Here is a 55,698-nt window from a genome sequence, read left to right as displayed (position 1 = left end):
TGACGCCGCGGCGAACTTCAGGCCGCCGCCGCGGCCGAGGGGCTCCGGCTCGACCACCGTGGTGACCCGCAGCGGCAGCTCGGCCGACGCGAGCCAGTCCTGGAGGACGCCGGCCAGGTGGCCGCAGGAGACGACGGCGTCGGTGACGCCCTCGGCGGCGAGCCAGGACAGCTGATGGCCGATGATCGGGGTCCCGGTGCCGGGGATCTCGACCATCGGCTTGGGACGGTCGTCGGTGTACGGGCGCAGCCGTGAACCCTGGCCTCCGGCCAGGACGACGGCTTGGGTGGGTCGGGGGTACGCGTGCGTGCCGGTCATCCTCCGCACGATAGGCCGTCGTCCCGGCGGGGGTGCGGGCGGCGGCGCGGGGCGGACGGTGAACGGAACGCGGAGCGTGGGTGACGCGGTGACCGGGCCCGTGGGCGGCGGTCAGCGGCCCTGGGCGACGCCGGAGGCGAACGAGGTGTCGCAGACCGGCCTGGAGTAGTTCTGAGCCTGCTTGGGGCCGTACTTGGCGACCGCGGCCCGCCCGAGCGCCCGGGCCAGGTCGGCGCAGTGCCGGGCCAGCGAGGGACGGCCGTTCACCGCGGTCTGGAGGTCCGTGAGCGCGACGGAGGGGTTCTTCTCCTGCAGCTGGGTCAACAGCCGGTCGCGCAGCACCTCGTGCGGGGCGCGGGCGGCCTTGGCCTGGGTGGACGCGGTGTCGGAGGAGGCGGTGAGCACCTGCGACTCGGCGTTCGGCGCCGCCCACGGGACGCGGGTGACCGCGAGAGTCCCGGAGAGGACGAGAACGACGGGAAGGACGAGGGCGAGAGTTCTGCCGATGCGGCGGGCGGCCTGGTTCATGTCGCAGATGGTAGCGAGGGGTAATGATATGGCGACATTTAGTCACCCGGTTGAGCTAAGGAATGGGGCGATGACGCAGGCGCGAAGTTGACGCACAGCACTCGAAATGGGGGTAACTGCCGGGGTATTTATGGACAGAAGCGGACATGAGATCCGGTGCGAGGTTTAACGCACGCTGCGTGACGAACGCCGCCCCGCGCCGGCGAACGGGCGCGGGGCGGCGGGCATTTCCCCGGCAGCGTCCGGCGGGGCCGTGGAAGGGCCGCGCCGGAGCCGGGGAGCGGAAGATCCGCGAGGTCAGTCGCTCAGCCGCTCGCCCGAGGACGTCGAGAAGACGTGCAGTTCACCCGGGCGCGGGACCACGTGGAGGATCGATCCCTTGTCCGGCACGCGGCGCCCGTTGACGCGGACGACGAGGTCCTTGCGCTCGTCGCCGACCTCGGCCGTCCCGTACACGTATCCGTCGGCGCCGAGTTCCTCCACGACGTTGACCGTGACGGCCAGACCGGCCGGCGCGCCCGCGGTGTCCTTGGTGAGGGCCGGCGCGCCGCCCTGCTCGACCACGTCGAAGTGCTCCGGGCGCACGCCCACCGTGACGGTGGAGTCGCCCTTGTCGGCGGCCGCGCTCAGGGCCTCCCGGGAGACGGGGACCACGCTGTTGCCGAACCGCACGCCGCCGTCGGTGATCGGCACCTCGACCAGGTTCATCGCGGGGGAGCCGATGAAGCCCGCGACGAAGAGGTTGGCCGGGCGGTCGTACATGTTGCGCGGCGAGTCGATCTGCTGGAGCAGCCCGTCCTTGAGGACCGCGACGCGGTCGCCCATCGTCATGGCCTCGACCTGGTCGTGGGTGACGTAGACCGTGGTGATGCCGAGGCGGCGCTGCAGCCCGGCGATCTGGGTGCGGGTCTGGACGCGCAGCTTGGCGTCGAGGTTCGACAGGGGCTCGTCCATGAGGAACACCTGCGGCTCGCGGACGATCGCCCGCCCCATGGCCACGCGCTGGCGCTGGCCGCCGGAGAGCGCCTTGGGCTTGCGGCCCAGGTACTCCGTGAGGTCGAGGATCTTCGCGGCGTCTTCGACCTTCTGCCGGATCTCCGACTTGTTGACACCGGCGATTTTCAGGGCGAAGCCCATGTTGTCGGCGACGGTCATGTGGGGGTAGAGCGCGTAGTTCTGGAACACCATCGCGATGTCCCGGTCCTTCGGCGGCAGGTGGGTGACGTCGCGGTCGCCGATGCGGATCGCTCCGCCGTTGACGTCCTCCAGCCCCGCGAGCATCCGCAGCGAGGTGGACTTCCCGCAGCCGGAGGGGCCGACGAGGACGAGGAACTCGCCGTCCTCGATGGCGATGTCGAGCTGATCGACAGCCGGTTTGTCGGACCCGGGGTAGATGCGGGTCGCCTTGTCGTACGTGACCGTGGCCATGGTGATGCGGTCCCTTCACCGGCAGGAACGTGCCGGACGATCCGAGTAAAGGAGTGGTCCAGTCCAATCGGACCGGGTTGCCGGTGACGGTACCCGGGCGCAGGGCGCTTGTCAGCCCCCTGACGTTGTGGCTGGCGGATCCGGCCGCTGTGTAGAGTGGAACAGCGTTCGCGGGCGGTGCCCGCTGATGCCCAGCCGCCTTAGCTCAGTTGGCCAGAGCGTCGCTCTTGTAAAGCGAGGGTCGTCGGTTCGAATCCGACAGGCGGCTCGCAGAACGCGCGGTCCAGCGCAGCCGAACGGCCCTCCGTGATCACTCACGGAGGGCCGTTCGCGTGCTCGGGGTGGCGTCAGCGGCGGATTTCCTCGCCCTTCGTCCACTGCGGGGCGGTGCCCGCGGCGGTGGCGTGCGGGTCGGGGCGCGGGGCGTCCTGGTGGCCCGGCCACCACGCCTTGTGGCCCAGGAGCGAGGTGACCGTCGGGACCAGCAGCGTGGCCATGACGAAGGCCGTGAGCAGGATGCCGAAGGCGACCGCGAAGCCCATCTGCTGGAGCATGGAGTTGTCGGCGAGCATCAGGACGCCGAAGGTGCCGGCGAGGATGACCGCCGCCGAGGCGATCGTGGGGGCCGACTGGGCGACCGCCGTGCGGATCGCCTCCCGGGCCGGGACCCCGCGGCGGACCTCTTCGCGCAATCGGGCGACCATGAGGATGTTGTAGTCGGTGCCGATGGCGACGACGAAGAGATAGACGATCACCGGCAGCATGAACAGCAGGCCGTTCTTGTGCTGGATGTCCTGGAAGAGCCAGACCGTCGCGCCGAGCGTCGCGCTGAAGCCCAGGGCGACGGAGATCATCAGGTAGACCGGGGCGACGAGGCTGCGGAGCAGCAGCCCCAGGATGATCATGATGGCGAGGCCGGCGACCGGGAAGACGACCTTGTAGTCGTGGGTGACGGCCTTCTCCACGTCGGCCAGGACGGCCGAGGTGCCGCCGACGAGGGCCCGGCTGCCCTGGGGGGCGGCGGCGTGGGCGCTGTCGCGGAGGGTGCCGCCGGCCAGGTCGATGGCCTTGTCCTCGGTGGGGCGGTACTTCAGGGCGACGCTGTACTGGGCGACCGAGCCGTCGGGGTTGATGACGGGCGGAGAGACCGTGCCGACGCCGTCGATGCCCTCCAGCTTCGTCTTGTAGGTGTTCAGGGCGCCCTTGTCGAGGGCGGTGCCGTTCTTGGACTGGACGTAGACCATGGCCGGGTCGGACTGGCCGGCGGAGAAGCCCCGCTGGAGGTCCTTCATCGCCTGGACGGATTCGAGCTTCTGCGGCAGCTGGCTGTCGGTGTCGAACTCGGCCTTGAAGCTGAAGGTGCCGACCGCCAGGACGGCGAGGACGGCCGTGGAGAGGGTCGCGATCAGGGCCGGGCGGCGGGCGACGGCGGAGCCGAGGCCGTTCGCGAGCCGGTTGCGGGGCAGCTTCTTCCACGCCTTGGAGGGCCAGAACGCCTTGGTGCCCAGGAGCGAGAAGACGGCCGGGACGAGCGTGAGCGCGGCCACCAGGGTGACGGCGACGGAGATGGCGAGCGAGGGGCCCATCGCCCGCATCATGCCCATGGTGGACAGCAGCAGGGCGAGGAAGGCGACGATGACGGCGCCGGCGGCGGAGGCGATCGTCTCGCCGACGCGGGCGACGGAGTTGACGAGCGCTTCCTTGGGCTGGACCCCGGCCCGCAGCTCCTCGCGGTAGCGGAAGAGGAGGAAGAGGATGTAGTCGGTGCCGACGCCGAAGAGGACGACGATGAGGATCGCGGAGATGGAGCTGTCGGCCTTGAGCCCGCCGAGCTCGGCCGCGGTGCCGATGAGGCCGAGGGCGACCATGAAGACGACGCCGATGATGAGCACCGGCAGCAGGGCTATGAGCGGGCTGCGGAAGATGACGAGCAGCAGCACCACGATGAGGACGAGCGTCGCCATCATGATCATGGCGTCGGTGTCGCCGGAGGACTCCTGAGCGTCCAGGTTGGTGGCCGCCTGACCGCCGATGCCCATCTTCAACTGGGTGCCGCCGAGCAGGGGCTTGGCGTCCTCGCGGAGGTCCTTGACGGCGTCCGGGAGCGTGCTGTCCTGGGCATTGGGGTCGACCGCGACGATATTGGCGAGGGCGATCTCACCATTGGGGGAGACGGACTGCGGGTTCGTCACCACCTTGGCTATGCCCTTGCGGTGCTTGTCGTGCAGGCCGGTGGTGACCTTGACGACGTCCTGCCGGTCGGCCGGAGTGAGCTTGCCGCCGTCCTTGCGCTGGAAGACCGCGATGGCGGAGGGCGTGTCGGACTGCGGAAATGCCTTTTCCTGGACCTTTCCTGCCTGTACGGACTCGTAATGCGAAGGGAGGAATTCCGTTTCGTCGGTGGTGGACTTCAGGCCGGGGGCGAGTATGGCGAGGGCCACGGCGGCGATGATCCAGCCCCCGATGGTCAGCCATGGGCGGTGGACGGCGAACCGCCCGATCCGTCGGAACATGATGCTCCTTCTCTGTGTGATTTGCGCTGCCCGGCGGAAGAACGACAACAGAACGAGTTCAGTACGGGCGTGAACACGCTAGGCGGGAAAGTTCCCCGATCACAATGGAATCCGGGGGAAATCGGTCCTGGGTCGGGGTCGCTCTCATCCGGTCGGAGGAGAGCCCCTCACCCGTGAGGTCGAGAAACGCGTCGCCGAGCGCCTCCGTGCGGATTACTCTGCCCTCATGAGCGCAGATGCCGCCGCCGTGGAGCAGTCCGGCCAACCCGAGGGTCCCGCGGCCTATGCCGCCCGTATGGAGCGCGCCGCCGTGGCCGCCGTCGACGCCGGGCTGGCCGGGCTGCTCGTCACGCCGGGCCCCGACCTGGGCTGGCTGACGGGCTACCGCCCGCACACCTCGGAGCGGCTGACCGCCCTGCTGATCACGCCGGGCCGCAAGCCGCAGCTGCTGGTGCCCGCGCTGGAGCGGCCGGACGCCGAACAGGCGCCGGGCGCCCGGGCGTTGGCGATCACCGGCTGGACGGACGGGCAGGACCCGTACGCGGCCCTGGCCCCGCTCCTGGCCGAATCGGGGCGGTACGGCGTCTCCGACAACGCCTGGGCGCTGCACCTGTTGGCGCTCCAGCGGGCCCGGCCCCGCCTGGCTTTCGGCGCGTTCACCGAAGTGATGCCGATGCTGCGGGCGGTGAAGGACGCGTACGAGGTGGAGCGGCTCGCGGCGGCGGGCGCGGCGGCGGACTCCGTGTACGAGGACATCGTGCAACTGCGGTTCTCGGGGCGGCGGGAGAGCGAGGTCGCCGCGGATCTGGCGCGGCTGCTGCGCGAGTACGGGCATTCCCAGGTGGATTTCACCATCGTCGGCTCCGGGCCGAACGGCGCCAATCCCCACCATTCCTCGGGCGAGCGCGTCATCGAGGACGGCGACATGGTCGTCATGGATTTCGGCGGCCTCCTGGACGGCTACGGCTCGGACACCACGCGCACCGTCCATGTGGGTGAGCCCTCGGCCGAAGAGCGCAAGGTGCACGATTTGGTGCGGGAGGCGCAGCAGGCGGCATTCGAGGCGGTGCGGCCGGGCGTGGCGTGCCAGGAGATCGACCGGGTGGCGCGGCAGGTCATCCGGCGCGCCGGATACGGCGAGTACTTCATCCACCGCACCGGCCACGGCATCGGCGTGACGACGCACGAACCGCCCTATCTGGTGGAGGGCGAGCACCTGCCGCTGGTGCCGGGGATGTGTTTCTCGATCGAGCCGGGAATTTATCTCCCGGGCCGGTTCGGGGTCCGCATCGAGGACATTGTGACGTGTACGGAATCGGCGGGCCGGCGGCTGAACAATACGGCGCGGGAACTGCGCGTCGTCGCCTGAGCGCTCCGCCGGAAGCCGGGCGCCACGGGACTTCGCCGAGCCCGCTCGGGCGGCACAGGGGCTTTACAGGGCCAAATGCATGATGTGCAGCCCGGTGTAGCTGCCGTCGGGGAGCCGGTATCCCTCGGGAAGGGTGCCGATAATGGTGAAGCCCAGGGATTTCCAGAGGGCGACGGCCCGGGTGTTGCTCTCCACGACGGCGTTGAACTGCATGGCCCGGTAACCCTGCTCGCGGGCCCACCGGACGGCGTACTCCGCGAGGGCCCGGCCGACACCGCGGCCGGAGTGCTCGGGCGCCACCATGAAGCTGGCACTGGCGATGTGGGACGCGGGCCCCATGTGGTTGGGGTTCATCTTGGCGGTGCCGAGGAGGGCCCCCGAGCCGTCGACGGCCACGACCGTGCGCGCGGGCGCGGGGAGCAGCCACAGGCCCCGGGCGAAGTCCTCGCCGATGTCGCGCGGGAAGGTGTAGGTCTCACCGGCGGCGGCGACATCCCGGACGAGCGGCCAGATGGCGGGCCAGTCGTCGGCGCGGGCTTCTCTGATCAGCATGGGGCCCAGGATGCGGGCCGGTGCCGGGGCGGCGCGACTGATTTTCGTCACCGGGCCCCGTGGAGCGCTCCCGGGCGGGGGCGCAGGCCCCCGCCCGGACGGCGTTTTCTTACGGGATGAGGACGACCTTGCCCACCGTGCCGCGGGTCTCCAGCGCCCGGTGGGCGGCGGCGGTCTCGGCGAGGGCGAAGCGGGTGACGAGGGGGGTGACGTGGCCGGCGGCGGCGTCGGCGAGGGCCTCCTCCTGCAGCCGGTACATGCCCTGCGGGCCGCCGACGCGCTCCAGCATGGGCGGGCCGAGGACGCTGCGGGAGGTGATGGACCGGGCGGCCAGCTCCTCGGGGTCCGGGGTGAGCGGGCGCTCCTCGTGCCCGGCCGAGGACCAGCCGAAGACGAGGTGGCTGCCGCCGGGGCCGAGCAGGCCGACGGCGGCGTGCGCGGCCTCGCCGCCGACGCCGTCGAAGACGACGGTGGCCGCGGCGCCGCCGAGGGCGCCGCGGGCCGCTTCCGGCCAGGACGGGTCGGTGTAGTCGAGGGCGATGTCGGCGCCCAGGGCGCGGACCCGCTCGACCTTGGCGGGGCCGCCGGCGAGGCCGACGACGGTGGCGCCCGCGTTCTTCGCGTACTGCACGAGCAGGGCGCCGATGCCTCCGGCGGCGGCCGTCACCACGACGACGTCGGCATCGGACAGCTCGGTGAAGGCGAGGATGCCGAGGGCGGTGCGGCCGGTGCCGACCATGGCGATGGCGTGGTCCTCGCGCATGCCGTCGGGGATCTTGTGGATCTTGTCGGCGTCGGCGACGGCCAGCTCCGCGTAGCCGCCCGGGGCCGCGCCCAGGTGGGCCACGACCCGGCGGCCCAGCCACGCGGGGTCGGTGCCCTCGCCGAGGGCGTCGACGGTGCCCGCCACCTCACGGCCGGGCACGGTGGGCAGGGTGGGAGGCGCGTAGGGGCCCTTGCGGTCACCGTTGCGCAAAGTGGTGTCGACCAGGTGCACCCCCGCCGCGGCGACCGCGATGCGGACCTGGCCGGGCCCCGGCACCGGGTCGTCGGTCTGCTCGTAGGTGAGGTTCTCGGCGGGGCCGAAGGCGTGCAGTCGAACGGCGTGCATGGTGAACTCCTCCGAGCGGGGGGCGGCCGGTGTCTCTGATCCTTGAGTTTTCAACCTCAAGAACGGTTGAGGTCAAGGGCATTGTCAGTGCCCCGTGTCACGGTGGAGGCATGACCACGCAGGACGGGACCCGGAAGAGTCGGAAGATCCGCAGGACGAGTGGCGCGCGCCCGGTGGCCGCGCTCCCGGAGGTGCGGCTGCCCCCGCTGCGGCCGCACGACGGGGCCGGGCTGGAGCCGGAGGGCGATTACGACGGCCTGGAGTTCACCGACGCCGACTTCGTGGGGCAGGACGCCCGGGGCGCCCGCTTCCTGGACTGCGCGCTGCGCCGCTGTGCGCTGGACGAGACCCGCCTCGGCCGGGCCCGGATCAGCGACAGCGTCCTCGACGGAGTCCGTGGGGTGGGCACGGATCTGGCGGAGGCGAGCCTGCGCGACGTCGAGGTGCGGGACGCCCGGCTCGGCGGGACGCAGCTGCACGGGGCGGTCCTGGAGCGCGTCCTGATCCGCGGCGGCAAGATCGATTACCTGAACCTGCGCAACGCGAAGCTCAAGGACGTCACCTTCGAGGACTGTGTCCTCTCCGAGGCCGACTTCGGCGGGGCGGTCCTGGAGCGGGTCGACTTCCGGGGCTGCGCGCTGCGCCGCGCCGACTTCACGGGGGCGCGCATGGCGGACGTGGACCTGCGGGCGGTCACGGAGCTGGACATCGCGCGGGGCCTGGAGCGGCTGTCGGGGGCGGTCATCAGCCCCTCGCAACTGCTCGACCTTGCACCCGCGTTCGCCGCGCAGATCGGCGTGCGGGTGGAGGCGCCGCCGGAGTGAGGGCGGGGCCCGGCCGGCGCCGGGTCAGACGCGCGGGAAGCGACTCTGCAGGTCCCAGACGACGGGGTTGTCGGCGAGGCCCTCGTGCATGTCGGAGAGGTCCGCGATCAGGTCGTGCAGGAAGTCCCGGGCCTCGCGCCGCAGTGCCCGGTGGTTGAAGGTGAGCGGGGCCTCGTCGGCCGGCATCCAGTCGGCGGCCACCTCCACCCACCCGAAGCGCCGCTCGAAGAGCATCCGGTCGCTCGACTCGGTGAAGTCCAGCTCGGCGAACTGGGGGACCGCGGCGCGGTTGCCCCGGGGGTCCCGGTCGATCTGCTCCAGGATGTCGCACAGCGCCCAGGCGAAGTCCAGCACCGGCACCCATCCCCAGGCTGTGGACAGCTCGCGGTCCGACTTCACGTCGGCGAGGTAGACGTCCCCGCAGAAGAGGTCGTGCCGCAGGGTCCGCACGTCGGCGGTGCGGTAGTCCGTCTGCGGGGGGTCGGGGAAGCGGCGCGAAAGGGAGTAGCCGAGGTCGATCACGCCTCGATGGTGTCACGGCCGCGGGATGCGCGCGTAAACGTGTGCGAGCCCGTGTCCCCCACCGCGGCGGCGGTGGGGGACACGGGCCCGTGGGGCCGGGGCGCGGCCTCGGGAGCAAGGATCCGCGAGGCGCCGCCCGGCTCCGGGAGAAGCGTTACTTCACGTTGATCGCGGTCCAGGCGGCGGCGACCGTCTTGTACTCCGTGCTGGTGGAGCCGTAGAGGTCGGCGGTGGCCTTCAGGGTGCCCGCGCGAGCCGCCTTGTAGTTGGTGGTGGAGGTGAAGTACGTGGTCAGGGCCTTGTACCAGATCTTGGTGGCCTTGTCCCGGCCGATGCCGGTGACCTTGGAGTTGTTGTACGTGGGGCTGTCGTAGGTCACGCCGTCGATCGTCTTCTTGCCGCTGCCCTCGGACAGCAGGTAGTAGAAGTGGTTGGCCGGGCCCGACGAGAAGTGGACGTCGGTGTTGCCCAGGCTCGAGGACCAGTAGTCCTTCGAGGCGCCGTCCTTGCTCGGCTTGTCCATGTAGCGCAGCGGGGTGCCGTCACCGTTGATGTTGATCTTCTCGCCGATGAGGTAGTCGCCGGCGTCGGTGGCGTTCTTGGCGTAGAACTCGGCCGCGGTGCCGAAGATGTCGGACGTCGCCTCGTTGAGGCCGCCGGACTCGCCGCTGTAGTTCAGGCCGGCGGTCGCGGAGGTGACGCCGTGGGTCATCTCGTGGGCGGCCACGTCGAGCGCGGTCAGCGGGTTCTTGTTGCCCTCGCCGTCGCCGTACGTCATGCAGAAGCAGTCGTCGTCCCAGAAGGCGTTGACGTAGCTGTCGCCGTAGTGGACGCGGGAGTAGGCACCCTTGCCGTCGTTCTTGATGCCGCTGCGGCCCAGGACGTTCTTGTAGAAGTCCCAGGTGACCGCCGCGCCGTAGTGGGCGTCGACGGCCGCGGTCTGCCGGCCGCCGCCCCAGACGTCGTCGGCGTCGGTGTAGAGCGAGCCGGTGCCGGAGCTGCCCTGGTTGAGGTCGTACGTCTTGTGGCCGCCGCGCGCGCTGTCGGTCAGCTGGAAGGACGTGCCGCTCTTCGTCGTGGTCAGCGGGACCTTGCCGCTGTAGGTGCTGGTGCCCGAGCCGGTCTCGATGGCCTCGCGCTGGAAGAGCTTCTTCCCGGTGGCCGCGTCGGTGATGACGTGCAGCTTGCTCGGGGTGCCGTCCTTCTGGACGCCGGTGACGACCGTTTCGTACGCCAGGACCGGCTTGCCGGACGCGGCCCAGACGACCTTGCGCGGCGCCTGGCCCTCGGCCTTGGCGGTCTTCTCCTGGGCGGCGACGCCGAGCGCGCTCTTCTTCGCGGCGGAGGGCGCCACGGACGGAGTCGTGGTGGGCACGGCTATGTCCGCGTCGGTCGCCTTGTCGACGCTGCGCGAGCCGCTCTTCGCCTCGTGGACGACCAGGTCGCCGCCGAGGACGGGCAGCCCGTCGAACGTGCGCTCGTACCGGGTGTGCACCGTGCCGTTCGCGTCCTTGATGACATCGCGGACGACCAGCTTCTCCTTCCCGCCCAGACCGATCTTGGCGGCGGTGGCCGCGGCCTCGGTCTGCGCACCCTTGATCGCGGAAACCCGCTGGTCCGCGGAGAGGTTCAGCGCCAGGGCGCCGTTCTCGCGGTCGGCGGAGGCGCTCGCGCTGCCGGTCTGCACGCCGACGGCGACCATGGCGGCGGAGGCGACCAGGGCGGCGGCGCGGAGGGTGTTCTTACGGGAGGTGGAGGTGATGCTTCTCAACTCTGACTCCTAATGCCGGCCGCGAACTCGCGGCCTTGTATGGGGGGTTCGGGCAGCCTGGAGTACGGCCACCCGTTGAAGCAGGGGTGAAGCTGAGGTGTTGCCGATGTGGTGCAGGAGCGAATTGAGGAGAGAGTGCCACCGATCCGACGACATTGACAGGGGCGCAACAAGGATTTGACCTGTCGTTCTCCGATGAGCGGTTGATTGATTCCGCTATGCGGTGAACTGCTCCCCGTTGGTCCGGACTTGGATTGTGTCGGATGTGCGTTCGGGGGTAGCCAATCTCTGCGATTGCATGCAATCTCAAGAATGGTCATGCAGTCGTCCGGGCTTGGCCAGGGCCGGAGTTGAGGATTCCGTTTAGCGGAGCAGCCGCTGTTCCTTCGCGACGGCCACCGCGCCCGCGCGGGTGTCGACCCCCAACTTGTCGTAGATCCGGCCAAGGTGGGTCTTCACGGTCGCCTCACTGATGAACAACGCGCGGGCGATCTCCCGGTTCCCGAGCCCCCGGGCGAGCTGCCCGAGGATGTCGCGCTCGCGGTCGGTGAGGGCGGGGCGGCCCCCGCCGCGCATCCGCGCCATCACCCGGCCCGCGACCGGCGGGGACAGCGCCGTCCGCCCCTCCGCCGCCGCCCGGATGGCCGAGAACAGCTCCTCCGGCCGCTCCGCCTTCAGCAGGTACCCCGTCGCCCCCGCCTCGATGGCCCGGGTGATGTCAGCGTCCGTGTCGTAGGTGGTGAGCACCAGGACGTAGGGGCCGCCGGATTCCCCGTCGGCGCCCGGCGCCCGCGCCCCGGCCCGGGCGGCGGCGTCCGCGACGATGCGGCGCGTCGCCTCGATGCCGTCCGTGCCGGGACCGAGCTGCAAGTCCATCAGCACCACGTCGGGCCGCAGCCGTGCCGCCAGGGCCACCGCCTCCTCGCCGTCGCCCGCCTCCCCGACGACCTCGATGCCCGGCGCGCTGCCGAGCAGGGCGCGCAGCCCGGCGCGGACGACGGCGTGGTCGTCGCACAGCAGGATCCGCACGGGCGGAGGCGGCCGGTCCATGAGCCGGTTCACGGGGTCTCCAGGGGGACGGAGGCGGAGAGCACGGTGCCCTCGCCGGGCGCCGATTCGATGGTCAGGGTGCCACCGAGCTGACGGACGCGGGCGCGGATCGCGGGCAGCCCGTGGCCGCGGTCCGCGGTGGTGTCACCGGTGCCGCCGGGGTCCCCGGGGTCCGCCGGGTCGAAACCGCGCCCGTCGTCGGCGATGTCCAGGACCACCTGGTCGCCGAGGTAGCTCAGCGTGAGCGCCGCCGTGGTGGCCCCCGCGTGCTCGCGGACGTTCGCCAGGGCGCCCTGGGCGATCCGCAGCAGCGCCGACTCGACCCGGCCGGGCAGCGGCACCGCCGCGCCCTCCACGTGGAACCGCACGGCCGGCGCGCCTGCGGACTCCTGCCCGGCGAGCGTGCGCAGCGCGTCCTCCAGCCGCACCCCGCCGTCGAACTGCGGCGGCGCCAGGTCGTGGACGAACCGCCGGGTCTCGGCCAGCCCCCGGGCCGCGATGTCCGCCGCCGTACGGACGTGCCGGCGCGCCGCCCCGGGGTCGGCGTCCCAGGTGCGGTCCGCGGCCTGGAGCAGCATCCGCTGGCTCGACAGCCCCTGGGCGAGGGTGTCGTGGATCTCCATCGACAGGCGCTGCCGCTCGGCCAGGGTGCCCTCGCGCCGCTCGGTGGCGGCCAGTTCGCGCCGGGTGCGGAGCAGATCGTCGATCAGGGCCCGCTGCCGGGCCGTCTGCCGCTGGGTGTGGACGAAGACGGCCGTGGCGATCGCGGCGACCGCCGGCGGGGCGAGCACCAGATTCGGGTCGAAGCCCTCCGCGAGCCGGAGCTGCGCCACGACGACGAGGGTGGTGAGCAGGACGACCAGCACGAGGGCCGCGCGCGTGCCCAGGGTGCGCAGCCCCGTGTAGAACAGCGGCACCGCGCACCACGCGAAGCTCGGCGCGAGCACGACCAGCACCACCCACGTCGCCACCACCGCTCCCAGCCAGGGCAGCGGCCGGGCCGCTGCCCTGGGCCACAGCCCGCCGAGCGCGGGGGCGAGGACGTACAGCAGGGCCAGCGCCGCGCTGAGGGCGATGATCCACGGGGTGCGGGGCTCGCCGGGGTGGCGGATGAGGAAGCGGGCGAGCGACGCGCCGAGCAGCAGGAAGAACGCGGTGTGCATGACGGCTTCCAGCCAGGGGGCGTCCGGGTCGGGCGTCTTGGGCCGGGGGTTCTGCACGGGGCTCCGTCCGGAGGGGTGGCTGTGTCTCGCCGGGCGCGGCGCCGTTTCCGCCTTCGGCGGGGGCGGAGTGCGAGCCTCCGCCCCTGAGAGGGGGTGATCAAGACCGTTCTAACCCGCGCGGAGCGCCCCCGCATCAGCCGATCGGTTGACCCCCTGGTCGGGCGGGTGGCTTGCGGATCGGGGCCGGGACGGCGATGGCCGGGGGCGGTGGGGTGCCGAGGATGGGGCGAGCCAGGAAATCCCCCGAAGGAGACCGTCATGAAGAAGTTTTCGTCCCGTGCCCGTCTGATCACCGCCGCCGTGGCCGTCGCCGCGGTCGGCGGCGGCACCTTCGGGGCGGTGTCCGCCACGGCGTCCCCCTCCGCCGAGCGGCAGGCTCCGGTGCGCGCCGTCGCCGGCAAGGACCTGACGCAGTCGTCCCACCTCGCGCTCGCCGCCGCGACCAAGGCCGCCCAGGGCGCGCTCGCCGCCGCGGAGAAGGAGGGCCAGAAGGTCTCCGTCGCCGTCGTCGACCGTAACGGCAACACCCTGGTGACGCTGCGGGGCGACGGCGCCGGGCCGCAGTCGTACGAGTCCGCCGTGCGGAAGGGCTTCACCGCGGTCTCCTGGAACGCGCCCACCTCGGAGCTCGTCAAGCGCCTCCAGACCGCCCCCAACCTCAAGGACATCCCCGGCACCCTGTTCCTCGCGGGCGGCGCCCCGGTGCGGAACCAGGGCGCGCCGGTCGCGGGCATCGGTGTCGCGGGCGCCCCGAGCGGCGACCTGGATGAGAAGTTCGCCCAGGCGGGCGCCGCGGCGATCGGCTGATCCGCCGCGTTAACCCGCCGCGCGCAGATTCAGAACGTTCGCGGAGGACGAGGCACCGGCGGAGCCGCGCGCCGGTGCCCGGGCCCCGCGCGGGAGCGGGCGCGGCCGGGCGGCGGGCCGCACGACCCCGCGCTGCGGCCCCGTGGCCGTGCTGCTGGTGCCGCCGGAGGGCGAGGCAGCCGCGGCGCTGACCTCCTGTCCGAGGGGATCGCCCATGGCGGGCGTCGCTACCGGGCCGCCGGGCTGAGCGCGGTGGTTATGGATGAGGCGCGGCGGGCAGGGGACACGGGCGGCAGCTGGTGGCCGCCGCCCGCGAGGTGATGGCGGCGCGGGGTGCCGGTCCGGTGCGTTCCCGGGCGAGGCGCGCCTTGCGGGGCTTGTGCGAGAGCGCGGGTGGGGCGTCCTGGGCGGTGCCGTACTGAGCGGCGGCACCCCGGAGGCTCCCTGCCCCGGCGAACCGCCCGGTCGCGGCAACAACACCACGGCCGGACCGGGCTCCACCTGGTGGGACCGGCTCCGGTCGCCGGCCGCGCCGCCCGTCAGGGCTGCGGCGGGCGCTCGCCCCCGGTGGGCGGCTGATTGCCGATCTGGTCGCCCAGCTTCTGCTGGGCCGTGTCGACCTGGCTCTGGTACTTGTTCTGCGTCTTCGCGTCGAACGCGTCTCCGGCCTTTTCGACGCCTTGCCGGGCCTGGTCGGGGTGACCCTTGATGAGGCCCTTGAGCTTGTCGAGCATGGACATGGCCGTCCTCCTCACGGAACGCTGACGCACTCAGCATCTCCGCATTCGGCCCGGCCCGCATCCTCGGCGGGGTCCCCGCGGACGGCGTGCGGGGGCCAGGGGGCGGCGCACGGAACCCGTCGGCGCCGGGGGCGGTCAGCCGGTGCTGATGTAGCCGCAGTTCCAGCACTTGTACACGCCGTTGCCCATCTGCTGCATCATGTTCTGGCAGTCCGGGCAGGCCAGCGCCAGGGGGATCAGAGGGGCGCGGCGCTCAGCCCTCTGGGACATATGGGGCAGACCCCTCGGACGATGACCGGTGAGGTCGCGTCGCCCGGGCTCTCCGCCACCACGACCACCTTCAGCGGCCGCCCGCAACCGGGGCAGCCCTCGTGCTCGTCGTCCCGGTCGTTGATCGCCGCGGCAAGGATGCGTTCGAGCGAGTCGCCGTCGTCCATGGTGTGTCTGTCCTGTCTCCACGGGGCCCTCCTCGGGTACTGCGTACCCACCCCGATGATGCCCAACTCCGCTGCTGAGCGGGCGGTTACGCCCGCAGGGGGACGGGGAAGAGGGCCGCCCCCGGGGGAACGGCCCTCTTCTTGCTACCCGGCGTGCCGGTGTCAGACGTTGACGCCGAAGTCCTGGGCGATGCCGACCAGGCCCGAGGCGTAGCCCTGGCCGACCGCGCGGAACTTCCACTCGGCGCCGTTGCGGTACAGCTCACCGAAGACCATGGCGGTCTCGGTGGCGGCGTCCTCGCTGAGGTCGTAGCGGGCGATCTCGCTGCCGCCGGCCTGGTTGAGGATGCGGATGTACGCGTTGCGGACCTGGCCGAAGTTCTGGCTGCGGGTCACGGCGTCGTAGATGGAGACCGGGAAGACGATCTTCTCGACGTCGGCGGGCAGGGCCGCCAGGTTGACGTTGATCTGCTCGTCGTCGCCCTCGCCCTCGCCGGTGACGTTGTCACCGGTGTGGACGATGGACTGGTCCGGCGTCGACTTGTTGTTGAAGAAGACGAAGTGGGCGTCGGAGTAGACCTTGCCCGTGGGGTTCACGGCGATCGCGCTCGCGTCGAGGTCGAAGTCCGTGCCGGTGGTGGTGCGGACGTCCCAGCCGAGGCCGACCGTGACGGCCGTCAGGCCCGGGGCCTCCTTGGTGAGGGAGACGTTGCCGCCCTTGGACAGGCTTACAGCCATGGGAATTGTCCCTTTCTTGTCGTATTGCGGCACAAGGCCACCGTCATCCTTGTTAACGCCCCCAGGGGACGACAAGGTTCCATGCCCCTTTACTTTCTTTGCCAATCCCTGATGCGGGTGCCCGCCGTCCGGGTGCAAAACGAGGTGACGGGCCGCGCCCCGGCGCGGGATCATGGGCGGTATGCCTGGTCCCTACGTCATCCGCGGCTCGGTCTCCCTGCCGGAGTCCGAGCTCCTGTGGCGTTTCTCGCGCTCCTCCGGCCCCGGCGGCCAGCACGTCAACACCAGTGACAGCCAGGTCGAGCTCCGTTTCGACCTCGCCGCCACCGACGCCCTGCCCGAGGTGTGGAAGGAGCGCGCCCTGGAGAAGCTGGCGGGCCGGCTGATCGGCGGGGTCGTGAGCGTCCGCGCGTCCGAGCACCGGTCGCAGTGGCGCAACCGCGAGACGGCGGCCGTGCGGCTGGCCGCGCTGCTCGCCGAGGCCACCGCGCCGCCGCCGAGGCCCCGGCGGGCCACCAAGATCCCCCGCGGCATCAACGAGCGCCGGCTGCGGCAGAAGAAGCAGCGCGGCGACACCAAGCGCGGCCGGTCCGGCCGGGACTGGTAGCCGGCCCGGGAAGACTCCCGGGGCCTTCCCGGGGCCCCGGGGGTGCGCAAGGAGAGCCGGGCGCCGTCAGGCCAGGGTCCGGTAGCGGCCCTTGAAGTACGCCAGCGGCCCGCTCTCCGTGCTCGGCGCCGCCGCCGTCAGCACCCGCCCGATCACCAGCGTGTGGTCCCCGGCCGTGACCCGCTGCTCGGTCTCGCACTCCAGCACGGCCAGCGCGCCGCGCACCAGCGCCGTGCCCGAACGCTCCCCCCGCTCGTAGGGGATGTCCTCGAACAGCAGGCGGTCGCTGATCCGGCCCTTCATCGCGAAGCGCCCGGCGATGTGCCGCTGGCTCTCGGAGAGCACCGACACCGCCCACAGCGGCTGCCGCTCCAGAAGGTCGTCCATGCGGGAGTCGTTGCGCACGCTCACCATCACCAGGGGCGGATCGAGGGAGACGGACAGGAAGGCGGTCGCCGTCATCCCCACGTCCTCGCCCTGCGGACCGTGGTCCGGGTCGTGCGCGGTCACCAGCACCACACCCGCGGCGAGACGGGCCAGGGCGGCACGGAATTCATCGGCGCTCACCCCCTCAGCATGGGGTATGGCGGTCTCATGGGGCGAAGTCGTCTGCAACACGCTGTGCACGCTAGCCGCCGGGCCCGCCCGGGTGCATCGGGCCGGAGGACCAGACGGGTCCTAGGTCAAAAGGGTGCCCCCATGACGTCCAAGGGCTTCCGGAAGACGTCGCAATGACGTCCCATTGGCATCGTCCCGACCTTGGAGCCCGGTTCCGGTTCGGGTTCGGAGGGGGGTCGGACGTGTTTCGGATTTGCGTTCACGAAGCATAAGAGCGCGCTCGAACGCCAGTAGTGAGAGTTCATCACACATTGTGACATGAGTCACAGAGGGCGCTAATTGTTGACCCTGTGTACCGAGTGGTCAGCTCGCTGTGATTCAGTGGCCGTGATAAACGGACGACATAGAAGCCTGGAGTTGCTGTCGAGGTCTCGGGGGAGAGCGAAGATGGAGACCGAGTCGGAACCGTATGTTCGCCTGGCCACCTTGCGGGGACTGCATCAGGTGGTCGCCGATCTGAACACGGCGCGCAGTCTCGCGGACACCTTGCAGACCGTCGCGGACGGCGTCGTCGCCGGCCTCGGCTACGAGCTCTCGGCGGTGAACCTCGTGCGGCCCGACGGTGATCTCGTCGTCGCGGCCGTCGCGGGCAGCGCCGGCGCCGAGGCCATGATGGCCGGGCGGGTCGGCTCGCGGGTCTCCTGGGAGCGCCGCCTGGCCATGGCCGACCAGTGGGGGGCGCTGCGCTTCATCCCGTACACCGAGGGCTGGGTCCTCGACAACGACGACGTCCCGCAGTGGCACACCACCGGGCCCGCCCCGCGCTTCCCGGACGAGTGGCACCCCATGGACCGCCTCTTCGCCCCGATGTACACCGCGGGCAACGCCGGCGGCGAGCTCCTCGGTGTCATCTCCGTCGACAAACCGCGCAACGGCCGCCGCCCCGGGGCCTGGGGGCGGGAGGCGTTGCAGATGTACGCCTTCCAAGCGGCAATTGCGATCAGTAACGCTCGGCTACGCGCAAATATGCAAAGGGCGCTGGTCCGCTTGGAACGCGAGCAGCAGGCGCTGCGGGCCAGTGAGGAAAGCTTCCGGCAAGCCTTCGAATACGCGCCCAGCGGTATGGCCATCGCCGAAATGGGCGGCGATCAGCACGGCCGCCTGCACCGCACCAATGACGCCCTGTGCCGGCTGCTGGGCCGCTCCGCTTCCCAGATGCGCCGCTACTCCTTCTCCGACCTCGTGCACCCCGAGGACATCGGCACCCTGCTGCGCACCTCCGCCGAAGGCGGCCGCGCCGAGCTGCGCCTCGCCCGCCGCGACGGCACCTACGTCTGGGTGTCGCTGCGCAACTCCGTGGTCGCCGACGCCGCCGACGGGCCGCGCTACCTCCTCACCCACGTCGAGGACATCGAGGAGCGCAAGCGCCACGAGCTCCAGCTCGCGCACCGCGCCAGCCACGACTCCCTGACCGGCCTGCCCAACAGCGCCGAGCTCCGGGCCCGGCTCAGCAGCCGGCTGTGCGGCACCCCGCCCGGCAGCGACCAGCACCTGGTGGCCGCCGACGCGCCCTACGGCTGCCTCGACGGCTTCGCCGAGGTCGAGAGCACGGCCTTCGGCCAGTACGGGCACGGCTTCGGCTCCGACCTCGGGCCGGACTTCGGCCCCGACTACGCACCGGACTACGCGCCGGACTGCGCGACCGGCGAGTTCGGCGCGGAGCACGGCGGCAGCACCACCCCCTACCCCGGCCACGTCCACGCCGTCGCGCCCGACGAGGACAGCGACGACGACGCCACCAAGGGGCTGGCCGTCCTCTTCTGCGACCTCGACGGCTTCAAGTCGATCAACGACCGGTTCGGGCACCACACGGGCGACGCCGTCCTGATCGAGGTCGCCCGCCGGCTGACCGACGGCGTCCGGGACGGGGACACCGTCGCCCGGCTCGGCGGTGACGAATTCGTCGTCCTCGCCGACGGGCTCGGGCAGGCGGACGCGGAGGACCTCGCGGTCCGGCTGCGCAGCGCGATCGTCCCGCCGATAAGAGTCGACGGGCGGGCCGTGCGCGTCGGGGCGAGCTTCGGCATCGGGTGGGCGGGGTGCGGAATGTCCGCCGACGAGGTGCTTCGCTCCGCCGACCAGCGGATGTACGTCGAAAAGCGGTCACGCGCCAAGGCGGGGCGGCGGGCGGGCTGAGGTCCGTACCAGGGCGTAGCCGTGCCCTGTCGGGGTAGGCTGCGCCGATGCGGCACCGCCGTCTAGCGTGAAACATCGTGAATTTTTGGCCATCCGGACCGCGTACACCACTCCGGGCCGCCCCGGCTCGGTCATGCGGTCCAGGACGCGTACGCACGTGGGCGTCGATGGGCACACCAGGTTGGGAGTGACAGGGGATGACTGCCGGTAATAACGGCACGGGCACGCCGGAGAACGACGACCCGTTCGCGCACCTGTACCGCTCGGAGGGCGGCGACAGGAACACCGACAGCGGCCAGGCCGCACCCCAGCCCGGCGTCCCCCGCACCTCGCACCACCAGGTCCGCCCGGTCGGGTCCCGGCAGTACGGGCAGCAGCCCCCGCGCCAGCAGCCGGCCCCGCACTACGCGGCGCCGGAGACCCTCCCGGGCGGCGCCCCGCGCCAGCCGGCCCCGCCGCAGGGCGGGCACGGCGGCGGCGCGCGGCCGAACCGGCGCGGACTGCTGATCGCGGCGATCGCGGTCGTCGTGGTCGTCGCGGGCGGCATCGGCGCGGCCATGGTCGCCAACAGCGGCGGCGAGAAGGACGACGCGAAGACGAGCGCGGGCGCGGCCGGCGACGACAAGCCCGAGGCGGACGAGAAGGACAAGGGCAAGGAGAAGGAGCCCGACAAGAAGGAGTCGGGCAACCCCTCGGCCGCCGGCCTCCAGAAGCGGGACGCGGCGAGCCTGCGGCTCCTGGGCGGCGCGACCACCGCGCACGACGTTCCCAAGGCCAAGGCCGACGGTGGCCTGTACATAACCGGGCTGAACGCCGCCGGCGCCGGCGTCGAGTGGGAGGTCGAGGTCAAGTCGGCCGGCCAGTACCGGCTTGACGTCTCCTACGGCGTGCCCGGCAAGGACGGCCAGCTCACGGTGACCGCCAACAGCGACCCGGGCCGCCCGATCCGCATGGACAACTTCGGCGGTACTTCCGAGAGCGACTGGGCCAAGGGATACGGCTGGAAGAACACCTGGTCCCTCGTCGAGCTGAAGCAGGGCAAGAACAAGATCAAGCTCTCCTGCGAGTCGGGGAACAAGTGCGACGTGGTCCTCGACCAGCTCTCGATCAGGAAGGGCTGACGCTCAGCCCCGCCGCTCAGCCCCCGGCGATCCCCAGGAACCCCGCCACCGTCTCCGCCATCGCCTCCCGCGCAGAGGTCAGATATCTGCGCGGGTCGACGGCCGTCGGACGGGCCGCCTCCAGGAAGGCCCGGACCGCTCCCGTGTAGGCGCTGTTCAGGGCCGTGCCCACGTTGATTTTTGCCATGCCCGCCGTGATCGCCCGGCGGAGTTCCGGCTCCGGGACGCCCGACGAGCCGTGCAGCACCAGCGGGACGCCGACGGCGTCCCGCAGCGCTGTGATCAGGGCGTGGTCCAGGGCGGCCGTGCGCTCGGTCATCGCGTGCGAGCTGCCGACCGCCACGGCGAGGGCGTCCACGCCGGTGGCGGCGACGTAGGCCGCCGCCTCCGCCGGATCCGTCCGCACTCCGGGTGAGTGCGCGTCACCTGACTTGCCGCCCACCCGGCCCAGCTCCGCTTCGACCCAGATGTCGCGTTCGTGGCCCCAACGGGCGGCAGCGGCGGTCGCCTTGACGTTGTCTCCGTAGGACAGCTTCGACGCGTCGAACATCACCGAGCTGAACTCGTGCGCGTACGCGGTGTGTAAGAGGTCGGTGCTTTCGATGTGGTCCAGGTGGAGGGAGAGCCGGGCGGTCGACGCGCGGGCCACGGCCGCCGTCGCGGCGGCGAGGGGCGCCACGTTCCCGCCGTGGAACTTCACGGCGTTCTCGGAGATCTGCAGGATCGCCGGGGAGCCCGCCCGCTCCGCGCCCGCGGCGATCGCCTCCGCGTGCTCGACGGTGATGACGTTGAAGGCGAAGACCGCCCGCGCGGCGGCCCGCGCCCCGGTGACGAGTTCGCCCGTGCTGGTCAGTGGCATGCCGGTCCTCGATCCTGTCGGTCGGTCCGTGGCTCGTGCCGTCTCCCCCTGCCCCGCGCGGCCTACACCTGAGTGACCTTCACCTGCGGCAGCAGGCTGTCGTACGTCGCCCGGTCGAACTCGCCGGCCGTGGGCGCCCGCACCGTCGCCGCCGCCAGCGCCACCGCGCGGGCCACGCGGTCCGGCCAGGAGAGCCCGTCCAGCCAGCCCGACAGCAGGCCCGCCACCGCCGAGTCCCCCGCGCCCGTGGGGTTGCCGGAGAGCCGCTGGGGCGGTGCGGCCCGCCATATGCCGTCCGGGGTGACGGCGAGCATGCCCTCCGCCCCCAGGGACGCGGCGACCGCGTGGGCACCGCGGCGGCGGGCGTCCAGGGCGGCGCGCAGCGGCTCCGTGGAGCCGGTGAGAGCGGCCAGCTCGGCGGCGTTCGGCTTGACGAGGTCGGGGCGGGCGGCGATCCCGCGGCGCAGCGGCTCGCCGTGGGTGTCCAGGAGCACGGGCACCCCGGCCGCCCTGGCCTGCCGCACGAGCCGGGCGTACGCGCCGACCGGCACCCCCGGCGGCAGGCTGCCGCACAGGGCGACGGCCCGCACCCGCGGCAGAAGGCTCGTGTAGGCGTCGGTGAAGGCGGCCCACTCCTGCGCGGTGACGTCCGGGCCGGTCTCGTTGAGCTGGGTGGTGTCGCCCGTCGAGCCGTCGACGACGCCGACCGTGCGACGGGTGGGGCCGGAGATGGGCACGAGGGCGTCGGTGAGGTGCCCTGTGGCCTCGGCGCTCTCCGCGAGCAGCCCGCGCAGGGTCTCCCCGGTCGGGCCGCCGACGAAGCCCGTCACCACCGTCGGCACGCCCAGCGCAGCCAGCACGCGCGCCACGTTGAGGCCCTTGCCGCCCGGCCGTTCCGCGACGCCGGTGACCCGGTGCGAGGTGTGCGGCCGCAGGCGCGGGACGCGATAGGTCAGATCGAGTGCGGTGTTGAGCGTGACCGTGAGGATCATCGGCGGCTCTCTCCCATGACCGGGGCCGCCACGACAGCCGCGTGACGGCTGTGTGACGGCTTGGTGTGTGACGACTGCGCCAGCGATCATGCCAAAACAGCGGCGGCGCGCCCAGACCCCGGGCGGCGCCGCCGCTGTTCACGTGCCGTCATGCGGCGGGGAACCTAGGCCACTTCGGGCTTAACCACCCATTCGCCCTTGCGCATCACGCCCACCAGGTCGTACGAGGCATTGAGGACGACGAGGTCCGCGTCCTTGCCCTCCTCCAGGGAGCCGACCTTGTCGTCGACGCCCAGCAGCCGGGCCGGGTTGGCCGACAGAGCCCGCACCGCGTCCCCGACCGGGAGCCCGTCGATCGTCACCGCGCGCTTGAACGCGGTGTCGAGCGTGAGCGTCGACCCGGCGATCGAACCCGCTGTGGGGCCGTCGGCGATGCGCGCCACGCTGTCCTTGACCTCGACGCGCATCGGGCCCAGCGTGTACATGCCGTCGCTCATGCCGGCAGCGCTCATCGCGTCCGTGATGAACGCGACCCGGTCCGCGCCCGCCCGGGCGAAGGCCAGCTTCAGGACCGCCGGGTGCAGGTGCGTCCCGTCGTTGATCAGCTCGACGGTGACGCGCTCGTCCTCCAGCAGCGCCGCGATCGGGCCCGGCGAGCGGTGCTGTAGAGCAGGCATCGCGTTGAAGAGGTGCGTGGCCACGGTCGCGCCCGCCTCGACGGCCTCCAGCGTCGCCTCGTACGTCGAGTCGGTGTGGCCCACCGCCGCGACGACGCCCGCGTCGGCCAGCAGCCGCACCGAGTCCAGGCCGCCGGGCAGCTCGGGGGCGAGCGTCATCATGCGGGCCGCGCCGCGCGCCGAGTCGATCAGTTTGCGCACGTCCGCCGGGTCGGGGTCGCGCAGCAGCCCCGGCTGGTGCGCGCCGCAGCGGTGCGGGGAGATGAACGGGCCCTCGAAGTGGATGCCCGCCAGCTCGCCCTGCTCCGTCAGCTCGGCGGCGACCGCCGCCTGCCGGGCCAGGTCGTCCAGGTCACCGGTGACGGTGGAGGCCACCATCGTCGTCGTGCCGTGGACGCGGTGCGCCCCGATGGTCGTCAGCGCCTCCTCGACCGTGCCGGCGGAGAAGGACGCGCCGCCGCCGCCGTGGACGTGCATGTCCACGAAGCCGGGGACGATCCAGTGACCGGACAGGTCGAGCGCGCCCGGCTCCTCGCCGGGCCGGTTCGCGGCGATCCGCCGGCCGTCGACCGTCACCCGCCCGTTCTCGACCACACCGGTCGGCAGCGCCACGCGGGCACCGGCGAGAATCGTTCGTTCGGCCATCAGGCGGATACCTCCGTGGGTCGGGTGAGCCGGTCGGTGGGGCGGGGGAGGCCGGGCGTGCCGGCCGGGGGCACCAGGAGGTCCCAGGCGCGCAGGCCCGCGCCCAGGCAGCCCGCGGTGTCCCCGAGGGTCGCGGGGACGATGTGCGGGACCTTCTGGAAGGTGACGCGCTCCGCGACGGCGGCGCGCAGCGGCGTGAACAACGTTTCCCCCGCTTCGGCGAGCCCGCCACCGATGATCAGGGTGTGGGGGTCCAGCAGGGTGAGGCCGATGACGAGCCCGTCCGCGAGGGCGCCGACGGCCTCCTGCCAGACGGCGCGCGCGGCCGGGTCGCCGGCCGTCACCGCGCGGGCGCAGGCCGCGGCGTCGGCGGCGCCGTCGCCGCTCGCCCGGGCCCAGGCGCGGGAGACGGCCGAGGCCGAGGCGACGCTCTCCAGGCAGCCGTGCCCGCCGCAGCCGCAGAGCGGGCCGCCGGGGCGGACGACGATGTGGCCGAGCTCGCCCGCGTAGCCGTGCGCGCCCGCCTCGATGCGGCCGTCGATGCCGATGGCCCCGGCGATGCCGGTGCCGAGGGCGAGGAACAGGAACCGGTCCGCGCCCTTGCCGGCGCCGATGCGGCCCTCCGCGAGACCGCCGGTGCGGACGTCGTGGCCGAGGGCCACGGGCATCCCGTCCAGCCTGGCGCTCAGCAGGTCCCGCAGGGGCAGGTCGCGCCAGCCGAGGTTGGCGGAGTAGACGGCGGTGCCGTTCGTCTCGTCGACGATGCCGGGCACGGCGACGCCGGCCGCGGCGGCGGCCTGCCCGTACTGGCGCAGCCCGACGGCTCGCAGCTCGGCCGTGAAGTCGAGGATCCCGGCGACGACGGCGTCCGTGCCCCGGTCCCGCCCGGTGGGCCGCCTGGCCTCGTACAGAAGCTCGTGGTCGGGACCGACCAGGGCGGCCTTGATGCCGGTTCCGCCTACATCGAGCGCGATGACGTGTTTCACGGGGCCAGTCTCGCGCGATCGGGCACGAAAGGTCTAGTCCACTCGCCGGGTCGCCTCCGGCGGGGGTGGGGGTGGGGTGTCGTTGGGGTGACGCGCGGTTCGGCACCGCCGGGGCCTGCCGGCGTGGCTGATCGCCGTCGGGGCCTGGGAGGCTGCTCTCCGGGGAACGGCGAGCCCCGGCCCCGGTGGCCGGGGCCTGGTTGTCCGGCGGTTGGGCACCGCCGGGCCGGGGGCTTGTGGGTGTTCGCCGTGGCGGCGGAGGAGGGGTAGGGGGTGGGCTTTTGCCGCCCGGGACGGGGCGTGGTGGTCCGGATGCGTCCCCGTCCCGGTGGCCGGGGGTTCGGTTGCCCGGCGGTTGGGCACCGCCGGGCTGGGGGCTTGTGGCTGATCGCCGTTGCGGCGGAGGGAGGCGCCCGGCGTCGGAAGGCTTGGGCTCGCGGGGGCGGCTCCGGCCGTCGGCCGTCGGCCGTCGGCCGCTGATCTCCGGCCCGTCCCCAGGCCACCTGCCTCCAGGCCCCCGGCCCCCGGCGCCACGCCCCGGCCTCTGCCCCCGGCCCCCGGCCTAGCGGGTCACCCCGCACCCCGCAGCCGCGCCGCCTCCGGGCCGGGGGAGCCGCCTCCGGGCGGGGGAGCCGGAACCGGGCCGGGGAAGCCGCCTCCGGGCGGGGGAGCCGGAACCGGGCCGGGAAACCGGAACCGGGCCGGGGAAGCCGGTACCCGGATCCGGGGAGCCGGAAGCCGAGGTCACGGCGTCAGGATCACGCTGCGCGTCAGGTTCCTCGGGCGGTCCGGGTTCAGGGCTCGGGATTCCGCTACCCGGACCGCCAGGCGCTGGGCCCCGATCAGGTCCGCCATCGGGTCCAGCCGGCCGTCCGCCACCAGCGTGCCGCCTGTGCGGGCCACGTCCGCGGCCAGGCCCTCGGGGACCTCGCCGAGGACCCACACCAGCCGGCCGGGGCCCGTGACCGAGATCGGGCCGTGGCGGTACTCCATCGCCGGGTACGCCTCCGTCCAGGCCCCCGCCGCCTCCCGCATCTTCAGGGCCGCCTCCTGGGCCAGGCCGTACGTCCAGCCCGTGCCCAGGAACGTCCACTGGCCGGCGTCCGGCGCGGACGGCGGCAGCGGGCGCGTCACGGCCGTCTCCGCGTCGGCGGCCGCCTCCGCGACCGTGCGCACGCCGGGCGGCAGCGGGCCGTGCGCCTCCAGGCCCGCCCGCAGGAAGGCCAGGGCCGTCGTGGCGAAGCGGGTCTGGACCACGGACGTCTCGTCCGCCCAGTCCAGCACCACCGTCCCGGCCGCCGCGTCCATCACGGGCGTCCCGGGGTCCGCGGTCAGCGCGAGCGTCGGCGTCCGGTCGCCCAGCGCGGCCAGCAGGCCGAGGACCTCGCTGGTGGTGCCGGAGCGGGTGATCGCCACGACCCGGTCGTACGGGCGGGACCGCGGGAACTCGGACGCCGCGAAGGCGTCCGTCTCCCCCTGGCCCGCGGCCTCGCGCAGGGCCGCGTACGCCTGCGCCATGAACCACGACGTGCCGCAGCCGATCACGGCGACCCGTTCCCCGGGGCGGGGCAGCAGCCCCGAGGCCGGCGCGGCGGCGGCAGCGGCGCGGCGCCAGCAGCCGGGCTGGGTGGCGATCTCGGCGGCGGTCCTGGACGTTCGGGAGGAATCAGACATTCGCTGGTGCTCCTTGCGGGGGCGGAACGCGTCGCACCGTGGATAGCAGCCCCGGGCCGCGGGAGGGAAGGGCATACCGGAGCGGAAGCGGAGCCGGTTGGACCGTAAGGTGGCGCGCGGGAGAGACTCTCGGTCTCCAGCGGTGAACACGAACCACGAAGGTGGGAAGCAGTAGTGCAGCGGCGGCGGTTCTTGGGTCTGACGGCGGCGGGTGCCGCCACGGCGGCATTGGCGCCGGCACTGACGGCATGCGGAAGTGACGGGGCCGGCTCGGGCACCACGACCCTGAAGCTGGTCGCCGCCGACTACGGCGACTCCCCGGCCAACAGCTCCCAGAAGTACTGGGACGCCCTGGCCCGCGAGTTCGAGGAACAGAACAGCGGCATCAAGATCGACGTCAGCGTCTACAGCTGGACGGAGGTCGACAAGAAGGTCGCCGACATGGTCGAGGAGGGCAAGGCCCCCGACATGGCGCAGATCGGCGCCTACGCCGACTTCGCCGCCGCCGGCAAGCTCTACAGCGCCGACCAGCTGCTCTCCATCGCCACCCAGGCCGACATGATCGCCTCGATCGCCCACGCGGGCGAGGTGCACCGGGTGCAGTACGGCATGCCGTTCGTCTCCAGCAGCCGCCTGCTCTTCTGCAACAAGACCCTCTTCGCCAAGGCCGGCATAGCCAAGGCGCCGGAGAGCTGGGACGACCTCCAGGCCGCCGCGGCCAAGCTGAAGGGCATCGGCGTCCCGATGCCCTTCGGTCTGCCGCTCGGCCCCGAGGAGGCGCCCGCCGAGACCATGCTGTGGATGCTCAGCGGCGGCAGTGGCTACACCGACTCCACCGGCAGCTACTCCATCGACTCCGCAGAGAACGTCAAGACGTTCAACTGGCTGCGCGACGACTTCGTCGGCAAGGGCCTCACCGGCTCCGGCGACCCCTCCCGCACCAACCGTCAGGAAGTCTTCGACGCGTTCTGCAAGGGCGACGTCGGCATGCTCAACGGCCACCCCACGCTGATGCGCCAGGCCGACGCCAAGGGCATCAAGTACATGATGGCGCCGCTTCCGGGCATCAAGGGCACGGCGAAGTCCGCGATGGGCGTCGCCGACTGGATGATGGCCTTCAAGCAGAACGGCCACCGCGAGCAGATCGGCAAGTTCCTCGACTTCGTCTACAGCACCAAGAACGTGCTGACCTTCACCGGCCAGTACGACCTGCTGCCGGTGACCACGTCCGCCTCCGAGGCCATGCGCAAGGACGCCGGGCGTGAGAAGCTGCGGCAGTTCCTGGACCAGATGGACAACGCCGAGTTCTACCCGGCCGACAAGACGTCCTGGGCGAAGGTCAGCAAGGCGCTCAAGGAGAAGATCGGCTCGACCGTCAAGAGCGGCGGCGACCCGGCGAGCGTCCTCAGCGAGATCCAGCGCGACGCCGACGGCTGGGGATCGTGAGCACGTACGAGGAACCCGGACCCGGGGCCGGTCTCTCCGACCGCGACCGGGCCGTGCTCGACCTCGAACGGCAGAGCTGGCCCGGGCCGGGCGCCAAGGAGCGGGCCGTCCGCGAGCGCCTCGGCATCACCCCGACCCGCTACTACCAGCTCCTCAACGCCCTCCTCGACGACCCCCGCGCCCTCGCGCACGACCCCGTCACGGTCAACCGCCTCCGCCGGATCCGCGACGCCCGCCGGGAGCGGCGTTAGCCTTCCGGCGGGTCGTGGGTGCACCACCGCTGCGCGGCGGTGTCCTCAATCTCCCCCAGCTACCGCTGGGGGTGCCCCCAGACGGGCTGATGTGGCTGAGCTCAGCCGATACCAGCCCGCCCAAGGCCCCGGAGAACGGTGCGGGCGGCTCGAACAGGCCCGTCCGCCCCCCCTCGGCCAGTAGGGTCGCTTCCATGGGCAGCTATCCCCTTCCCGAACCCGCCACCGCCGCCGGCCGCGACGGCCTCGCCGCGCTGCTCCGGCAGCCGGAACGTTCCGTCGTCGCGCTCGACTTCGACGGCACGCTCGCCGAGATCGTGCCCGACCCCGAGCAGGCCCGCGCCCACCCCGGCGCCGTGCCCGCCCTCGCCCGCCTCGCCCCGCGCCTCGCCTCCGCCGCCGTGATCACCGGCCGCCCGGCAGGGGTCGCCGTGCGCTACGGCGGCTTCGCCGGCGTCCCGGGCCTGGACCGCCTCGTCGTCCTCGGCCACTACGGCGCCGAGCGCTGGGACGCCGTCACCGGGACCGTGACGGCCCCCGAGCCCCACCCCGGCGTCGCCGCCGTCCAGGCGGAACTCCCCGGCGAGCTGGACAGGACCGGCGCCTGGCAGGGCACCTGGGTCGAGACCCTCCACATCGAGAACAAGGGCGGCCGGGCCATCGCCGTCCACACCCGCCGCGCCCCCGACCCGCAGGCCGCCCTCGACGCGCTGCGCGGCCCTCTGGAGGCCCTCGCCCACCGGCACGGCCTCATCGTCGAACCGGGCAGGTTCGTCCTGGAGCTGCGCCCGCCCGGCGTCGACAAGGGCGTCGCCCTCGCCTCCTACGTCCGCGAGACCGGCGCCGAAGCGGTCCTCTACGCGGGTGACGACCTCGGCGACCTCGCCGCCTTCGCCGCCGTCGAAAAGCTCCGCTCGGAGGGGCTGCCGGGCCTCCTGGTGTGCAGCGGCAGCTCCGAGGTCACCGAACTCGCCGAACGGGCCGATCTCGTGGTGGACGGCCCCGGCGGGGTCGTGGGGTTGCTCACCGCCCTCGCGGACCGATTGGCCTGACGGCCGGGGAGGGGTTACGAGGCCCCGGCCCCGATCAGGGCGGCCGGGGTGACGAGCCGGGCCCGCTCGTGGAGTTCGCGGGCGGCCCGGTTCTTGAGGTGGGGGCGGATGCGGGCGTGCATCGCCCTGATGCGATCGTCGGCGCGGCCGGATTGGACGTGCGGATAATCGTCCAGAGCGAGTTTCCATGTTCGGCAGGCGGCTTCGAGATGACCGAGTTCCCATTGGCGCTCAGCCAGTGTGCACCGGTGCCGGACGCGGGCCCGGCGATATACGCCGTGCCGCAGCCGGTCGGATTCCTCCATCGCGTCGATCGACCCGCGCGTATCGCGCAGTTCATAGCGGACTTGGCTCACGTGGTAGAGGAGCGATGAAGGGTCGTACGACCCGAACGTCTTCGCCCGCGATTCGGCCTTCTCCATGGCCGTCTCCGCTTCCTTCAGGTACATCAGGGCGCTGCTGCGATCACCCGTCTGCGCGGCGGCATGCGCCTGCTGACCGGCGAGGAACGCCCGCATGCGCGGCCCCGCGTTGGGGGAGGCGGCGGCCGCTGCGTCCGCCAGTCGCATCGCGGCGGGGCCGTGGCCGAGGTCGACGGCCTGGACGCTCATGCCGCGCAGGGTCGTGCAGTACGTGAGGTGGTCCTCGGAGGCTCCGGCGAGCTGGAGGGCCTTCATGTAGTACTGCTGGGCCAGGCCGTGCACGCCCTCGTCGACGGCCATGTACCCGGTGAGATAGCAGAGGTCGGAGGCGGCGGACATCATCGCCTTGCGTACGGGCTCGGTGGCGTCAGCCTTGAGGTAGGGGGCGACGGTATTGACGAGGAAGGCGGCGGCCATGGGGCGGGCGTGACGGCCGCCGAACTGATCGTCGAGCTCCGAGACCCGTTCGGTCATGGCGATGACCATGTCGACCTCGGCCATCCCGATGCGGTGGGCCTGCCCGGCCTGGACGGCCTCCATGCGGCCGACGACATCGGGCCAGTCGGGCACGGTCAGAGCCACGGAGAACAGTCCCGCGCCGATGACGCTGCGGCGGGACGGGTCCATGTCCTGCCTCCCGAGGTCGACGAGCCCTTCCACCGTACGGGGGTGGGCGTCCGTCTGTTCGGGAGCCTGCGGGAAGCCGGCCTCGTGGGCCGTGACCGGCCGAAGCAGTTTGCGCGAGAGGGCTTCCGTGATCAGGGGCTGCACGTCCGCGCGGGGAAGATGCCCCCTGAGCCACTGATGGACGGAGGGCTCCCGGTACTTGCGAGGTGTGCCCCGCTCGGTGCCGATGCGGTTCACCTCCTGGGCGAACTGGCGCAGTGTCCACCTGGTCTCGCGGTACAGCCGCTCAAGTCCGGCGTTCGGTGCGGGGGTGCCCATCGACCCTCAACTCCTCGTGCTGGTCGCGTTCTTAAAGCTCTTAAATCCTGCCGCCGCTCCAACGGTACCGCCGTGCGTAGCCGTGGGGTTACCTAAAGCGAAGGCGGAACTCGACCCGAAGGAGAGCGACAGTGGACATGTCTTTTGCCCGCCCCGCACCGGAGAAAGTGGCGACGCGAGCGCGTGAGATTCTGTCGGCCATCGAGGCCGACCCGGAGTTCGAGCGGCTGCGCACCGGGTGTGCGAAGTACGACAAGGACTGGCAGAGCTTCACGGGCTACGCGCTCGTCGACGGTTTCGACGTGGACAAGGACACCGGGCCTCTCTTCCCCGAGGCCCTGCGGGCGATGGCCATCAAGTCGGCCGTCTTCGAGATGACGGACGGCGACGAAAGCGCCGCCGAGGTGCCGGTGCCCGTGCCGGTGGACGAGATGATTCACGCCCTGGCCGCCCAGTTCACCGTGCTGAGCCGAGTGCAGCAGCGGACAGGCGTCACGTTTGTCCACGCCACCGACCGTGAGGAAATCGGTGGCTGGGATCACGGGGACTACACCCACCAGGTCTACCGTGCCGCGTGGGGGCCGGTGAACGAGCGGTTCTGGCTCGGCAGGCAGGAGACAGCTGACCGGCGTGCCGCGGTGATCGCGAAGTACCAGCCGTTGGGCATCTTCGAGGGCGGACGTAGGTTCGCTCCCGGCTTCGCGACGGCCTCCTAGCCGAGCGCGCGGCGCAGCGTCGTGATCACGTCCACGTCCGGGAAAACGGCAGGCAGCTCGGTCGTGGCCTGCTCGATCAGCAATTCGAGCATTCCCGGCGCTGCGCTGTGCAACACCTCGTGCAAATAGGCATCCAGCTCAGCGGCATCGTCCGGCCATTGGAGCCCGCCCGCCAGGGAAATCCCGTCGGACTTGTACCGGCCTGCGGGAATCCCGACCTTGTGCGGATGCACGCACACCGGCACTCCCGCCGCCGTGTACCGATGGCCGTCGGCCGGACGGAACGGGCAGTCGGATGACGGGCGTTCATGCACGTCGAACTCCCCGAGAGGGAACCGGCGCGACGGGCAGATGCCGCACGCGGGGTGTTCGTCGCCGCTGACGAATGCCTCAGCCATGCACCGGAGCTTAGGGCCTGCCGGCAGGTCATGGGGGCGCACCACCGCTGCGCGGCGGTGTCCTCAGACGCCGGACGGGCTGAAATCAGCCCGTCCGGGGGCACCTCCCAGCGTTAGCTGGGGGAGTTTGAGGGCGCGCCCGCAGGGCGCTCGCCGCCGCAGGCGGCAACGACGGGCCCGCAGCCGAAGACCAATCGGACATGTCTTAGGCCCCCACCCGCCGGTAACGGGCGGCTCAGTGAAGAAATACCCGAAGGGAACACCGTGTACGACTCAGCCATGCCCCACCCCGACCCCGACGCCGGGCCCCCGCCCCCCGACCCCATGACCTACCGCCCCGGCGCCTACGTCATCGACATCCCCACCGGCACCCTCGTCCAGGTCATGGGCAGCGTCGGCCCCCGCGTGCAGGTGCGGCGGCCCTGGGGTGGGCGGGAGCGGGAAGTGGTGCCGGAGGCGTTGCGGCCGGCGAGCCGGGCGGAGCGGGACGGTGCCGGGATCCACGACGAGGATTCGACCTCGCCCGTCGGATGCGACAGCTGCGCCGCTCTGCGGGCCGCCCACCGGCAGGCCAGGAGCGGCGGCGACGCGGAGCTGACCGAGGAGGCGACCGCCGCCCTGCGCGGTCACTTCCGCCGCGCGCACCTGCTGCCGGAGGTGAACGCGTGGTGACGGCGACCCGCGTCCGCCACTGCACGCACCGGTCGGGCTGGACCCGGACCGGGCGAGGCGAGCACCGCTGCGACGCCTGCGGGGTCAGACGGTTCTCGGACTACGGCGCCCTCCGGGCCCCCGGGCTCCCGCACGCCGTCACGCCCTCCGGCCCGGCCCGGCGCGAGGCGGACCGGCGAGCGGCCCTGCTGGTGGCGCGAGCGGCGGCGGGGGGCCGGCGTCTGAGGCGGTGAGGGGCACGCCTCAGCGCGGCTCCTCCGGGGGCGGGCGCCGCCAGTGCTCCAGGGTCGGGTCCAGCGCGGACTCGTACACCCCGCTGCCCCGGCAGTGCTTGCACTGCCCCGCCCGCACCACCGACTCCCCGCCGGCCCCGAACGGATCGGGGCCGGGGACGTGGACCAGCGAGCGCTGCACGAAACCGGAGCCCACGCACCACTGGCACGTCGTGCCCGTCTCGGTGGGCTCGGGCCCGGGCATGTCCTTGGGCTGCACGATCACAGCCTAAGCGCTCCGCCGGAAGCCGGGCGCGTCATCTGCGGGTGCGTTGCGGCTGGTCGCGCGGGGAACCGCACAGGGCTTCGCCAAGCCGGCCGGGACCCCGCGGCTACGTTCCCTCGCCTCCCTCCAGCGCCGTCAGCTGGTCCAGGAACCAGCGCTCCGGCGGCAGCGCCGTCGCCGCCGCGGCCAGCCGCTTCGTCCGCTCCGCGCGCTCGGCCGGATCCATCAGCAGCGCCTCGTGCAGCGCCCGGGCCGTGGCCTCCACGTCGTACGGATTGACCACGAGCGCGTCCTCGCCCAGCTCCGCGGCCGCCCCGGCCTCCCGCGACAGCACCAGCGCGCAGCCGTGGTCCGAGACGACCGGGATCTCCTTGGCCACCAGGTTCATCCCGTCGCGGATGGGATTGACCAGGGCCACGTCCGCGAGCCGGTAGGCGGCCAGCGACCGGGCGAAGTCGTCCTTCACGTGCAGCACGACCGGCTCCCAGTCCTCCGTGCCGAACGCGGAGTTGATCTCCCGGGCGACCCGCTCGACCTCCGCCGTGTAGTCGCGGTAGACCGCCAGGTCCTGCCGCGAGGGGTAGGCGAAGGCCACGTGGACGACCTTGCCGCGCCACTGCGGGCGGTCCTCCAGCAGCCGCCGGTAGGCGCGCAGACCCCGGACGATGTTCTTCGACAGCTCCGTGCGGTCCACCCGCACCACCGCCCGGCGGCCCGCACCGATCTGCTCCCGCAGCGCCACCATCCGCTCTTCGACGTCCTCGCGGTGCGCGCGCTCCCGCAGGAAATCCCCGTCGGCGCCGAGCCCGTGCACCCCCAGGCGCGTCATCCGCCCCTCGAAGCGCACCGCCGCCGCCACCCCGTCCTCGCGGAGGACGTCCGCGCCCAGCTCGCTCTCGCAGCAGGCGGCGAACGCCTCGGCCCAGCGGCGGGTGAGGAACGCGGCGCGGTCACCGCCCAGGATGCCGCGCAGCACCTGCCCGGCCACGTCGTCCGGCAGCATCCGAAAGTAGTCCGGCGGGGCCCACGGGGTGTGCGAGAAGTGACCGATCCGCAGATCCGGCCGGCGCTCGCGGAGCAGCCCCGGCACGAGGGTCAGGTGGTAGTCCTGCACCAGCACCGTGGCACCCTGGGCCGCCTCCTCGGCGAGCGCGTCCGCGAAGGCGGCGTTGTACGCCTCGTACGCGACCCACTCCCGCCGGAAGTCCGCGCCGAAGTCGGGCTCCAGCGGCGTCTGGTAGAGCAGGTGGTGCACGAACCACAGCACCGAATTGGCGATGCCGTTGTAGGCGGCGGTGAACGTCTGCGCGGGGATGTCGAGCATCCGCACCGCGTGCCCGCCCGTGTCGGCCGCCGGCAGCCGGGTGCCCGCGCGGCGGGCGGCCTCGCGGTCGCCCTCGCCGAGCGCGGCGCACACCCACACCGCGCCGGCCTCCCGGCCGATGGAACTGAGCCCCGAGACCAGCCCGCCACCGCCCCGGCCCGCCGTGAGCGAGCCGTCCTCGCTCACCTTGTACGAGACGGGACCGCGGTTGGACGCGACGAGGATCCGGGCGGCGTGCATGTGCTCATCGACCATGACGCCAGCCTTGCCGCCACGGGATCCGCTCAAACGTACGCTTACGCCGCGCGGCGGCGCGCGTACTCGGGTATCTCCGCCATCGGCGGCCGCTCCTCGGTGTCCACCTCGTACGTCCGCGGGACGAACCCCTCCGCCGTGCGCTCGAACTGCGTCAGCGCCGGCCGCACCAGATGGCCGCGGGCCAGCCGCAGCTGCGCCGTGCGGTAGATCGCCGCGGCCATCCGGCCCAGCGCCTGCCCGTCCTGGTGCCGGTGCTTGCGCACCCCCACGTCGACCTGGGCCAGGGCGTCCAGCCCCACCGTGTGCAACGCGTCCACCAGCAGCCCCAGCTCCACCCCGTACCCCACCGGGAACGGCAGCCGCTCCAGCAGCGAACGGCGCGCCGCGTACTCGCCGCCCAGCGGCTGGACGAAACCCGCCAGCAGCGGCCAGTGCAGGTTCAGCAGCGGACGGGCCACCAGCTCCGTCACCCGGCCCCCCTGGCCCGGACCGGGCGTGCCCGCGCCCTCGAAGCCGGGGCCGAGCGGACGGTCGTACATCGCCTTGACGAAGTCCACGTCCGGGTCGGTCAGCAGCGGCCCGACGATCCCCGACACGAAGTCCGCGGAGAACTCCCGCAGGTCGGCGTCGACGAAGCAGACGACGTCACTGCCCGTGGCCAGCAGTGACCGCCACAGCACCTCACCCTTGCCGGGCACGGCCGGCAGCCGCGGCAGCACCGCGTCCCGGTGCACCACCCGCGCCCCGGCCGCGGCGGCCACCTCCGCCGTGCGGTCGGTCGAACCGGAGTCCAGCACCACCAGCTCGTCCACCAGCGGCACCGCCTCCGACATCAGCTCCCGGCGCACGGTGGCCACGATCGCCCCCACCGTCGCCTCCTCGTCCAACGCCGGCAGTACGACGGCGACCGTGGTGCCGGTGGCGCGTTTGGCGGCGAGCAGCTGGTCGAGCGGACGGTCGTCGACGGACCAGGACCGCCGGCCCAGCCAGCGCTCCACCTCTTCCAGCACCTGTTCGACTCCTCTTGTGTGACGCGGCGTTCGAGCTGCGTGTGATCCATCTCGCGGTACGGACGGCTGTCTCGGGCGCCCATGCCTTCGGTTACAGTCTGAACAACGCGGAACGCCGTCGTATGTCGGGGTCGCCGCTCATAAACGCCTGGGCCCTGCCCAGTGCCATACCGCTCATCCAGAGGGGCAGAGGGACACGGCCCGTTGAAGCCCCGGCAACCCTCCAGCCGGTCTCACCGTTCATTCGGCGAGGCTCCCGGCTCGGGAAGGTGCCAATTCCGTCTCGTGGCGACGTCCGCCACGGGGAAGATGAGGAGAAAGGGCCTCGCCTCCATGGCTGTGCAGTCTGTCGAAAGCTCAACCACCTCTGTCGCTCTCGGTCCCGCCGCGGCCCTCGCGTGCCGCGAGTGCGGACAGCGCTTCGGCCTCGGTCCCATTTTCGCCTGTGCCGACTGCTTCGGCCCACTCGAAGTGGCCTACGACCTTCCCACCGGCGACCCCGAGGCCCTGCGCCGCCGCATCGAGGCCGGCCCGGACAACATCTGGCGCTACGCCCCGCTGCTGCCCGTCCCCGCCGACGTCGCGGACAAGCCCGGCCTGAACCCGGGCTTCACCAAGCTCGTCAAGGCCGACAACCTCGCCCGGGAGCTGGGCGTCACCGGCGGCCTGTACGTCAAGGACGACTCCGGCAACCCCACGCACTCCTTCAAGGACCGCGTCGTCGCCATCGCCGTCGAGGCCGCCCGCGCCTTCGGCTTCACCACGCTCTCCTGCTCCTCCACCGGCAACCTCGCCGGTGCCGTGGGCGCCGCGGCCGCCCGCGCGGGCTTCCGCTCCTGCGTCTTCATCCCGCACGACCTGGAGGCGGGCAAGGTCGTCATGGCCGCGGTCTACGGCGGAGACCTCGTCGGCATCGAGGGCACCTACGACGACGTGAACCGCTTCTGCTCCGAGCTGATCGGCGACCCGCTCGGCGAGGGCTGGGGCTTCGTGAACGTCAACCTCCGCCCGTACTACGGCGAGGGTTCCAAGACGCTGGCGTACGAGATCTGCGAGCAGCTCGGCTGGCGGCTGCCCGACCAGATCGTCATCCCCATCGCCTCCGGCTCCCAGCTCACGAAGATCGACAAGGGGCTCAAGGAGCTCATCGCGCTGGGGCTGGTCGAGGACCGCCCGTACAAGATCTTCGGCGCCCAGGCGGAGGGCTGCTCGCCGGTCTCCCGCGCCTTCAAGGACGGGCACGACGTCGTCCGGCCGGTGAAGCCGGACACGATCGCGAAGTCCCTCGCGATCGGCAACCCGGCGGACGGCCCCTACGTCTTGGACATCGCCCGGCGGACGGGCGGCGCGGTCGAGGACGTCACCGACGCCGAGATCGTGGACGCGATCAGGCTGCTGGCCCGCACCGAGGGGATCTTCGCGGAGACCGCGGGCGGGGTGACGGTGGGCGTCACCCGCAAGCTCATCGACAGCGGGGCGCTCGACCCGGCGCTGACCACGGTGGTGCTGAACACCGGCGACGGGCTCAAGACGCTCGACGCGGTGGCGGCCGGGCCGACGGCCACCATCCGGCCCTCACTGGAGGCGTTCCGCGCCGCGGGGCTGTGAGCGGCTCCACCCCGCCGTCCCCCTCCCTCTCCACCCAGTGCCCGAACCGAAGGTGACCCCATGAGCATCAGCGTTCGCATCCCGACCATCCTGCGCACCTACACCGGCGGCAAGGCCGAGGTATCCGCCGAGGGCGGCACCCTCTCCGACGTGCTCGCCGACCTGGAGAAGAACCACCCCGGCATCGCCGCGCGGGTCCTCGACGAGAGCGGCAAGCTGCGCCGTTTCGTGAACGTCTACGTCAACGACGACGACGTCCGCTTCGAGGACGGCCTGAACACCGCGACGCCGGACGGCGCGGGCGTCTCGATCATCCCGGCCGTCGCCGGCGGCTGACCCGGCATCAGCTCGCCGGGGATTTCTTCAACTTTCCTGTAGAAGTCCCCTCGAATCGCTCCGTCCGCGAAACGGACGGGGCGATTCCGTCTGTTGAGCGCGATACAGTTGGGGCGATCCCCCGCCGGCGTCACCGCCGAACGCCCATGAGAACCCGTCAAGTTGTGCGCGAACTGTGCGTACGAATTGCCGGGTTGGTTGCGTTATGCCCGGCCCGACTTGCCCTGGATTCACCGCCGTTAGCCACTTTTCTCCGCTCGGCCGTGCCGGTAATTCTCGTCCAAGTGACCTGTTGCAGAGGGCATCCGTGCAGATACATTCAGCCGCGGTCGACGCGTTCCGGCGCACATCTTCCGGGGTTTCCCCTGCCTTCGGCGGGGGAGTGTCCGGGGGGTGAGGTCTGACCCGGGTCCGCGAAGTGCGGTCCTGCGCAAGGGCCAGTAATAGGGGAGTTAGGCATGGCTCAGGGCACCGTCAAGTGGTTCAACGCGGAGAAGGGGTACGGCTTCATCGCGGTCGACGGTGGTGCGGATGTTTTCGTCCACTACAGCGCGATCCAGATGGACGGTTACCGCACCCTCGAGGAGGGTCAGCGAGTGGAGTTCGAGATCTCGCAGGGCCAGAAGGGGCCGCAGGCGGACATGGTCAAGCTTGCCGTCTGATCTCGGCGCATCGACCACCGGCTCACTGATAGCTCGCGCGTGGGGCCCGTACCTGGAAGCAGGTACGGGCCCCACGTGTTGTGCGGGCCGTCCTGCCGCCTGCGGCGGCGAGCGCCCTGCGGGCGCGTCCTCAAGCGCCGGACGGGCTATTCAGCCCGTCCGGCGCTTGAGGACACAGCACAGCAGCCCGTCCGGCGCTTGAGGACAAGGCACAGCAGCCCGCTACCCCGCACACTGCAAGCACCGAACCCGCCCGGAGGGCACATGCGCACCGCCGACATCCGCAGCCGCTTCCTCGACCACTTCGCCGCCCGCGGCCACACGGTGGTCCCCAGCGCGCCCCTGCCCACGCCGGACCCGACGCTGCTGTTCGTCAACGCCGGCATGGTGCCGTTCAAGCCGTACCTCACCGGTGAGGCGCAGCCGCCGTGGCCGCGGGCGACCAGTGTGCAGAAGTGCGTGCGGACCCTCGACATCGAGGAGGTCGGCCGCACCACCCGGCACGGCTCGTTCTTCCAGATGAACGGCAACTTCTCGTTCGGCGACTACTTCAAGGAAGAGGCGATCGCCTTCGCCTGGGAGCTGTCGACCACGCCCGTCGAGCAGGGCGGGTACGGGCTCGACCCGGACCGGATCTGGGCCACCGTCCACCACGAGGACGAGGAGAGCCGCGCCCTGTGGCGGCGCCTCGCGGACCTGCCCGACGAGCGGATCGTGGCACGCGGCGACGAGGACAACTTCTGGTCCATGGGCGTCCCCGGCCCGTGCGGGCCCTGCTCGGAGCTGTTCTACGACCGGGGGTCGGCGCTCGGCCGCGCGGGCGGTCCGGCCGTGGACGAGGACCGGTACATGGAGTTCTGGAACCTGGTCTTCATGCAGTACGAGCGCGGCGAGGGCACCGGCAAGACCGGCTATCCGATCCTCGGCGAGCTGCCGCGCCGCAACATCGACACCGGCATGGGCCTGGAGCGCATGGCCACCCTGCTCCAGGGCGTGGACAACCTCTACGAGATCGACGAGACCCGCCCGGTCCTGGACCGGGCCGCCGCGCTCACCGGGACCCGCTACGGCGGCGACGCGGAGGCGGACGTGCGGCTGCGGGTGGTCGCCGACCACGTCCGCACGGCGCTCATGCTGCTCGCCGACGGCACCGCGCCCGGCAACGAGGGCCGCGGTTACGTGCTGCGCCGCATCCTGCGCCGCGCCGTCCGCTCCGTGCGGCTGCTGGGGTACCAGGACCCGGCGCTGCCCGAGCTGCTGCCCGTCGCCCGTGACTGCATGGCGCCGAGCTACCCCGAGGTGGCCGCGGAGTTCGACCGCATCGCGCAGCAGGCGTACGCCGAGGAGGACGCCTTCCGCTCCACGCTGCGCCAGGGGACGACCGTGCTGGACACCGCCGTCGCCCAGGTGAAGGAGGGCGGCGGGCGGTCGCTGCCGGGTGCCAAGGCGTTCCTGCTGCACGACACCTACGGCTTCCCCATCGACCTGACGCTGGAGATGGCCGCCGAGCAGGGCGTCGAGGTCGACCGGGAGGGCTTCACCGCCCTGATGGGCGAGCAGCGCGAGCGCGCCCGCGCCGACGCCCGCGCCCGCAAGTCCGGCGGTGCGCTGGACACTTCGGCACTGCGGGCCGTACTGGACGCGAACGGGCCCACGGACTGGCGCGCCTACGACACGCTGCAAACCGACTCCCGGGTGCTGGCCCTGCTCGGGCCCGCGGGTGTGCTGCCCGTCGTACGGGCCGGGGAGATCGCCACCGTGATCCTGGACCGGACCCCGTTCTACGCCGAGTCCGGCGGCCAGGACAGTGACGCGGGCGCTCTGACGGGCGCGTCGGTGGAGGCCGAGGTCCTGGACGTGCAGCGGCCGCTGCCGGGCCTGGTGGCCCATCAGGTGCGGGTGAGCGCGGGTGAGTTGGCCGTCGGTGACGCCGTGCGGGCGGCCGTCGACGCCGAGTGGCGGCTCGGGGCGCGCCAGGCGCACTCCGGTACGCACGTCCTGCACGCGGCCCTGCGGCAGGTGCTCGGCCCGACGGCCCTGCAGGCCGGTTCGTACAACCGGCCCGGCTACCTGCGGCTGGACTTCCCCTGGCGCGGCGCGCTGGGGCCCGCCGCCCGCAGCGAGGTCGAGGAGGCCGCGAACCGGGCGCTGCGCCGTGATCTTGCCGTGGACGTCCGCTGGATGAGCCTGCCGGAGGCCAAGGAGCTGGGCGCGCTCGCGCTGTTCGGCGAGACGTACGGCGAGCAGGTGCGCGTCGTGGAGATCGGCGGCGCGTGGTCGCGCGAGCTGTGCGGCGGCACGCACGTCGAGCACGCCTCGCAGGTCGGGGTGGTCGCGCTCACCGGCGAGTCGTCGGTGGGCGCGGGCATGCGCCGCCTGGAGGCGTCGGTCGGCGTCGAGGGGTTCGGTTACCTGGCGCGCGAGCGTGACCTGGTGGCCCGGCTCGCGGAGCAGTTGCAGGCGCCGCGCGACCAGCTGGCCGACCGGGTGGCGGGCCTGCTGGACCGGCTGAAGGCCGCCGACCAGGCCGCGGCGGAGCTGCGGCGGCGGGCCGCGCTCGGCCGGGCCGCGGAGCTGGCCGCCGGCGCGTCGGAGGCGGGCGGCGCCCTGGTGGTCACCGCCACGGCGGACGACGACGCGCGCACCCTGGCCCTGGCCGTCCGCGACCGCCTGCCGCAGGCCCGCCCGGGCGTGGCCGTCATCGGCTCGGCCGCCGGGGGCAAGGCGGTGGTGACGGTCGCGGTCAACGAGACGGGCCGGACGGCGGGCCTGTCGGCGGCCGGCCTGGTGAAGCAGCTCCTGGGCGGCCGCGGCGGCGGCACGGACGAGGTGGCCCAGGGCGGCGGCCTCCCGGCGGCGGCCCTGCCGGGGACGCTGGACGCGGTGCGGGGCCTTTTGGGGCGGCGGTCCTTGGGCTGACGGGGGCTTGGCCGGGTCTTCGACTGCGGGCCGTCGTGGCCGCGCTGTGGCGGCGAGCGCCCTGTGGCTCTGCCCCCTCTTCGGCTGCGGGCCGTCGTGGCCGCCTGCGGCGGCGAGCGCCCTGCGGGCGCGTCCTCAAACGCCGGACGGGCTGGTTTCGGCCGGCCTCAGCCCATGCCGGCCCACCCGAGGCCCCTGCGGCCCTGCCCGGCCTTCCGCTGCGGGCCGTCGTAGCCGCCTGCGGCGGCAAGCACCCTGCGGGCGCATCCTCAAACGCCGGACGGGCTGGAATCAGTCCCTTCCGCTCTTTCCGCCCGCTCCGCGATGTTGCGGGCCATGCCCCCGAAGACCGCCGCGTGGAAGGGGGCCACGCCCCACCAGTACGCGTGGCCCGCCAGGCCGTGCGGGTGGAACAGGGCCCGCTGCCGGTACGTCGCCCGTGACGGGCCTTCCGGGGTGACCGTCAGTTCCAGCCACGCCAGGCCCGGCAGGCGCATTTCCGCGCGCAGTCGCAGGATGTGGCCTTGCTCCAGCGCCTCGACGCGCCAGAAGTCGAGGGAGTCGCCGACGCGCAGGGTGTGCGGGTCGCGGCGGCCGCGGCGGAGGCCGACGCCCCCGACGAGGCGGTCCATGGCACCCCGGACGGACCACGCGAGCGGGAAGGAGTACCAGCCGTTCTCGCCGCCGATGCCCTCGACGACCCGCCAGAGCCGCTCCGCGGGGGCGTCGACGCTCAGCTCCCTGCGGTCCTCGTAGAGGCTGCCGCCGGACCAGTCCGGGTCCGAGGGCAGCGGGTCGCTGGGGGCGCCGGGCAGGGACGCGGAGGACCAGCGGGTCGCGACGTCGGCGTCCCGGACCCGCTTGAGGGCCAGGCGCACGGCCTCGTCGAAGCCGATCAGGCCCTCCGGCGGAGTGGGCGCGTACCGGGCGATGTCGCGCTCGCGGCAGATCACCTCGTACCGCAGCGACTCCACGAGCGGCCGGGCGATGCCGCTCGGCACCGGGGTGACCAGGCCGACCCAGAGGCTGGACAGGGCGGGCGTGAGCACCGGCACCGGCAGGATGAGGCGGCGCGGCAGCCGGGCCGCGGCCGCGTAGCGGATCATCATCTGCCGGTAGGTGAGGACGTCCGGGCCGCCGATGTCGAAGCTGCGGCTGACCTCCGGGGGCAGCTCGGCCGCCGCGAGCAGCAGGCGCAGCACGTCGCGGACGGCGATGGGCTGGATGCGGGTGCTGACCCAGCTGGGGGTGACCATCACCGGCAGCCGCTCGGTGAGGTAGCGGAGCATCTCGAAGGACGCCGAGCCGGAGCCGATGATCACGGCGGCGCGCAGCTGGGCGGTGGGGACGCCGCTGTCGAGGAGGATCCGGCCGACCTCCGCGCGCGAGCGCAGGTGCGGGGAGAGGGCGCGTTCGGGGACCTGCCGGGGGGCCAGTCCGCCGAGGTAGACGATGCGGCGCAGCCCGGCGGCCTTGGCGGCGCGGCCGACCGCGAGCGCGGCCCGCCGGTCGGTCTCCTCGAAGTCCCGGCCGGTGCCGAGCGCGTGGACGAGGTAGTACAGGACGTCGACGTCCTCGAAGGCGTCGGGGAGGGTGTCGGGGCGCGTCACGTCGCCCTTGACGGTCTCGACGCGGCCGGCCCACGGCTGGTCGCGCAGCCGGCCCGGGTCGCGGGCCAGGCAGCGCACCCGGTAGCCGGCGCCGAGGAGCAGGGGGACGAGCCGCCCGCCGATGTAGCCGGTCGCCCCGGCGACGAGCACCCGTGGCCGCGGCTCCCCGTCGCCGGTGCGGCCGTGGTCGTTCGCTGCTGTGTCCATGGGGTCCATGAGGTCCACGCTCCCCCGCCGACCACGCCTCGCGCCACGCGGGGCTGGCCTTCCGGGTGCGGGAGCCCCGTCAGGGGCCCGGTACGCGCGAGACCGCCCGCCCCGGACGTGGTCGGGGCGGGCGGTCGTCGGGCGGCGGGCGGCGACTACCAGTTCGCGGGCTTGTAGTCCTTCAGGAAGCAGCCGAACAGGTCCTCGCCCTGCTCGCCGCGGACGATCGGGTCGTAGACCCGGGCCGCGCCGTCGACGAGGTCGAGCGGGGCGTGGAAGCCCTCCTCGGCGAGGCGCACCTTGTCGGGGTGCGGGCGCTCGTCGGTGATCCAGCCGGTGTCGACGGCGGTCATGAGGATGCCGTCGGCCTCCAGCATCTCCTGGGCGCTGGTGCGGGTGAGCATGTTCAGCGCGGCCTTGGCCATGTTGGTGTGCGGGTGGCCGGGGCCCTTGTAGCCCCGGCTGAAGACGCCCTCCATGGCGGAGACGTTCACGATGTACTTGCGGCGGGCGGCCGACGCGGCCATCGCCGGGCGCAGCCGGCTGACCAGCACGAACGGGGCCGTGACATTGCAGAGCTGCACTTCGAGGAGCTCGACGGGGTCGACCTCGTTGACGCGCTGGATCCAGGTGTTGGTGGCGTCCAGGTCGGGGACGAGGCCGCCGGCGTCGATCGCGGTGCCGGCCTCGACGCGGGCGAGCGAGGCGGAGCCGCTGGTCAGCGCGAGGTCGGTGAGGGCCTGGGGGGTCAGCTCGTCGTGGGCGCCGCCCGCGGGGCTGGGCAGCGCCGCCTGGGCGCCGCTGCCGAAGGCGCCGAAGACGACCGAGGCCGGGAGCTCGCCCGCGGGCAGCGGGGCGGCCTCGGCGGCGACCAGCTCGCGGTAGGCGGCGGGGCTGCGGCGGACGGTCTGGGCCGCGTTGTTGATCAGGATGTCGAGCGGGCCCTCGGCGGCGACGGAGTCGGCCAGGGCGACGACCTGGGCGGGGTCGCGCAGGTCGATGCCGACGATCTTGAGGCGGTGGATCCAGTCGGCGCTGTCCGGCATGGCCTTGAACCGGCGGATGGCGTCGTTGGGGAACCGGGTGGTGACGGTGGTGTGCGCGCCGTCCCGCAGCAGCCGCAGGGCGATGTACATGCCGATCTTCGCGCGGCCGCCGGTGAGCAGGGCGCGCTTGCCGGTCAGGTCCGTGCGGGCGTCCCGGCGGGCGCGGTTCTCCGCGGCGCAGGGCTGGCACAGCTGGTGGTAGAAGGCGTCGACCTCGACGTAGCGGGTCTTGCAGATGTAGCAGGACCGGGGGCGCTCGAGGATGCCGACGATCTGGGCGGCGGAGGTGGCGGCGAGCGGGATGCCGCGCGTCTCGTCGTCGATGCGGTCGGCGGCGCCGGTCGCGGTGGCTTCGGTGACGGCCCGGTCGTTGGCGGTCTTGGCGGCCCGGCGCTCCTGACGGCGGCGCTGCTTCACCGTGCGGTAGATGCCGGCGGTGGCGCGCCGGATCTCGATCGCGTCGGGGTGGTCGACGGGCAGCTGGTCGAGCTCTTCGAGCACGCTCAGGCAGACCGCCATCCGCTGCGGATCGATGCCCGACAGGTGGGCTGCACCGTCGCGGCTTTCTTCAGTGACCGTCATCGGCGCTGTCGTTTCCCAGTTCTTCTGATCTATTGAAGCTCTGATCTATTGGAGCCTCGAAGAACTGTACGTAGCGGGGGGCGGCCACGCCAAACCCGGCCGCCGGGGGCCGAACGGAAGGATCACCCGGGCGCCGGGGTCGTGGGGGCGCGAGCCAGGCGCCGTCGCCCCGGGGGGATCTTCCCGGGCAGGGGCCTCGCGCGGGCCGCAAGAGTCGCCCGGCCGGGGCCCGGGGCAGCCGCGGGAGCCCCCACCTGCGGGGATGCCGGGCAGAGTGCGCCCCGGCGGGGCCCGCCCACGCGTGCGTCATCCCGTATGACTTATTGGGCTTTTCGGGTTAATTACGCCCCCTCATGCCCATATTGGGCAAATCCCTCCGGCTTCTCCGGCAACAATTGCCGCTCACCACCCATGAGAAAGGTTTAGCCATGTCGCGTATCGCCAAGGTCGCCGCTCTGACCGTCGCTGCCGGCGCCGCCGTTTCCGGCGCCGCGGGAGTAGCTACGGCCAACTCCGGAGCGCAGGGCGCGGCCGTGGGCTCCCCCGGCATCATCTCGGGCAACGTCATTCAGGTGCCCGTCCAGGTGCCGATCAACCTCTGCGGCAACACGATTGACATCGTCGGTCTGCTGAACCCGACCTTCGGTAACACCTGCGCCAACATCGACGGTCACCACAAGCACGACAAGCACGGTGACTACGACAAGCACGGCTACGGCCACGGTGGCGGCCACGACAAGTGGTGACCTCCGCGCCCGGAGCGGCTCACTAGCCTCTCCCGCGCGGTCCGCGCGCCGGGGAGGGTCACAGTCAGCCGCCGGAGTCCTCACCCGCGCGTTCGTGGCGCCCATCATGTTCATGGTGGGCGCCACCACCATGTCCGGGCCCGTCCCGGCCGGCGGTGTCCTCGCGCTTCTTGCGGGGCCGCTGGGCGCCGGGCAGATCGGGCACCTCGACGATCGGCGGGAGGTCGGGGGTCAGATGGGTGTGGCTTGAGGACATGGGACGCCTGCCTGCCTCGGGAGATAGGGATCGGAAGGGGGCTCAGCCGGGGGTGGGGGTGCGGCCCGGCGGGCCTGCCGGGCCGAGCAGCTCCCGCCGCAGCCGGGCACAGGTGCGGCTGAGGATGCGGGAGATCTGCATCTGGGAGACCCCGAGCCGGGCACCGATCTGCTTCTGCGTGAGGTTGCCGAAGAAGCGCCAGTACAGGACGTACCGCTCGCGCTCGGGCAGCGCGCTCAGCAGAGGCCGCAGGGACTGCCGGTCGACCACCAGCTCCAGCGCGCCGTCGGCGCTGCCGAGGGTGTCGGCGAGCGGGAGCCCGTCGGCACCGAGCACCGGGTGGTCCAGCGAGAGCGTGTGGTGCACCCCCTCCGCGGCCAGCCCGCGCCGCACCTCCTCCTCCGAGAGCCCGCTCTCCGCCGCCAGCTCGGCCGGGCTGCTGCGGGTGTGGTCCCCGCGGCGGCCCAGGGCGACCTGGGCGGAGCGGACGGCGATGCGGAGCTCCTGGTCGCGGCGCGGGATGTGCACCGACCAGGCGTGGTCGCGGATGTGGCGCTTGAGCTCGCCGTTGATGGTGGGCACGGCGAAGGTCTCGAAGGCGTACCCGAGCTCCGGGTCGTAGCGGTCCACGGCGTTGACCAGGCCCAGCGCGGCCACCTGCCGCAGGTCCGCGGGGCTCTCGCCGCTGCTGCGGAACCGCAGGCTGATCCGCTCGGCCATGGGCAGCCACGCCGCGATCACCTCCTGCCGCAGCCGGGCCCGCTCGGGGCCGTCGGGAAGGCTCGCCAGGCGGCGGAAGGCGTCCGCGGTATCGGGCGCCTCCCGGGTGCGGCGGCGGTGGGTCGTCTCGGCCATGGTCACGGTGTTTCCTCGCTCCTGCACCAAGGAGTGCCTGCCGGCCGAAGCACCTCCGCGGTCCGGCTGCCCGAAGGGGCGCCGGAGGCGCCGGTAGGGACGGCGCCACCGTGCCTGGGGGCCGGGCGGCCGGTGTCGGCCACGGTCCCCTCAGCATCACCCGCCCCTCGCGATCCCGCGACTCGGGGCCACCGGCCCGGCACGCACGGTGACCGGGTGGGGGCGCGCCCGTTTTCCCTCGCGGGCCGGGGGTACCCGGGAGCGCAACCCGGCTGGTGCAGGGCCCCCGCCGGAGGCCCTCCGGGCGGTCCCGGCGCACGACGAGGCGGCCGCACCGGCCCCGGCCGCCGCCGTCACGGAGGAGTCCCATGACCACGCGCCACCCGACGTCCGACCCCGGGGCCGCACCGGCCCCGGGCGGCCTGACCGACACCGAGGTGGCGGCCCTGGACGCGCACTGGCGCGCCGCCAACTACCTGGCCGTCGGCCAGATCTACCTCATGAGCAACCCCTTGCTGGCCGTGCCCCTGGAGCCCGAGCACGTCAAGCCCCGGCTGCTGGGGCACTGGGGGACCTCGCCGGGGCTCAATCTCGTCCACACGCATCTCAACCGGGTCGTCAAGTCCCGCGATCTGGACGCCATCTGCGTGTGGGGGCCCGGGCACGGCGGACCGGCCGTGCTCGCCAACTCCTGGCTGGAGGGCAGCTACAGCGAGGTGTACCCGGACGTGAGCCGGGACGCCGACGGCATGGAGCGGCTGTTCCGCCAGTTCTCCTTCCCCGGCGGGGTGCCCAGCCACGTCGCCCCCGAGACGCCCGGTTCCCTCCACGAGGGCGGTGAGCTCGGCTATTCCCTGGCCCACGCCTACGGCGCCGCGTTCGACAACCCCGGCCTGCTGGTCGCCTGCGTCATCGGCGACGGCGAGGCCGAGACCGGACCGCTGGCCGGCTCCTGGCACGCCAACAAGTTCCTCGACCCGGTCCACGACGGCGCGGTCCTGCCGATCCTCCACCTCAACGGCTACAAGATCGCCAACCCGACGGTCCTCGCCCGCCTCCCCGAGGAGGAGCTGGACCGGCTGCTGCGCGGCTACGGGCACGAGCCGCTCTACGTCACCGGGGACGACCCGGCGAAGGTCCACCGCGCGATGGCCGCCGCCATGGACCGGGCGCTGGACCACATCGCGACCGCCCAGCGCGTCGCCCGCGAGGGCGGGGTGGGCGACCGGCCGCACTGGCCGGTGATCGTGCTGCGCACCCCGAAGGGCTGGACGGGGCCGGCCGAGGTCGACGGGCTGCCCGTCGAGGACACCTGGCGCGCCCACCAGGTGCCCCTGCCCGGGGTCCGGGACAACCCCGACCACCTGCGCCAACTGGAGCACTGGCTGCGCTCGTACCGGCCGGAGGAGCTCTTCGACGAGGACGGCCGCCCGCGCCCCGAGGTCCTGGCGCACGTCCCGGAGGGCGACCGGCGCCTGGGCGCGAACCCGCACGCCAACGGCGGTCTGCTCACCCGGTCGCTGCCGATGCCGCCCCTGGAGCACTACGCGGTCCCGGTGGACAAGCCCGGCGCGGGCCGGCACGAGCCCACGCGCGTCCTCGGCAATTTCCTCGCCCAGATCATGGCCGGCACCACCGCCTCCCGGAACTTCCGCGTGGTCGGCCCGGACGAGACCGACTCCAACCGCCTGGACGCCCTCTACGCCGCGACCGGCAAGGCGTGGCAGGCGGCGACCCTGCCCACCGACGAGCACCTCGCCCACGACGGCCGGGTGATGGAGGTGCTCTCCGAACACCTCTGCCAGGGCTGGCTGGAGGGCTACACCCTCACCGGCCGGCACGGCCTGTTCTCCTGCTACGAGGCGTTCGTCCACATCGTCGACTCCATGGTCAACCAGCACATCAAGTGGCTGCGGACCTCCCGCGCCCTGCCCTGGCGGCGGCCCGTCCCCTCGCTCAACTACCTGCTCACCTCGCACGTGTGGCGCCAGGACCACAACGGCTTCTCCCACCAGGACCCCGGCTTCGTCGACCACGTCCTCAACAAGTCGCCCGAGGTCGTGCGCGTCTACCTCCCGCCGGACGCCAACACGCTGCTGTCCGTGGCCGATCACGCGCTCCGCAGCCGCGACTACGTCAACGTCATCGTCGCGGGAAAGCAGCCCTGTTTCGACTGGCTGAGCCTGGAGGAGGCGCGCGCCCACTGCGCCCGGGGCGCCGGGGTGTGGACGTGGGCGGGCAGCGAGGGCACGGCGCGCGAGCCCGACGCGGTGCTCGCGTGCGCCGGTGACGTCCCCACCCAGGAGGTGCTGGCCGCGGCCGGGCTGCTGCGCCGCCACCTGCCGGAACTGGCCCTCCGCGTGGTCAACGTCGTCGACATGACCCGCCTGATGGCCCACGGCGAGCACCCGCACGGCATGACGGACGCGGAGTACGACGCGCTGTTCACCCGCGACAAGCCGGTCGTCTTCGCGTACCACGGATACCCGTGGCTCATCCACCGCCTCACTTACCGCCGCACCGGCCATGGCGACCTGCACGTCCGCGGTTACAAGGAGGTGGGCACCACGACCACCCCCTTCGACATGGTCGTCCGCAACGACCTGGACCGCTACCGCCTCGTCATGGACGTCATCGACCGCGTCCCCGGCCTCGGGGCCCGGGCGGTGGCCGTGCGCCAGGCCATGGCCGACGCCCGCACCCGCCACCACGCCTGGATCCGCGAACACGGCGTGGACATGCCGGAGGTCGCGGAGTGGAGCTGGCCGGGCTGAAGTGCCGCGTCCCAGCGCTCGGCCAATACGACTACTTCATGCGCACGGGTGAATTTTCCGTCCGCACTCTCGGAGCTTTCGCGTCAGGACCGGATCCTTCGGAGCAGGAGACGGATCGGGCAGACACCGCGTACGGCCTGCCCGTTCCTGATCGACCGCAACGAGCGGCCGTGCACCGCGAGTTGTCCGGTACGGAGCGCGCACGTCATCGAAAGGTGTCCGCCCATGTTGATGCAACGCCTGTCCGTTGTCAGCGGCCTGCTGCTCGGCGCCGTGCTCCTGGCAGCTCCCGCCGCGTCCGCCCAAGCAGAATCGACGGCGAACGGTGCTCCCGCCGGGAACTGCCGCCCAGCCTCTGTCGACTCCCCGCAGCGGGTGTGCCAGAACCGGTTCATGTGCGACCGCAACGTGTGGTACCAGTACTGCCGGGAGGACGCTGGTGGCCCCTGGTACTGGCAGCCGATCGGAAGTTGCGTCGGCTGAGGCACCTTCCGAAGGCACGTCACGATGGCTGGTCTGCCGCCGCGTCCCGTCAGGGGTGGCAGACCAGCTTCATGCCGAGCGATCCTGGACCAACGCGCCGACTCCCACCGGGCAACGACGCCGCCCGGCAGGGCGCCGAACGGGTCACGAGCGGGATCGCCGCCCAAGTGATCAGCACCTCCGAGTGCCGCGGCGGCCTCTCGTCGTCGCGGGCCTCTCTGCGGGCCGTTCCGCGGGCCCGAATGATCCACGCGATCGAGCGTGCGGCAACCCGACGGCGGGCAGGATGACGAACCCGGGCGCGCCCTCCGGCCGGCTGACGGTCTTCATCATGAGCGTGAGGAACGGGTGGGCGCGGCCGACCAGGCCACCGGCGTAGGCGGCATCGGCCCGGACCACGGCCGGCTCAGGATGCACGCCGACGATCCCCGACGATCCCCACGGAGCAGCCGCGAGCGCGGCCCGGCCCCCACTCGGGTGGCACGGGCCTTCGGCCTGTACCCCACCACGGCGGACACGGCCGCCGGGATCGCCGGCTGTTCACGTCAGGCTCCGGTTGCCCTGCGCAGCCGGACCCGGCCCTGCGGCCCGGGTCCGCCCAGGTCCCCCGAGGCCGCCACGCGGCAGCGCACCCGCCCCCGACACCGACACCCCCGGCCGGAGTCCGTGACGCGCGCCACACTCGCGCGCCCTTGACGGCCCCGACGTGTAATCGATTACCTAACCCTCACCCCACCGCGAAATCGATTACATCCACGGCCCCGCCGGAGGCGACATGGCGAACATCAAGGACGTGGCCGAACGGGCCGGCGTGTCCGTCGCCACCGTTTCCCGGGTGCTCAACGGCCGCTCGCCCGTGGCCACCACCCGGGACCGGGTGCTCGCCGCCGTCGCGGAGCTCGGCTACCGGCCCAACGTCGTCGCCCGCTCCCTGCGCACCGCGCGCACCCGCACCCTCGGGCTCGTCATCAGCGACCTGCGCAACCCCTTCTTCACCGAGCTCGCCGACGCCGTCGAGCAGGAGGCCCGGGCGCTGCGCTACAGCCTGATCATCGGCAACGCGGGCGAGAGCCCCGAGCAGCAGGACGACCACATCCGCACGCTGCTCGACCGCCGCATCGACGGGCTGCTGGTCAGCTCCGCCGGGACCGGGTCCGCGATGCTCGCGGAGGCCGTCGCCTCCGGCACCCCCCTGGTGCTGCTCGACCGCGCCGTTCCCGGCGTCGCCGCGCCCTGCGTACGGGCGGAGGGGCGGGAAGCGCTGACCGCCCTGGCCGCCCACCTGGCCGCGCTGGGCCGCCGGCGCCCGGCCGTCATCGTCGCGCCCGCGGGCACCCCCGTCGGGGACGAGCGGCTGGAGCTGTTCCGGGCCGCGCTGGCCGGGCACGGCATCGCGCTGCCCGCGGAGCGGACCGGCTCCTCCCCGGACCTCTCGCCCGCCGGGGGGCGGCACGTTATGGCGTCCCTGCTGAACCTGCCCGAGCCACCTGACGCCGTCCTCGCCACCGACAACCTCATGGCCCTCGGCGCCCTGGACGAGGTGCGGGCCCAGGGCTTGAGCATCCCCGCCGACGTGGCGCTCGTCGCCTTCGACGACGTGCCGTGGTTCGCGCACACCGACCCGCCGCTGACCGCGATCGCCCAGCCGACGCGCGCGCTGGGCCGCGCCGCCGTGCACGCCCTGCTGGAGCGGATCGAGGGCCGTCCGGCCGGCTCGGTCCTGCTGCCCGCCCGGCTCGTCACGCGCCGCTCCTGCGGCGAACCGCCCACCCACTGAGAAAGACCCACGGGGAAAGACCCACCGAGGAAGACCGAGAGGGGCAGCGCATGACCGGCGTCAACGACGACGTTCCGGGCGGCGGACGGGAACTGCTGCGCGTGGAAGGGGTCACGAAGTCCTTCCCGGGCGTCCGGGCGCTGGACGGGGTGGACCTGAGCCTGCGCGCCGGCGAGGTGCACGTCCTCCTCGGCGAGAACGGCGCGGGCAAGAGCACGCTGATCAAGATGCTCTCCGGCGCGCACCGCCCCGACGAGGGCCGCGTCCTGGTGGACGGCGAGGAGGTCACCGTCCGCTCCGCGCAGGACGCCGGGCGGCTCGGCATCGCCACGATCCACCAGGAGTTCAACCTCGTCCCCGGCCTCACCGTCGCCGAGAACATCTTCCTGGGCCGCCAGCCGCGCACCCCGCTCGGCCTGATCGACCGGCGCGCGATGCGCACGAAGGCCGCGGAACTGCTGCGCCGGGTGCGCCTGGACGTCTCCCCCGCCGCGCCGGTCGCCGGACTCGGCATCGCCCGGCTGCAGATGGTGGAGATCGCCAAGGCGCTGAGCCTGGACGCCCGGGTGCTGATCATGGACGAGCCGACCGCCGTCCTGACCTCCGGCGAGGTGGCCACGCTCTTCGGCATCGTCCGCGAACTCCGCGACAGCGGGGTGGGGGTCCTCTTCATCACCCATCACCTGGAGGAGATCGCGGCGCTCGGGGACCGGGTGACGGTCCTGCGCGACGGCCGCTCGGTGGCCGAGGTGCCCGCTTCGACCGGCGAGGACGAGCTGATCCGGCTGATGGTCGGCCGCGACATCGCCGAGCAGTACCCGCGGCAGGCGCCGCCCGAGCCGGGCCCGCCACTGCTGAAAGTGCGCGGGCTGACCCGCGCGGGCGGCGGCACGGGCCCGGCGTTCACCGACATCGGCTTCGAGGTGCGGGCCGGTGAAGTCGTCGGCCTCGCCGGGCTGGTCGGCGCCGGCCGCACGGAGGTGGCGCGGGCGCTGTTCGGCGTGGACGGGTACGACGCGGGCAGCGTCGAGGTGGACGGGGCGGCCCTGGCCCGCGGCGACGTCCGGGCGGCCATGCGGGCCGGGCTCGGGCTCGTGCCGGAGGACCGCAAGGGCCAGGGGCTGCTCCTGGACGCCTCGCTCGCCGACAACCTCACCCTGGCCCGGCTCGACCGGGACACCCGCCGCGGGCTCGTGGACCGGCGGGGGCAGCGCCGCGAGGCGGCCGCGGTCGCCGAGCGGCTGAAGGTGCGGATGAGCGGTCTGGACCAGTCGGCGCGCACCCTGTCCGGCGGCAACCAGCAGAAGATCGTCATCGGGAAGTGGCTGCTGGCCGGTGCCCGGCTGCTCATCCTCGACGAGCCGACGCGCGGCATCGACGTCGGCGCGAAGGTCGAGATCTACCAGCTCGTCAACGAGCTGACGGCGGCGGGCCGCGCGGTGCTGATGATCTCCAGCGACCTGCCGGAGGTGCTCGGGATGAGCGACCGCGTCCTGGTGATGGCGCAGGGCCGGCTCGTCGGCGAGCTGTCGGGTGAACAGGCCACACAGGACGCCGTGATGGAGCTGGCCGTACGGCAGCCCACGGATTCGAGGAACGGTGACGAGAGCGCGATGGAGGGCTCCGATGTCGGCTGAGGCGGTGCGGGCCCCGGGGAGCTTCCCCGGGCAGTGGTTCGCGAGGGCGGTACTGCGCAACGGGCCCCTGGGGGGCCTGGTGGCCCTGGTCGTAGTGATGGCGGTGCTGTCCCGGGACTTCCTCAACGGGCAGAACCTGCTCAATGTCGGGGTGCAGGCGTCGGTGACGGCGATCCTCGCGTTCGGCGTGACGTTCGTGATCGTGTCGGCGGGCATCGACCTGTCCGTGGGCTCGGTGGCGGCGCTGTCGGCGACCGTGGTCGCCTGGGCCGCCACCTCCGAGGGGCTCCCGGTGTGGCTCGCGGTGCTGCTGGGCCTCGGGGTCGGCGCGGCGGCCGGGCTGGTGTCCGGCGCCCTGGTCGCCTACGGCAGGCTGCCGGCCTTCATCGCCACGCTGGCGATGCTCTCGGTGGGCCGCGGCCTGGCCCTGGTGATCTCCGGCGGGTCTCCGACCGCCTTCCCGTCCTCGCTCGCCCGGCTCGGCGACACGCTGGGCGGCTGGCTGCCGGTCCCGGTCCTGGTGATGGTGGCCATGGGGCTGATCGCGGCGCTGATCCTGGCCCGGACGTACACGGGCCGGGCGATGTTCGCGATCGGCGGCAACGAGGAGGCGGCCCGGCTGTCGGGCATCGACGTCAAGCGCCGCAAGCTGGTCGTCTACGCGCTCTCCGGGCTGTTCGCCGCGGTGGCGGGCATCGTGCTGGCCTCCCGGCTGACCTCGGCACAGCCGCAGGCGGCCGTCGGCTACGAACTGGACGCCATCGCGGCCGTGGTCATCGGCGGGGCGAGCCTGTCGGGCGGCTCGGGGAAGGCGTCCGGCACCCTGATCGGGGCGCTGATCCTCGCCGTGCTGCGCAACGGCCTCAACCTGCTGAGCGTGTCCGCTTTCTGGCAGCAGGTGGCCACGGGCCTGGTCATCGCCCTGGCCGTGCTCCTGGACACGCTGCGCCGCCGGAGTTCTCGATGAAGGGGACGAAGGGGGACACGATGAAGGGGCGCGCGAGGAGGGGGCGGGCGCTGGCCGTGGTGGCGGCGCTGACGGCGTCCCTGGCGCTGTCGGGCTGCGACCGGGGCGGCCACACGGATCTCGGGCTGGCGCTGTCCACGATGAACAACCCCTTCTTCCTCGGCATCAAGAAGGGCGCGCAGGAGGAGGCGAAGGCCCGCGGCTTGAAAATCAACGTCACGGACGCGCAGAACGACCCGACGCAGCAGATCAACCAGATGGAGACGTTCACCAGTCAGAACGTCAAGGCCGCGATCATCAACCCCGTCGACTCCGACGCGGCGGTGCCCGCGGTGGGCGTGGCGAACCGGGCCGGCGTGCCGGTGATCTCCATCGACCGGGGCGTCAACGGCGGGAAAGTCGGCTCGACCATCGCCTCCGACAACGTGGCCGGCGGGCGGCTGGCCGCGAAGGCGCTCGCCGAGTCGCTGGGCGGCAGGGGCAAGGTGGCGTTCCTGGAGGGCCTGCCGGGGACGTCGGCCGCCCGTGAGCGCGGCAAGGGCTTCGAGGAGGGCATCCGGGCGTACCCCGGAATCCGGGTGGTCGCCCGGCAGCCCGCGGACTTCGACCGCGCCAAGGGCATGGACGTGATGGCGAACATGCTCCAGGCGCACCGCGACATCACCGGCGTCTTCGCCGCCAACGACGAGATGGCGCTCGGCGCGTCGAAGACGCTGGGCGCCGCGTCGGGCCGGGGCGTGAAGGTCGTGGCCTTCGACGGCACGCCCGACGGGATAGCGGCCGTGCGCGGCGGCACGCTGACGGCGACCGTGGCCCAGCAGCCGAAGCTGCTCGGCAAGCAGGCGGTGGACTGGGCGGTGCGGGCCGCCGAGGGCCGGAAGCTGCCGCGCTCGGTGAAGGTGCCGGTGGTGCTGGTGGACCGCGACAACGCGGCCGGGTTCGACGGCTGACAGGGTAGAGGTGTGACGATGAGCGAGAGCAGCGAGAACGGCGAAGAGATGGCGTACGACGTCCTGGTGGTCGGCTCGGCCAACGCGGACCTGACGGTCCGGGTGGAGCGCCGGCCGGGCGCGGGCGAGACGGTGCTGGGCACGGATCTGGTGGAGTCCGCCGGTGGCAAGGGGGCCAATCAGGCCGCCGCGGCCGCCCGGCTCGGGGCCCGGACGGCCCTGCTGGCCAAGGTCGGTGACGACGCGTTCGGCACGCTGCTGCTGGACGGCCAGCGCGAGGCGGGCACGGAGCTGCGGCACGTGCTGGTGGAGAAGGGGGCCCGGACCGGCACCGCGATGATCGTCGTGGGCCCGGACGGCGACAACTCCATCGTGGTCTCGCCCGGCGCCAACGCCCGTCTCTCGCCCGCGGACGTGACCGCGGCGCGGGAGGTCGTCGCCGCGTCGGCGGTGCTCTCGCTCCAGCTGGAGATCCCCCCGGCCACGGTGCGGGCGGCGGTCGCCGTCGCCCGGGAGGCCGGCACCCGCGTGGTGCTGAACCCCTCCCCCACCCCCGAGTCCCTGGATCCCGAACTCCTGGCCGCGGCCGACCCGTTGGTCGTCAACGAGCATGAGGCGAAGCAGCTGTCCGGGCTCGCGGACGGCACGCCCGCCGACCGGGCCCGCGCACTGCTCGGGCGGGGAGCGCGCTCGGTCGTGGTGACCCTCGGCGGCGAGGGCGCCCTGGCCCTGGCCGCCGGGGAGAGCGAACCGACCGCCGTGCGGGGCCCGCAGGTCCGCGCCGTGGACACCACGGGGGCCGGGGACGCCTTCACCGGGGCCCTCGCCGGCCGGCTCGCGCGCGGATCCTCGCTGGTGGAGGCGGTCCGCCTCGCGGTACGGGTGGGCGCGGCGTCCGTGACCCGCCCGGGCGCGCAGCCGTCGTACCCGACGATGGACGAACTGCCCGATTAGGAGCTGCCGGACGGGGGGGGTGGGGGGGTGGGGGGGCCGAAGCACGCCCCCCCGGGGGACCCCCCCCCCGGGGGGGGGGGGGCGGGTGGGG

General features: G+C 72.9%; 50 protein-coding genes, 1 tRNA gene, 1 pseudogene and 1 riboswitch (1 of these 53 only partly in view). Of the genes and pseudogenes, 24 read left to right on the top strand and 28 right to left on the bottom strand.

The features are described 5' to 3' along the window. The 3 genes from ABZ951_RS08390 to ugpC all read right to left on the bottom strand — a co-directional run. Nucleotides 1-318, bottom strand: partial view of a nucleotidyltransferase family protein gene (locus ABZ951_RS08390; RefSeq protein ID WP_344086708.1) — the 5' portion only. The gene continues 414 nt to the left of window position 1, outside the view; the window shows 318 of its 732 coding nt (coding positions 1-318); it begins with the start codon at nt 316-318; the stop codon falls past the left edge of the window. Between the two features lie 111 nt (nt 319-429). Then, nucleotides 430-846, bottom strand: a complete 417-nt coding sequence (locus ABZ951_RS08385) for a hypothetical protein (protein WP_344086711.1) — start codon at nt 844-846, stop codon at nt 430-432. Between the two features lie 297 nt (nt 847-1,143). Further along, entirely contained in the window at nt 1,144-2,274 is a 1,131-nt protein-coding gene (gene ugpC, locus ABZ951_RS08380; protein ID WP_344086714.1) for a sn-glycerol-3-phosphate ABC transporter ATP-binding protein UgpC, read from the bottom strand. Nucleotides 2,275-2,468: 194 nt separating this feature from the next. Between ugpC and ABZ951_RS08375 the strand changes: the two genes are divergently transcribed. After that, a tRNA-Thr gene (locus ABZ951_RS08375) sits at nt 2,469-2,542 on the top strand. 79 nt (nt 2,543-2,621) lie between these two features. On the opposite strand, the gene ABZ951_RS08370 is transcribed toward ABZ951_RS08375, so the two are convergent. Next, complete coding sequence (locus tag ABZ951_RS08370) at nt 2,622-4,787, bottom strand: MMPL family transporter (RefSeq protein ID WP_344086717.1); 2,166 nt, start codon at nt 4,785-4,787, stop codon at nt 2,622-2,624. A gap of 226 nt (nt 4,788-5,013) precedes the next feature. On the opposite strand from ABZ951_RS08370, the gene ABZ951_RS08365 reads away from it, so the two are divergent. Next, nucleotides 5,014-6,156: a Xaa-Pro peptidase family protein gene (locus ABZ951_RS08365; RefSeq protein ID WP_344086720.1), complete on the top strand. Its 1,143-nt coding sequence runs from the start codon at nt 5,014-5,016 to the stop codon at nt 6,154-6,156. Between the two features lie 63 nt (nt 6,157-6,219). On the opposite strand, the gene ABZ951_RS08360 is transcribed toward ABZ951_RS08365, so the two are convergent. Both ABZ951_RS08360 and ABZ951_RS08355 read right to left on the bottom strand, forming a co-directional pair. Beyond that, the gene (locus ABZ951_RS08360) at nt 6,220-6,708 is read right to left on the bottom strand and encodes a GNAT family N-acetyltransferase (protein ID WP_344086723.1); all 489 of its coding nucleotides are present in this window, start codon (nt 6,706-6,708) and stop codon (nt 6,220-6,222) included. A 109-nt stretch (nt 6,709-6,817) separates the two neighbouring features. Next, entirely contained in the window at nt 6,818-7,819 is a 1,002-nt protein-coding gene (locus tag ABZ951_RS08355) for a zinc-binding dehydrogenase (RefSeq protein ID WP_361279467.1), read from the bottom strand. Between the two features lie 110 nt (nt 7,820-7,929). Between ABZ951_RS08355 and ABZ951_RS08350 the strand changes: the two genes are divergently transcribed. Continuing rightward, nucleotides 7,930-8,643 (top strand): pentapeptide repeat-containing protein, encoded by a 714-nt coding sequence (locus tag ABZ951_RS08350; protein ID WP_344086729.1) that lies wholly within the window; start codon nt 7,930-7,932, stop codon nt 8,641-8,643. A 24-nt stretch (nt 8,644-8,667) separates the two neighbouring features. Here ABZ951_RS08350 and ABZ951_RS08345 read toward each other — a convergent pair whose 3' ends face one another. From ABZ951_RS08345 to ABZ951_RS08330, 4 genes are all read right to left on the bottom strand, one after another. Continuing rightward, a complete protein-coding gene (locus ABZ951_RS08345; protein WP_344086732.1) occupies nt 8,668-9,165 on the bottom strand; it encodes a hypothetical protein in 498 nt (165 codons plus the stop codon). A 154-nt stretch (nt 9,166-9,319) separates the two neighbouring features. Beyond that, nucleotides 9,320-10,867 carry a M4 family metallopeptidase gene (locus tag ABZ951_RS08340; protein WP_344086782.1) on the bottom strand — a complete coding sequence of 516 codons (1,548 nt, stop codon included), beginning with the start codon at nt 10,865-10,867 and terminating at the stop codon, nt 9,320-9,322. A gap of 432 nt (nt 10,868-11,299) precedes the next feature. Next, a complete protein-coding gene (locus ABZ951_RS08335; protein ID WP_344086785.1) occupies nt 11,300-11,986 on the bottom strand; it encodes a response regulator transcription factor in 687 nt (228 codons plus the stop codon). A gap of 8 nt (nt 11,987-11,994) precedes the next feature. Continuing rightward, nucleotides 11,995-13,149, bottom strand: coding sequence for a sensor histidine kinase (locus ABZ951_RS08330; RefSeq protein WP_344086788.1), 1,155 nt, complete (start codon nt 13,147-13,149; stop codon nt 11,995-11,997). Between the two features lie 318 nt (nt 13,150-13,467). Here ABZ951_RS08330 and ABZ951_RS08325 point away from each other — a divergent pair, with 318 nt between their 5' ends. After that, on the top strand, nt 13,468-14,016 hold the full coding sequence (locus tag ABZ951_RS08325; protein WP_344086735.1) for a heme-binding protein: 549 nt from the start codon (nt 13,468-13,470) through the stop codon (nt 14,014-14,016). A gap of 539 nt (nt 14,017-14,555) precedes the next feature. On the opposite strand, the gene ABZ951_RS08320 is transcribed toward ABZ951_RS08325, so the two are convergent. The 3 genes from ABZ951_RS08320 to ABZ951_RS08310 all read right to left on the bottom strand — a co-directional run bounded on the left by ABZ951_RS08320 (nt 14,556) and on the right by ABZ951_RS08310 (nt 15,931). Beyond that, nucleotides 14,556-14,756: an antitoxin gene (locus ABZ951_RS08320; protein WP_344086738.1), complete on the bottom strand. Its 201-nt coding sequence runs from the start codon at nt 14,754-14,756 to the stop codon at nt 14,556-14,558. Between the two features lie 135 nt (nt 14,757-14,891). Next, a complete protein-coding gene (locus ABZ951_RS08315; RefSeq protein ID WP_344086741.1) occupies nt 14,892-15,026 on the bottom strand; it encodes a hypothetical protein in 135 nt (44 codons plus the stop codon). A gap of 329 nt (nt 15,027-15,355) precedes the next feature. Further along, nucleotides 15,356-15,931 (bottom strand): TerD family protein, encoded by a 576-nt coding sequence (locus ABZ951_RS08310; RefSeq protein ID WP_344086744.1) that lies wholly within the window; start codon nt 15,929-15,931, stop codon nt 15,356-15,358. Nucleotides 15,932-16,103: 172 nt separating this feature from the next. Here ABZ951_RS08310 and arfB point away from each other — a divergent pair, with 172 nt between their 5' ends. Beyond that, on the top strand, nt 16,104-16,538 hold the full coding sequence (arfB, locus tag ABZ951_RS08305) for an alternative ribosome rescue aminoacyl-tRNA hydrolase ArfB (RefSeq protein ID WP_344086747.1): 435 nt from the start codon (nt 16,104-16,106) through the stop codon (nt 16,536-16,538). A 66-nt stretch (nt 16,539-16,604) separates the two neighbouring features. On the opposite strand, the gene ABZ951_RS08300 is transcribed toward arfB, so the two are convergent. After that, entirely contained in the window at nt 16,605-17,156 is a 552-nt protein-coding gene (locus ABZ951_RS08300) for a flavin reductase family protein (RefSeq protein WP_344086750.1), read from the bottom strand. A gap of 387 nt (nt 17,157-17,543) precedes the next feature. Here ABZ951_RS08300 and cdgB point away from each other — a divergent pair, with 387 nt between their 5' ends. Both cdgB and ABZ951_RS08290 read left to right on the top strand, forming a co-directional pair. Beyond that, nucleotides 17,544-19,292: a diguanylate cyclase CdgB gene (gene cdgB / locus ABZ951_RS08295; protein WP_344086753.1), complete on the top strand. Its 1,749-nt coding sequence runs from the start codon at nt 17,544-17,546 to the stop codon at nt 19,290-19,292. Between the two features lie 197 nt (nt 19,293-19,489). Beyond that, nucleotides 19,490-20,413, top strand: a complete 924-nt coding sequence (locus ABZ951_RS08290; RefSeq protein ID WP_344086756.1) for a carbohydrate-binding protein — start codon at nt 19,490-19,492, stop codon at nt 20,411-20,413. Nucleotides 20,414-20,429: 16 nt separating this feature from the next. Here the strand turns inward: ABZ951_RS08290 and ABZ951_RS08285 are convergent, their stop codons facing one another. The 5 genes from ABZ951_RS08285 to ABZ951_RS08265 all read right to left on the bottom strand — a co-directional run bounded on the left by ABZ951_RS08285 (nt 20,430) and on the right by ABZ951_RS08265 (nt 26,246). Then, nucleotides 20,430-21,272, bottom strand: a complete 843-nt coding sequence (locus tag ABZ951_RS08285; protein WP_344086759.1) for a class II fructose-bisphosphate aldolase — start codon at nt 21,270-21,272, stop codon at nt 20,430-20,432. A gap of 62 nt (nt 21,273-21,334) precedes the next feature. Beyond that, on the bottom strand, nt 21,335-22,264 hold the full coding sequence (locus tag ABZ951_RS08280) for a 1-phosphofructokinase family hexose kinase (RefSeq protein ID WP_344086762.1): 930 nt from the start codon (nt 22,262-22,264) through the stop codon (nt 21,335-21,337). Nucleotides 22,265-22,428: 164 nt separating this feature from the next. After that, on the bottom strand, nt 22,429-23,586 hold the full coding sequence (nagA, locus tag ABZ951_RS08275; protein ID WP_344086764.1) for an N-acetylglucosamine-6-phosphate deacetylase: 1,158 nt from the start codon (nt 23,584-23,586) through the stop codon (nt 22,429-22,431). After that, nucleotides 23,586-24,572, bottom strand: a complete 987-nt coding sequence (locus ABZ951_RS08270) for an ROK family protein (RefSeq protein ID WP_361279460.1) — start codon at nt 24,570-24,572, stop codon at nt 23,586-23,588. Before ABZ951_RS08270 ends, nagA begins: the two co-directional genes overlap by 1 nt. A 744-nt stretch (nt 24,573-25,316) precedes the next feature. Next, entirely contained in the window at nt 25,317-26,246 is a 930-nt protein-coding gene (locus tag ABZ951_RS08265; RefSeq protein ID WP_344096448.1) for a sugar isomerase, read from the bottom strand. 174 nt (nt 26,247-26,420) lie between these two features. On the opposite strand from ABZ951_RS08265, the gene ABZ951_RS08260 reads away from it, so the two are divergent. The 3 genes from ABZ951_RS08260 to otsB all read left to right on the top strand — a co-directional run bounded on the left by ABZ951_RS08260 (nt 26,421) and on the right by otsB (nt 28,995). Continuing rightward, nucleotides 26,421-27,692, top strand: coding sequence for an extracellular solute-binding protein (locus tag ABZ951_RS08260; RefSeq protein WP_344096446.1), 1,272 nt, complete (start codon nt 26,421-26,423; stop codon nt 27,690-27,692). Further along, on the top strand, nt 27,689-27,943 hold the full coding sequence (locus ABZ951_RS08255) for a DUF3263 domain-containing protein (protein ID WP_344096444.1): 255 nt from the start codon (nt 27,689-27,691) through the stop codon (nt 27,941-27,943). Before ABZ951_RS08260 ends, ABZ951_RS08255 begins: the two co-directional genes overlap by 4 nt. A gap of 194 nt (nt 27,944-28,137) precedes the next feature. After that, entirely contained in the window at nt 28,138-28,995 is an 858-nt protein-coding gene (gene otsB, locus ABZ951_RS08250; RefSeq protein WP_344096441.1) for a trehalose-phosphatase, read from the top strand. A gap of 14 nt (nt 28,996-29,009) precedes the next feature. Here the strand turns inward: otsB and ABZ951_RS08245 are convergent, their stop codons facing one another. Further along, entirely contained in the window at nt 29,010-30,362 is a 1,353-nt protein-coding gene (locus ABZ951_RS08245) for a tetratricopeptide repeat protein (protein WP_344096439.1), read from the bottom strand. Between the two features lie 137 nt (nt 30,363-30,499). Between ABZ951_RS08245 and ABZ951_RS08240 the strand changes: the two genes are divergently transcribed. After that, a complete protein-coding gene (locus ABZ951_RS08240) occupies nt 30,500-31,078 on the top strand; it encodes a hypothetical protein (protein ID WP_344096454.1) in 579 nt (192 codons plus the stop codon). Here the strand turns inward: ABZ951_RS08240 and ABZ951_RS08235 are convergent. Further along, entirely contained in the window at nt 31,075-31,476 is a 402-nt protein-coding gene (locus ABZ951_RS08235; RefSeq protein ID WP_344096438.1) for a hypothetical protein, read from the bottom strand. The genes ABZ951_RS08240 and ABZ951_RS08235 overlap by 4 nt on opposite strands. 264 nt (nt 31,477-31,740) lie before the next feature. On the opposite strand from ABZ951_RS08235, the gene ABZ951_RS08230 reads away from it, so the two are divergent. Continuing rightward, nucleotides 31,741-32,148, top strand: coding sequence for a hypothetical protein (locus tag ABZ951_RS08230; protein ID WP_361279457.1), 408 nt, complete (start codon nt 31,741-31,743; stop codon nt 32,146-32,148). Beyond that, entirely contained in the window at nt 32,142-32,381 is a 240-nt protein-coding gene (locus ABZ951_RS08225) for a DUF6255 family natural product biosynthesis protein (protein ID WP_361279455.1), read from the top strand. Before ABZ951_RS08230 ends, ABZ951_RS08225 begins: the two co-directional genes overlap by 7 nt. Nucleotides 32,382-32,391: 10 nt before the next feature. On the opposite strand, the gene ABZ951_RS08220 is transcribed toward ABZ951_RS08225, so the two are convergent. The 3 genes from ABZ951_RS08220 to ABZ951_RS08210 all read right to left on the bottom strand — a co-directional run bounded on the left by ABZ951_RS08220 (nt 32,392) and on the right by ABZ951_RS08210 (nt 35,238). Further along, nucleotides 32,392-32,640, bottom strand: coding sequence for a hypothetical protein (locus tag ABZ951_RS08220; protein WP_344096433.1), 249 nt, complete (start codon nt 32,638-32,640; stop codon nt 32,392-32,394). Nucleotides 32,641-32,752: 112 nt separating this feature from the next. After that, a complete protein-coding gene (locus tag ABZ951_RS08215) occupies nt 32,753-34,225 on the bottom strand; it encodes a trehalose-6-phosphate synthase (RefSeq protein ID WP_344096431.1) in 1,473 nt (490 codons plus the stop codon). Between the two features lie 41 nt (nt 34,226-34,266). Continuing rightward, on the bottom strand, nt 34,267-35,238 hold the full coding sequence (locus ABZ951_RS08210; RefSeq protein ID WP_344096428.1) for a glucosyl-3-phosphoglycerate synthase: 972 nt from the start codon (nt 35,236-35,238) through the stop codon (nt 34,267-34,269). A 171-nt stretch (nt 35,239-35,409) separates the two neighbouring features. Next, nucleotides 35,410-35,554: riboswitch (SAM riboswitch) on the top strand. 17 nt (nt 35,555-35,571) lie between these two features. Between ABZ951_RS08210 and thrC the strand changes: the two genes are divergently transcribed. The 4 genes from thrC to alaS all read left to right on the top strand — a co-directional run bounded on the left by thrC (nt 35,572) and on the right by alaS (nt 40,763). Beyond that, a complete protein-coding gene (thrC, locus tag ABZ951_RS08205) occupies nt 35,572-36,846 on the top strand; it encodes a threonine synthase (protein ID WP_344096425.1) in 1,275 nt (424 codons plus the stop codon). A gap of 60 nt (nt 36,847-36,906) precedes the next feature. Then, nucleotides 36,907-37,182, top strand: a complete 276-nt coding sequence (locus ABZ951_RS08200; RefSeq protein ID WP_344096423.1) for a ubiquitin-like small modifier protein 1 — start codon at nt 36,907-36,909, stop codon at nt 37,180-37,182. A gap of 458 nt (nt 37,183-37,640) precedes the next feature. Continuing rightward, nucleotides 37,641-37,844 carry a cold-shock protein gene (locus tag ABZ951_RS08195; RefSeq protein WP_005315736.1) on the top strand — a complete coding sequence of 68 codons (204 nt, stop codon included), beginning with the start codon at nt 37,641-37,643 and terminating at the stop codon, nt 37,842-37,844. A 264-nt stretch (nt 37,845-38,108) separates the two neighbouring features. After that, a complete protein-coding gene (gene alaS, locus ABZ951_RS08190; protein WP_361279452.1) occupies nt 38,109-40,763 on the top strand; it encodes an alanine--tRNA ligase in 2,655 nt (884 codons plus the stop codon). Nucleotides 40,764-41,032: 269 nt separating this feature from the next. Here alaS and ABZ951_RS08185 read toward each other — a convergent pair whose 3' ends face one another. Both ABZ951_RS08185 and ABZ951_RS08180 read right to left on the bottom strand, forming a co-directional pair. Next, nucleotides 41,033-42,580 carry an SDR family oxidoreductase gene (locus ABZ951_RS08185; RefSeq protein ID WP_344092220.1) on the bottom strand — a complete coding sequence of 516 codons (1,548 nt, stop codon included), beginning with the start codon at nt 42,578-42,580 and terminating at the stop codon, nt 41,033-41,035. 155 nt (nt 42,581-42,735) lie between these two features. Beyond that, nucleotides 42,736-44,208 (bottom strand): SDR family NAD(P)-dependent oxidoreductase, encoded by a 1,473-nt coding sequence (locus tag ABZ951_RS08180; RefSeq protein WP_344092218.1) that lies wholly within the window; start codon nt 44,206-44,208, stop codon nt 42,736-42,738. A gap of 428 nt (nt 44,209-44,636) precedes the next feature. Here ABZ951_RS08180 and ABZ951_RS08175 point away from each other — a divergent pair, with 428 nt between their 5' ends. Next, nucleotides 44,637-44,954, top strand: coding sequence for a chaplin (locus ABZ951_RS08175; RefSeq protein ID WP_344092215.1), 318 nt, complete (start codon nt 44,637-44,639; stop codon nt 44,952-44,954). A 64-nt stretch (nt 44,955-45,018) separates the two neighbouring features. Here the strand turns inward: ABZ951_RS08175 and ABZ951_RS08170 are convergent, their stop codons facing one another. Both ABZ951_RS08170 and ABZ951_RS08165 read right to left on the bottom strand, forming a co-directional pair. After that, the gene (locus ABZ951_RS08170; RefSeq protein ID WP_344092213.1) at nt 45,019-45,210 is read right to left on the bottom strand and encodes a hypothetical protein; all 192 of its coding nucleotides are present in this window, start codon (nt 45,208-45,210) and stop codon (nt 45,019-45,021) included. Nucleotides 45,211-45,252: 42 nt separating this feature from the next. Next, nucleotides 45,253-46,065, bottom strand: a complete 813-nt coding sequence (locus ABZ951_RS08165) for a SigB/SigF/SigG family RNA polymerase sigma factor (protein WP_344092211.1) — start codon at nt 46,063-46,065, stop codon at nt 45,253-45,255. Nucleotides 46,066-46,433: 368 nt separating this feature from the next. Between ABZ951_RS08165 and ABZ951_RS08160 the strand changes: the two genes are divergently transcribed. The 6 genes and pseudogenes from ABZ951_RS08160 to ABZ951_RS08135 all read left to right on the top strand — a co-directional run bounded on the left by ABZ951_RS08160 (nt 46,434) and on the right by ABZ951_RS08135 (nt 55,607). Next, complete coding sequence (locus tag ABZ951_RS08160) at nt 46,434-48,839, top strand: phosphoketolase family protein (protein ID WP_344092208.1); 2,406 nt, start codon at nt 46,434-46,436, stop codon at nt 48,837-48,839. A 225-nt stretch (nt 48,840-49,064) separates the two neighbouring features. Beyond that, nucleotides 49,065-49,322, top strand: coding sequence for a hypothetical protein (locus ABZ951_RS08155; protein ID WP_361279451.1), 258 nt, complete (start codon nt 49,065-49,067; stop codon nt 49,320-49,322). Nucleotides 49,323-50,097: 775 nt separating this feature from the next. Then, complete coding sequence (locus tag ABZ951_RS08150; protein ID WP_344092206.1) at nt 50,098-51,099, top strand: LacI family DNA-binding transcriptional regulator; 1,002 nt, start codon at nt 50,098-50,100, stop codon at nt 51,097-51,099. 50 nt (nt 51,100-51,149) lie between these two features. Next, nucleotides 51,150-52,736, top strand: coding sequence for a sugar ABC transporter ATP-binding protein (locus ABZ951_RS08145; protein WP_344092203.1), 1,587 nt, complete (start codon nt 51,150-51,152; stop codon nt 52,734-52,736). Next, a pseudogene (locus tag ABZ951_RS08140) lies at nt 52,726-54,653 on the top strand (substrate-binding domain-containing protein). The gene ABZ951_RS08145 and the pseudogene ABZ951_RS08140 overlap by 11 nt, the downstream one beginning before the upstream one ends. A gap of 18 nt (nt 54,654-54,671) precedes the next feature. After that, entirely contained in the window at nt 54,672-55,607 is a 936-nt protein-coding gene (locus ABZ951_RS08135; protein ID WP_344092200.1) for a ribokinase, read from the top strand. The last annotated feature ends 91 nt before the right edge of the window (nt 55,608-55,698 follow it).

This window comes from Streptomyces sp. NPDC046215, from assembly GCF_040646215.1.
Classification (GTDB): Bacteria; Actinomycetota; Actinomycetes; order Streptomycetales; family Streptomycetaceae; genus Streptomyces; species Streptomyces stramineus.
This window is presented reverse-complemented; position numbering and strand designations above follow the sequence as displayed.

Excerpts from the sequence above, each read along its gene's own strand:
- ABZ951_RS08165 (WP_344092211.1), bottom strand. The coding sequence starts at position 46,065 with ATGGCCGAGACGACCCACCGCCGCCGCACCCGGGAGGCGCCCGATACC.
- ABZ951_RS08370 (WP_344086717.1), bottom strand. The coding sequence starts at position 4,787 with ATGTTCCGACGGATCGGGCGGTTCGCCGTCCACCGCCCATGGCTGACC.
- ABZ951_RS08195 (WP_005315736.1), top strand. The coding sequence starts at position 37,641 with ATGGCTCAGGGCACCGTCAAGTGGTTCAACGCGGAGAAGGGGTACGGC.
- ABZ951_RS08350 (WP_344086729.1), top strand. The coding sequence starts at position 7,930 with ATGACCACGCAGGACGGGACCCGGAAGAGTCGGAAGATCCGCAGGACG.
- ABZ951_RS08330 (WP_344086788.1), bottom strand. The coding sequence starts at position 13,149 with ATGCACACCGCGTTCTTCCTGCTGCTCGGCGCGTCGCTCGCCCGCTTC.
- cdgB (WP_344086753.1), top strand. The coding sequence starts at position 17,544 with ATGGAGACCGAGTCGGAACCGTATGTTCGCCTGGCCACCTTGCGGGGA.
- ABZ951_RS08160 (WP_344092208.1), top strand. The coding sequence starts at position 46,434 with ATGACCACGCGCCACCCGACGTCCGACCCCGGGGCCGCACCGGCCCCG.
- ABZ951_RS08285 (WP_344086759.1), bottom strand. The coding sequence starts at position 21,272 with ATGCCACTGACCAGCACGGGCGAACTCGTCACCGGGGCGCGGGCCGCC.
- ABZ951_RS08365 (WP_344086720.1), top strand. The coding sequence starts at position 5,014 with ATGAGCGCAGATGCCGCCGCCGTGGAGCAGTCCGGCCAACCCGAGGGT.
- ugpC (WP_344086714.1), bottom strand. The coding sequence starts at position 2,274 with ATGGCCACGGTCACGTACGACAAGGCGACCCGCATCTACCCCGGGTCC.
- otsB (WP_344096441.1), top strand. The coding sequence starts at position 28,138 with ATGGGCAGCTATCCCCTTCCCGAACCCGCCACCGCCGCCGGCCGCGAC.
- ABZ951_RS08235 (WP_344096438.1), bottom strand. The coding sequence starts at position 31,476 with ATGGCTGAGGCATTCGTCAGCGGCGACGAACACCCCGCGTGCGGCATC.
- ABZ951_RS08170 (WP_344092213.1), bottom strand. The coding sequence starts at position 45,210 with ATGTCCTCAAGCCACACCCATCTGACCCCCGACCTCCCGCCGATCGTC.
- ABZ951_RS08155 (WP_361279451.1), top strand. The coding sequence starts at position 49,065 with ATGTTGATGCAACGCCTGTCCGTTGTCAGCGGCCTGCTGCTCGGCGCC.
- ABZ951_RS08185 (WP_344092220.1), bottom strand. The coding sequence starts at position 42,580 with ATGGACACAGCAGCGAACGACCACGGCCGCACCGGCGACGGGGAGCCG.
- ABZ951_RS08245 (WP_344096439.1), bottom strand. The coding sequence starts at position 30,362 with ATGGGCACCCCCGCACCGAACGCCGGACTTGAGCGGCTGTACCGCGAG.
- ABZ951_RS08145 (WP_344092203.1), top strand. The coding sequence starts at position 51,150 with ATGACCGGCGTCAACGACGACGTTCCGGGCGGCGGACGGGAACTGCTG.
- nagA (WP_344086764.1), bottom strand. The coding sequence starts at position 23,586 with ATGGCCGAACGAACGATTCTCGCCGGTGCCCGCGTGGCGCTGCCGACC.
- ABZ951_RS08360 (WP_344086723.1), bottom strand. The coding sequence starts at position 6,708 with ATGCTGATCAGAGAAGCCCGCGCCGACGACTGGCCCGCCATCTGGCCG.
- ABZ951_RS08315 (WP_344086741.1), bottom strand. The coding sequence starts at position 15,026 with ATGTCCCAGAGGGCTGAGCGCCGCGCCCCTCTGATCCCCCTGGCGCTG.
- ABZ951_RS08310 (WP_344086744.1), bottom strand. The coding sequence starts at position 15,931 with ATGGCTGTAAGCCTGTCCAAGGGCGGCAACGTCTCCCTCACCAAGGAG.
- ABZ951_RS08215 (WP_344096431.1), bottom strand. The coding sequence starts at position 34,225 with ATGGTCGATGAGCACATGCACGCCGCCCGGATCCTCGTCGCGTCCAAC.
- alaS (WP_361279452.1), top strand. The coding sequence starts at position 38,109 with ATGCGCACCGCCGACATCCGCAGCCGCTTCCTCGACCACTTCGCCGCC.
- ABZ951_RS08320 (WP_344086738.1), bottom strand. The coding sequence starts at position 14,756 with ATGTCCATGCTCGACAAGCTCAAGGGCCTCATCAAGGGTCACCCCGAC.
- ABZ951_RS08135 (WP_344092200.1), top strand. The coding sequence starts at position 54,672 with ATGAGCGAGAGCAGCGAGAACGGCGAAGAGATGGCGTACGACGTCCTG.
- ABZ951_RS08290 (WP_344086756.1), top strand. The coding sequence starts at position 19,490 with ATGACTGCCGGTAATAACGGCACGGGCACGCCGGAGAACGACGACCCG.
- ABZ951_RS08325 (WP_344086735.1), top strand. The coding sequence starts at position 13,468 with ATGAAGAAGTTTTCGTCCCGTGCCCGTCTGATCACCGCCGCCGTGGCC.
- ABZ951_RS08280 (WP_344086762.1), bottom strand. The coding sequence starts at position 22,264 with ATGATCCTCACGGTCACGCTCAACACCGCACTCGATCTGACCTATCGC.
- ABZ951_RS08150 (WP_344092206.1), top strand. The coding sequence starts at position 50,098 with ATGGCGAACATCAAGGACGTGGCCGAACGGGCCGGCGTGTCCGTCGCC.
- ABZ951_RS08335 (WP_344086785.1), bottom strand. The coding sequence starts at position 11,986 with ATGGACCGGCCGCCTCCGCCCGTGCGGATCCTGCTGTGCGACGACCAC.
- ABZ951_RS08175 (WP_344092215.1), top strand. The coding sequence starts at position 44,637 with ATGTCGCGTATCGCCAAGGTCGCCGCTCTGACCGTCGCTGCCGGCGCC.
- thrC (WP_344096425.1), top strand. The coding sequence starts at position 35,572 with ATGGCTGTGCAGTCTGTCGAAAGCTCAACCACCTCTGTCGCTCTCGGT.
- ABZ951_RS08240 (WP_344096454.1), top strand. The coding sequence starts at position 30,500 with ATGTCTTTTGCCCGCCCCGCACCGGAGAAAGTGGCGACGCGAGCGCGT.
- ABZ951_RS08355 (WP_361279467.1), bottom strand. The coding sequence starts at position 7,819 with ATGCACGCCGTTCGACTGCACGCCTTCGGCCCCGCCGAGAACCTCACC.
- ABZ951_RS08340 (WP_344086782.1), bottom strand. The coding sequence starts at position 10,867 with ATGGTCGCCGTCGGCGTGCAGACCGGCAGCGCGAGCGCCTCCGCCGAC.
- arfB (WP_344086747.1), top strand. The coding sequence starts at position 16,104 with ATGGGCGGTATGCCTGGTCCCTACGTCATCCGCGGCTCGGTCTCCCTG.
- ABZ951_RS08385 (WP_344086711.1), bottom strand. The coding sequence starts at position 846 with ATGAACCAGGCCGCCCGCCGCATCGGCAGAACTCTCGCCCTCGTCCTT.
- ABZ951_RS08180 (WP_344092218.1), bottom strand. The coding sequence starts at position 44,208 with ATGACGGTCACTGAAGAAAGCCGCGACGGTGCAGCCCACCTGTCGGGC.
- ABZ951_RS08200 (WP_344096423.1), top strand. The coding sequence starts at position 36,907 with ATGAGCATCAGCGTTCGCATCCCGACCATCCTGCGCACCTACACCGGC.
- ABZ951_RS08265 (WP_344096448.1), bottom strand. The coding sequence starts at position 26,246 with ATGTCTGATTCCTCCCGAACGTCCAGGACCGCCGCCGAGATCGCCACC.